This is a genomic window from Psychrobacter sp. TPE 89C, assembly GCF_055522395.1.
The window spans coordinates 1-57,566 of the sequence record NZ_JBVFXW010000017.1 but is presented as its reverse complement, the minus strand read 5'-3'; the positions used below and the strand labels follow the sequence as shown (position 1 = coordinate 57,566).

Genomic DNA, 57,566 nt, shown 5'->3' with positions numbered 1-57,566 from the left:
TTTTATTAAAAAATATTGAATAATTTTAATATGTCTATATTATTGGATATATGGAAATAAATAATGCTATCGCAAGCTTTGCTGCGCTCTCTCAAGATACTCGTTTAAAAGCCTTTAGGTTGCTTGTCAGTCAAGAGCCTGAGGGCCTGCCTGCGGGTGAAATTGCCCGTCAATTATCCGTACCACATAACACCATGTCAGCGCATCTATCAGTGCTGGCGCGAGCAGGGTGGGTGGTTTCGCAACGCCAAAGCCGACAGATTATCTATCGTGCTTCGCTATCGCACATGGAAGCTGCCGTTCAGTTTCTATTGCAAGACTGCTGCGCGGGCCATCCAGAATTGTGTGCGTCCCTTATGGACAGTCTAAGTGGATGTGGGGTCGTTAATACTAATGACTCAAACAGCAAGTAAGATAACTCTTAAGACTATATTCAAATAATATATCCAGAGTTCAAAAACATATTCAGACAATAAGTGAAATCACTATGACATCATTAATTTTTCATAATCCCAAATGTGGAACCTCTCGTAATACCTTAGCCATTATGCATGCGTCAGGTGAGCATCCTGAAGTGGTCGAGTATCTCAAAACTCCACCAGCCCGTGAATACTTGGTAGAGCTATTGGCAAAAATGAATATCACGCCACGAGAGCTATTACGAAGCAAAGAGTCCATCAACGATGAATTAGGATTAGACAATCCTGAATTATCTGATGATCAGATCATCGATGCGATGATTGCCCATCCTATTTTAATCAACCGTCCTGTAGTGCTCACCAATAAAGGCGCCGCGTTATGCCGTCCGTCAGAGCGAGTGTTTGAGTTGCTAGAGCATCCAGTGAGTAGTTTTACGAAAGAAGACGGGGAAGTCATTCATCATGGCAAATAATACAGCAGATTTGAATGTGGTCGATTTGGGTGATTTGCCCAATATTGATGCAGACAGTATACAGCCTATCGATATTGAAGCGTTGATTGGTCCAAATGATTCGCGCCATCCACCCAAGATATTGGTGCTATATGGCTCTCTACGCCAGCGCTCATTCTCTAGACTGGCAAGCGAGGAAGCGAGTCGGTTACTGCGCTGGTATGGTTGTGAGGTTCGGACATTTGACCCGACGGGCTTGCCACTGCCTGATGCTGCCGATGCAGATCATCCCAAAGTGCAAGAGCTGCGAGAGCTGGCACAGTGGTCAGAGGGTATGCTCTGGGTAAGTCCAGAACGGCATGGCAGCATGACCAGTATCATGAAAGCGCAAATTGACTGGATTCCACTGTCATTAGGTGGCGTCCGTCCGACCCAAGGTAAAACGTTAGCAGTCGTGCAAGTCAGCGGCGGTAGTCAAAGCTTCAACACGGTCAATCAGCTGCGTATCCTTGGTCGCTGGATGAGGATGATTACGATTCCTAACCAATCCTCTATTCCGAAGGCTTTTTTAGAATTTAACGACGATGATCGTATGGATAAATCTCCTTTGTATTTGCGTCTCGTTGATGTCTGTGAAGAGTTGGTGAAATTCACGTATCTAACTCGTGGACGCTCAGCCTATCTGACCGATCGCTACTCTGAACGGGTAGAGAGCACCGAAGAACTATCAAAACGCGTCAATCAAAAATCACTCTAATTCACTCTCTCATCATGTATTTTTTAATACGGCTTCTTATAATAATTGAGCTTAGAAAGGTTACTCGATGATCGCATTGACTATATTTATCGTCACGTTAATTTTAGTGATCTGGCAACCTAAAGGACTGGGTATTGGCTGGAGCGCAATGGGTGGTGCATTGATCGCCTTAGTATTTGGCGTAGTACAGCTTTCCGATATCGGGGTTGTGTGGGACATTGTTTGGGATGCAACTTTTACCTTTGTCGCACTTATTATTATCTCTCTTATCTTAGATAGAGCTGGATTTTTTGGTTGGGCAGCTTTGCATGTGGCTCGATTGGGCAATGGGCAAGGAAGATTGCTGTTTCCTATGATTGTAATCTTAGGCGCGTTTATTTCTGCCTTCTTTGCCAACGATGGGGCAGCATTACTATTGACCCCGATTGTCATCGCTATCTTGCTGCGTCTTAAGTTCTCACCACCATCCGCTTTGGCTTTTATTATCGCAACAGGCTTTATTGCTGATACTGCAAGCCTACCGTTAGTGACATCCAATCTAGTCAATATCGTCAGTGCCAATTATTTTGACATTGGTTTTGGACGTTATGCGGCGGTCATGGTGCCGGTCAATATCGTTTCCGTCATCGCGACACTCGCTGTGTTATGGGGCGTCTATGCGCGGCACATTCCAAAACACTACTCTGTTGCTGAGCTGAGTGCGCCAGAGACCGCGATTGAAGATCCGCTCGTTTTTAAGGCGGCTTTTCCGCTTTTAGCATTACTACTCGTTGCTTACTTTACGACGGAATCATTAGGCATTGCTATCTCGTTTGTGACAGGCGTCGCTGCGCTGCTGCTAATGGCAATCGCAGGACGGTGGTGGCAAGGTGGACGCGGTGCAGTGGTTTCAGTATCCGATGTTTTGCGAAAAGCCCCTTGGCAAATCGTATTGTTTTCAATCGGTATGTACTTGGTAGTTTATGGTTTGGGTAATGCAGGCTTGACGGCCTATGGTGCTCAAATTTTAAATTGGCTAGGACAGCAGGGTGTGGTCATCGCAACATTAGGAACTGGATTTCTATCTGCTATTGTGGCATCTATCATGAATAATATGCCGTCCACCTTAGTTGGTGCGCTGGCTATCGATAGTGCGCAAGTACCAGATGCCACTCGTGAGCTTATGATTTATGCCAACATAATTGGCAATGATTTGGGGCCGAAATTTACGCCTATCGGTAGTCTGGCAACTTTATTGTGGCTGCATGTATTGGCAGAAAAAGACTATAAAATCAGCTGGGGACAGTACATGAAAATTGGGCTGATTATTACACCGCCCGTATTATTGGTCACGCTACTGGCCTTAGTCTTGTGGTTGCCTTATCTGTCTACATTTTAAAGGTTGAGTAAATCTCTTGTGATTAGCGTGGTTATTACGCTGACATCGATCAAACTCATCGGGTATAATAGCGGCGCATTTTACCTCTTTTATAATGACATAGTCGGTTAAAGATAATTTGGATATGAGGCAGGCGAGTGAAAGTGCTATAAGTGGTAGGCTAAGCGAGCCTAACGCCGTATCCAACTTATATAGAATTGACTGTCCGTTTATTTCCCAAGGATTTATGATGAGTGATCAGCAAGCACAAAAGCAAGCCGCAGCCAAAGCTGCTCTAAACTATGTCGAAGATGGCATGATACTGGGCGTAGGCACAGGTAGTACAGTTAATTGCTTGATTGAATTATTGCCGACAGTAAAGCTTGCTGGCGCAGTTGCTAGCTCACAGGTCACTGAAGACAAACTTCGTGCCCTTGGTATTGAGATCGTTGATTTAAACTTTGCTGGTACGCTTGATCTTTATATCGATGGTGCGGACGAAGTGAATGAGCATTTACAATTGATAAAAGGCGGTGGCGGCGCGCTTACTCGTGAAAAAATTGTGGCAGCAGCTTCTAATAAATTTATATGCATGGTTGATGAGAGTAAAAGTGTCGAGATGCTTGGACGTGAGTTCCCAGTACCGATTGAAGTATTACCACAAGCACGCTCTTATGTTGCACGCCAATTGGTGAGTCTAGGCGGCGAGCCAGTTTACCGTGAAGATTTCGTGACCGATTATGGAAACGTTATTTTAGACACCTATGATTTGGATGTGAGCAATCCAATAGAGCTTGAGCAAACGCTAAATAATATCGTAGGTGTGGTGTGTAATGGTATATTTGCTGCCAACCAAGCTGATGTATTGCTAAAAGCTGGTAGTAATGGGGTGACAACACTGACTCGTTAAAACTTTTTGCTCGTTACAAGACACTCATCCGTTAAAAACGCTATGGTAGCTTGTTATGTAGTAGCAATAAAAAGGCAGACCACAATCAATGTGGTCTGCCTTTTGTTTATTTACTCTTCGATAAATAACTTATAGCTATATTTTTTAGATTTTGATTTTGTCTTTTAACAAAAATTCCATTAATGCTTTTTGTGCATGCAAGCGGTTTTCTGCTTCATCCCATACCACTGAGCGTGGATCATCTAGCATATCATGAGAAATTTCCTCACCACGATGAGCAGGCAAGCAATGCATAAACACGACTTCGGGATCAGCTTTGTCTAGCAGTGATGGTGTTACCTGATAAGGTGCAAAACGACGGGCGCGGGTGTTTTGCTCTGACTCTTGTCCCATACTTGCCCATACATCGGTGACGATTAGGTTTGAGTCTTTTGCCGCATCTTGTACATTTTCGACGAGGCTGACGCAATGAGAGAAGCGTTCCATCAATTTAGGGTCTGGCTCAAAGCCATAAGGCGCTGCCACACGTAGCTCAAAACCAAACTGATTGGCCGCTTGCATAAATGATGAACACATATTATTGCCATCACCGACCCACGTTACAATCTTGTTTTCGATACTGCCGCGATGCTCATAATAGGTCTGCATATCAGCAAGCAACTGGCAAGGGTGGTACTCATCAGTTAGAGCGTTAATGATTGGAACGCTTGAGTATTCTGCAAAAGTCTCAACATTTTCGTGACCAAAGGTACGAATCATAATGATATCAACCATACTAGAGATCACACGAGCAGAGTCCTCTAGCGGCTCACCGCGTCCAAGCTGTGTGTCATTTGGCGACAAGAAGATAGCACTACCACCAAACTGGCCCATACCTGTTTCAAAAGAAATACGCGTGCGGGTTGAGGATTTTTCAAAAATCATACCCAGCGTACGACCAACAAAAGGCTGATATATCTCGCCAGCATGTTGCATCTTACGTAATTCGCTTGCGCGTTTGATAAGGGTTTCTAGTTCTTGTTTGGTTAAATCAGATAGGGTCAAAAAATGGCGCAAACTCATAGTAATCCTAGCAGTCGATCGCAGTCAGTGAAACGTTATCAGTCTTCAATAGCATCGCATCAGTGCGCATACTGGGGTGACAACAAACTTTTAGTATAGCGTAATTACTTCTAATGTAAACGCCCAATTTAGTCTGATTGTTCAGTCACTCCAGTACTCGGCAATTTCACCGTCGTATTATGATTATTAGGCTTGAACGCGCTTTGGACGTATGCTCAGGCGGCATAGCAGCTCATAGCTAATCGTACCCGCATGTGCAGCGACCTCATCAACGTGCGGTGCATCGCCCCATAGCATCACCTTACTGTCTAAAGCAATGTCTTCTGGCGCAGTACTGACATCAATGACAATCATATCCATTGCCACACGCCCAATGACCGAGCATCGATAGCTTTGATTATTGCTCGTGTCAATGACAGAGACATAAGCGTCATCGTTGACGACACGAGGGTAGCCATCTCCGTAGCCGATACTGACTAGAGCTGTTCTGGTGTCTTTTTGTGCGATCCAACGACTGCCATAACCAATAGCATGGTCTGCATTGACTGTCTGTAGAGCGATAATTTGCGCGCTAAAATCCATCGCTGGCTGTAAATCTAATGCTTGTGCGCTTTGATCAACGACAGGTGAGCTACCATATAAAATAATACCTGGACGTATCCAATCATAATGATGCTCTGAAAAATTGACGATACCAGCTGAATTACACAATGAACCCTTAATCTCAGCGCTAACAGTCTCTTGTAAAGTGTTTAAAACGTCTGAAAAACGTTGTATTTGCATCGCATTTAATGGATGAGTGCTGTTATCTGCATTGGCAAAATGTGTGGTGAGGATCAGTTGGTATCCAGCAGCATGAAGCTGTTTAGCGGCAGCAATTACACCCTCGGCATCGAAACCTAGGCGATTCATACCTGTATTGTATTTAATCCACACCACTCTAGTGGCACTACTAGCTGGTGGGATATTTTCCAATGCCCATTGCAACTGTGGCTCATGATGAATGACGCAGCTAATATCGCTATCAATGGCTTGCTGCCACTCATCAGCGGTAAACGCACCTTCGATCAAACCAATCGTTTTATTCCAACCTAATTGTCGTGCTTCTAGTGCTTCAGTTAAGGTGGCGACTCCAATACCATCTGCTTGCTGTAATGCTGGCAAAACTGCCGCTATCCCGTGTCCGTAAGCGTTGGATTTCACCATGGCCAGAACTTTAGAGTGTGGCGCCATTTTTTTAACTTGGTTGAGGTTATGAGTAATGGCTTTTGGTTTGATAGTGATAGTACGCATAATTGGCTTCTTTATTAGCAAAGTTATGAAGTGATAAAGCCAATGCTGCATCAATTGGATTGATGTGGCACTGGCTATGGTTACTGAGAGCTGTTTGTATTAAGTGTCTAAGGTTGAGCAAGCATAATATTTAAAGCTATGACTATTCATCATTCTCGAAACTGACGTTTTGATAGTATTCTGGCGTCAGATTGATAAAGCGAGTAAATTGTCCTTCAAAACCCAAACGTATGGTACCGATAGGGCCGTTACGCTGTTTACCAATGATAATTTCAGCCACACCCTTGTGATCTGAGTTCTCATTATAAACCTCATCGCGGTAGATGAACATAATCAAATCGGCATCCTGCTCAATCGCACCTGATTCACGCAAATCTGACATAATCGGACGTTTATTAGGACGGTTCTCTAGACTACGGTTAAGCTGAGACAGCGCAATCACTGGACATTCAAGTTCGCGTGCTAAGGCTTTTAGACTACGAGAAATCTCAGAGATTTCCCCAACACGGTTGCCATCTAGGTTTGGCACTTTCATCAACTGGAGATAATCGACTACGATAGCGCCAAGCTTGCCATCATGATTTTTGGCGATACGGCGACAGCGTGAACGCATCTCAGATGGTGGCAGAGCAGTACTATCATCGATATACAGGTGCTTAGATTGCAAATGCTGAATGGCATTCATCATCTTTGCCCATTCATCCTCATTCATTTGTCCAGAACGCAGATGCGTCTGATTAATCGCACCCCACGATGACAGTAAACGCATGACGATAGACTCTGCGGGCATCTCCATCGAAAATACCACGACTGGTAGGTCTTCGTTAAATAAAATGCCTTCTGCTAAGTTCATCGCAAAGGTAGTTTTACCCATCGAAGGACGCGCAGCGACGATAATTAAATCGCCTGCCTGCAAACCCTGTGTTTTATTATTTAGTTCAGCGAACGGCGTTTGCAAACCAATCATGCCATCTGGATTGGATTTAAGCTCTTGAATTTTATCGATGACGTTGGTCAACACCGAGGTAATGCCGACAGGGCCACGCTGTTCAGCGCGTTTGTTGTGTTGCTCATTAATACTAAATATCTTGCCTTCGACACTGTCTAAGATGTCACTAACGCTTTGGTCTTTCGGGTTATAAGCCAAAGTCAACATGTCATTGCCAGTGGTAATCAGCTGACGTAACGTTGATAGTTCACGTACACGCTGCGCGTAGGCCGTGAGGTTGAATAAGGTAGCAGGGCTTTGGCTCAAAATATCTGCCAAGTAACTGTCACCACCTGCACCTTTGAGTAGTTTCTGTGCTTCCAACCAGTCATGCACCATGACCGTGTCATAAGGCTCATTGACCGCTGCCAAATGGGCAATCGCATCAAAGATGTATTGATGGCGTCCAGCATAAAAGTCGTCTTTGGTAACGATATCGGCAATCTTGTCATACGCCTCTTCGATACTCATCAAAGAGGCAAGCAACGCCTTTTCAATATCGATATTGTGCGGCGGTGTTTGATTGAGCAAGTCGTCGTTTTTTTCGGTATCTGCCATGAGTGCCTAATGTATCAAGAGTCGGTATGAAAGAGGGTGTAAATAGATATTTAATATAAGTGTTTGATGATTGGCAATAATACAGCAAAGCAAATGCGGTGTGCTGCTACGATACAACACAAAATGCAGTCTCACGCTTGCCAGTAAATGCTACAATCAGATGCGAAAGTTTAACACATTATGGGCTTTTTTTAGACGGGTACGGCAACTAAATCTGAAGCTATTAGGGTTGATAGCTGAAGAGATGAATTGCAGTTCTGAGATATAAAAACCAGTGTATTTAACTATAAAAACAATAAAATCAGATGTTTAATTAAAATATGAGACTATTTTTATGATGCAAAATAAATTACCGTTATTAATCACGACAGGCGAACCTGCTGGCATTGGTATGGACGTCGTACTGCTACTAGCGACAGAAAATAAGTTGCAAGACTTTTTACGGCCAATTTGGGTAACTGCTGATGCAGACGCAATGAAAAAGCGTGCAAAAGAGCTTACCACTGCTGGTGTCTTAAAAGTTTGCCCATCTTGGCAGACTGTAGACGCACATATAGATGCCGATGATTTCTCAGAGCAAATGTCAACGAATACGACTCATAGTGATGATGCTTTCATCCTACTTAACACACCTTGCGCAGCACCAGTCATTTCTGGACAAATTAATACTAGCAACTCGATCATGGTTGCCCACCAATTGGATATTGCGCATAAGCTAGCATTCAATAAAACAGTCGCTGCTATCATTACCGGCCCATTGCAAAAGTCCGCACTCATTGACGCAGACATTAAGTTATTAGATGGCACCATGTTTAGCGGTCATACCGAGTTTTTTATGCAGCAAAGTGGCTGTGAAAAAGTAGTGATGATGCTTGCCAATCAAGCGATGAAAGTCGCACTTGTCACGACTCATTTAGCATTAAAAGACATACCAGCAGCTATCACTACCGACAATGTACGCCAAACGGTGCAGATTGTCATCGATGATATGCGAGAGAAATTTGGCTTAACGCAGCCTCGAATTTTAGTTTGTGGGCTTAATCCACATGCAGGCGAGGGCGGCCATCTAGGTATGGAAGAGATTGAGGTTATCAACCCAGTGTTGCACGAGTTTATTGAGGCAGGCGTTAATATATCAGAGGCAATGCCAGCGGATACGTTATTTACCCCAAGGCATTTAGCAAACTGTGATGCGGTGATTGCTATGTATCATGACCAAGGTTTGCCAGTGCTCAAATCACACGGCTTTGGCGATACGGTTAATCTGACCTTAGGGTTGCCTTATATTCGCACCTCGGTTGATCATGGTACAGCACTTGATTTGGCAGGGCGAGGAGGTGCAAGTGCAACTAGCTTATATCAAGCGCTGCTCATGGCCAATGAGATGGCGGATAAATCACTTATTGAAAAACCTCTTGCATAAGTCGGTATTGTAGCGAGAGTTGTTACGCAGTATTGGGTAAGCTGACCGTCGATAATGCTTATTTATGAAGTATTAAATAGGACCTATTTTAAGTGGTCTATTAATAGGTTTGAGAGGTGAACTAGACTAGTTTCGTTGGGGGTATGCCTTAATAAATGACTTCGAAAAATCATCCTATTTTCACACTTGGTCCATATTTGTACTGCTCGTCCATAGCAAGCATTTTCTGCACTACTTCGAAATCATCTATTCCAGAAAAAACATATCTTTCTGATTGTGCGACTTGCAAACTATTTAAATGTTTTAGCTTCTCATCTTGTATAAGGTACGAGGTGCCATCTTCAAAGCTTTTTGCCATTTCTATACATGAATTTAGGTTTTTCACCGCTTGTAAAAACTCAGTCTCAGTTTGATTTGCCTTATCTAGAACCAACTTCTTTTGAGATGCATTTAATTTATTGAAAACGTCTAATATTTTAGGTCGACTTGATATCTCCGCTGCTTGTTGGGCTTTCAGCTTAGAAATCGAAGGACAAATTAAACCTAATGTAATAGTAGATGATAGTGGAATATAAATCTCTATGCCTTCAAGGGCAATGCCTAAGGTGCCATATAGCCCCATATTAATACTGTTGTATAGTGTGACTGGATTATCAGATATGAAAAATGGGTTTTCTTTCGTTGTCTCAAAAAGTATCCAGGATTTTTTTAAAAGAATTGATATTACTTCTGCTTGGCTTACTATTCCATCGAGAAAAACATTTTTACGATCGCTTGACCCTTCCGCTCCAAATCCAGTCTCTACTTTCTCACCCGAAGGATTCATTTGTGTGAGACGTGCATCAAGAGTGCTAGCAATACGCTCTATTAACTGCAAACGTGTGTTTGTCCTTGATTGCTGTACAGCTATAAATTCGGCGATTATGTACATGTTTTTTTCAGACAACCAATGAATATTCTGCTCTTCAACTATTTTTTTAATTAACGGAGCTGCTTGATCTTCATATATACCAAGAACGGGCTCCAAACTTATCGAATCAGGATGATCTACAAAGTTATAAAATGAATTCATTGTGGTTGCATTAAATACAGTTTGTTCAAAGCGTTTTTCATTTAATTTATCGAAAGTAAACAACCTATTTCTCTTGCCACCTGTCTCAAAACTAAACTTATCCAATAAAAATCGGGGTACGGTATGCTGCTTCTTAACATCAGTAGTCATTTTCAAAGTTTTATCCCTTAGTGTATTAAAATTACACAATTATTTAGCGTTCTATATTTTTATTAAAAAGCATGCTGCATAAGAAAACTATATCGCAAATCCTATCTAGAATAGTTGATATTGAGTTCGAGAAGCTGAAATTCTATACACTCAGAAGTATATAGGTACTGCAACAGCCTAATATTCAAGTCTTACTAGGAAACACTTTTGTTCCTATAAGAGACGTTATGACACATGACGTCGGGTATAAGACGTCACTGTATCTGTTGCGATAAAGTATGGGTAGCTTATCGATAATAATGTTTCAACAATACAGCCTAATTCTGAGCTGTGGTATAATTCATCATTATATAATTGGCATATTATTGCCATTATCGCCCATTTATCTTTTATACATTAAGACTCTTCTATGTCCAAAACTCCGTTTGATGCTCAATCTATTTCCAACAGCCTACGTGCTGTTAAACACCAACCGCGTAAGCGCTTTGGTCAAAACTTTTTGCATGATGGCAGCGTCATTCGCGAAATCGTTGAAAGCATTCGTCTCGAGCGCGATGACAACCTAATTGAGATCGGGCCGGGAATGGGTGCGTTGACTGAGCCACTATTGGCAGAGGTTGATGCAATGACCGTAGTAGAGTTGGATCGTGATTTGGCAGACAGTTTGCGTATCCGTATTGGTGCCAACAGTCATCCGAATTTTGAGATTATCAAAGACAACGCGATGCATGTGGACTATCGCGAGCTTTATAGTCCTGAGCGTGGCAAGCTACGTGTGGTCGGTAACCTGCCATATAACATCTCTACCCCGATACTTTTCCATTTACTCAGCTATGCCGATGTGATTCAAGACATGCACTTCATGTTGCAAAAGGAAGTGGTTGAGCGCATCACTGCTGATGTTGGTAGCAAAACTTATGGTCGCTTATCAGTCATTATGCAATATCACTGCGGTACAGATTATCTATTGACCGTACCACGTGGCGCTTTTAATCCGCCACCAAAAGTAACCAGTGCTGTATTTCGTCTGACGCCGCATATTACTAAACCAGTCGTGGCAGAAGATGAAGAATATTTTGCGATTGTCGTACGCGAAACCTTTAACCATCGTCGTAAGACACTACGTGCGATTTTTAAGAAATCTACGCTATTGCCAACGTTGAGCGAAGAAGATTTTGCTGCTTGTGCTATTGACCCACAAGCGCGTCCTGAAGTCTTAAGTGTGAAAGATTTTGTCAATTTGAGCAATCAGGCACGCAAAGTAGAAGGTTAATTCAATCTATTATTGAACACCTCTCAAAATACTCACATAAAATTATTCACCTAAAACTATTGATATAAGAGTACTCACTTAAGAATGCTCACTTAAGAGTGCTCATATATAAATTCATATCTAAAAAGCATAGAGGTACTATGAGTTTTCGTCACCAGTATGTCATTGGAGACCTGCAAGGCTGCTATGCTGCTTATCTTAAATTACTTGAAACCTTGAATTTTGATCCAGCCCAAGACAAGCTATGGTTTGCTGGTGACCTGGTAGCACGTGGTGAGGATTCATTAAGTACGTTGCGTCATATCAAGGCGCTATGTGAGAAAGGAGCGGCAGCAACAGTCCTTGGTAATCATGATATCAATTTGATTGCTGTCTGGCGCGGCGCGGCGAAGCTCAAAAAGAAGGATAAGACAGCGCCTATTTTTGCCGCTGATGATTGTGATGAGTTGCTTGAGTGGTTACGGCATCAGCCGCTATTGGCTTACCCTGATGAACAGACCGTACTGGTGCATGCTGGTATTCCACCGCATTGGAGTATCGATGAAGCAGCAGGCTATGCACAACAAGTAGAAGCGCAATTACAAAGCAGCTTATGGCAACTTGATCGCTTATTACCGAATTTGTATCGCAAGTCAGCTGATGATTGGCAGCCAGATATCAATGGCTTTACTAAAATGCGCGCTATCACTAACTATTTTACGCGTATGCGTCTATGTAAACAGGATGGCACGCTTGAGTTTGGTTTTTCAGCAGGTTTGGATGAATTGATGCCGGAAGGTTTTTTACCATGGTTTGAATGGCAAGTACCACGGACGCGTAAGATACTATTTGGACATTGGGCTGCGCTAAAAGGTGAGGTTGATTTGCCACATGCACGTGCACTCGACGGTGGCTGCGTGTGGGGCAATTGTCTATTGGCTTATCATCTCAGTGACGGTCAAGTAATAACGTCAAGCGAGCAATGCCTGAGTTCATAATGAGGGCTATAGCTGAGCTTGATATACAAGGCTAGATAAGTGGTCTGTTATAAATGATTCCATTATAACGGTCTATTTTAAGTAGTCTGTTAATCGGTTTGAGGGGTGAATTAGATGGTTTCGCTGGGGTGTAGTCAAAATAACAGATACTAGAGTGCTTTTACCATTCTAATATCTGTTATTTTGGTGTTTTCATATAGTTCTTCATCATATTGCCCGTCAGACTCGAAACCAAATTTTTCATAGAAACTAATTGCAGATAGATTAGTTTTTAACACCCATAAAGATAGACTGGAGCAGCTATTACATTGAGAAGCAACAATTAGGGCTGATTCCATTAACTTAGTACCTATTCCTAAATTTTGGTATTGTGGTAAGAGATACAAAGTGGTTATTTCGCACTCGTGATCTTTTTTAAAGTAAGAAATAAACCCTACAGCGGTATTCTCAGTATTATATGCTATCCATGTATTCACACCAGAGCTAGATAATACCTTCCCCCACATTTCTATTTTTTGAGACAAGTTATTTTCTTTGTCTCTATACGTTTCGGGTAAAAGGTTCGAATACGTAGCATTCCAACTTTCAAAGTGTATATTAGCAATATCTGATACATCGTTCTGGTCTGCCTTCCGTATATAAAACATGTGGCACTCCATATTTAAGTATTAGGGTAATACCACAGCGTAGCAAAATGCATCATCTGAGGTCTCATCTGATTGGTACGTAGATAAGGAAATATCTTGGCTGTCAGGATAATGTTTTAAAATTAATTCAATTTTATCAATAATACAATCTTCCGAATCTGTCATCTCCCCGTTGTACACAGCTTGTTTAAAGCTTTCACCTTCATGTAGTTTAATTTTATACTTACTTTCTATTTCTCGTAGTTTTGAAAAAATACTCATATTTGATCCACGTTTTTAATATTATTTAGATAATCATTGTATAGGCTTTTTTGTGTTCAAATAAACCTATAGTTCGATGCATGTGTAGCGCACCGAATTATAGGCTAATTCTTTATCAACCCATTATTATCATCAGTTTTTAATGCTGGTACACGTTCTTGTATTGCATGATAGAACCTGTCTTTGTCTTTTGGTGATATCACTATGCTACCACCTTCATATCTTATCTCAATCCTATCTAAAGACAGTGCTGGAGCAGATAAAGTACTGCTGGTAGGAGTGATATTTGTAATATCTTCTAATGAAATGCTCTGAGTAGAAAAACCATTTTTCACTAACAATGTGTCAGCTGTCAAAGTGTACTTTATATTAAAAAACAGTACCAATAGCAGTAACGCAGTTGGTATGGTAAAAAGGCTAATAAATATTATTCTTTTAATAGAACTATTGTTATACATCCATTCCCATACAGGCACCAAAACGAGTAGTAAGCTAGAACCCAATATTAAAAACGCCAACCAAAAATCAATCTTTGATGTGAATACAGTACTTATCATAATTTGTTAGCAGAAAGCCTTTAGTTAATATTTATGTTCGAATAGCTCATTTCATGTACACCGCGAAGTACACTTAGACTGTTTCAGTGAGTTAAAACGCTGATACCATTAGCTTACAGCCACAAGTTCAAATCCTCATTAGCGCACCGAACCAGTAAAAACACCTGATTGGTTCGCTATAGATATACGCCAGTCATACAACCAATTAAGATAATATTTTGAGTTATCCAAAGCTTTTGAGTAAATCTAACCACTCACTTATTATATTAGCGGGTTGATAAATTTCGACTTTCTCTTTACCTCTTAAGCTGATAGTTTTTCTCTGCTCATCATTCTTCATCAAACCAATCAACGCTGAAGCAAGTTGGCCAATATCATTTTTAGGAACTAAAATAGAGCCTGTACCTTTTAAAACTTCTGCGGGGCCAGGTCCACAATCGAAACTAACAATAGGGAGGCCAAAAGCTAAAGCCTCAGTCAAAACCATACCAAACCCTTCTGCGCGAGAGCTCAGGCAAAATATCTCTGCCTCCCTATAGTAGTGACCCACATTATCAGTCGCACCGACCAGTTCCACACTCTCAGTTATTTGGTTTGCTTCAATAAACTCAGTTAGCTTTGCTCTTTCTTCACCCTCACCAACTATTTTTAATGTCCACTCTGGCATCATTGTAGTTACCTGAAGCCAAGCTTCAAGTAATAAGTCAAACCCTTTTTCTCTATGTAGACGACCAACCGCCAATACTATTTTTTTATTTTCCTCAATATATTCTTGAATAGGAAACGGACAAGGATTGGCAATAGCGATTATTTGTGATTTATGACGAGTATTTTTTAGCCAATATTCCTTATCTCTTTCGGTTAAAGTAACCACTGAGTCACAATATCGTGCCGCTAAATGTCTGACGACAGAGCTTCTACTGATACCTTCATTAGGATCAAAGTTAAAATGCTCCCAGCCTATATGCTTTACTTTCAAGCCTAAAGTCGCGGGTAAAGTATATGGAATAGACTTTGTGTCTACTGCCATTATTATGTCAGCACGCTCTGCTTTTAACAGCTTTCTTATTTTATAAATAGCATTAAGCGTATGACCTAACTTGACGCGGGGAGAACCCGATAGTGAAATTATTTTAATATCTTCATTTAGAGGAAAGAAAGGTGTATCACAAGGTCCAATACTAGCTAATATTATTTCATGGCCCACCTCAGATAGACCATTAGCAATCATAGAACCTACGCGTTCAACACCAGCGCCCTTATTAAGGCCATAAAACAACACCATTAAAATTTTCAAATCGATTGCCTTGCTTGTTAGGGTCTGTTGAACATGTACATATTAGGGCTACTGATGGTTCTGGTTCGGCTGACTCATGTTGTCAAAGCCGACAGAGATATGCCATCATTTTATACGAAGCGGTTAACTATGGTGACTTGATAAGATTTAGGTGGTGAGAGCAATGACGTATCAAATAATATGGTTAGCCATCTCATTAGCCATAAGATCAGTAGTTAACCAAGTATAAAGCCACCCAAACCATCCTATTAATTAGGCAGTTTTGGCGGCTTTTTTGGTTTTGGCAGAGGTGTCTTTGCATCGCCTGCTGCTTTACTATCAGGATCTACATGATGTGGTTCTTTGCTGATATCGCTGTTAGCATCGTAATCATGATTGTTCGGCATTTTGTCCGTTTGATTATACTGAATATCATTGGTGTAGGGCATGCTATTGAGCTCTTCATCCATTAAGCCATCGTCAAGGTCTACAGTTTGGTGAGAAGGGGCATGAGCTTGCGTATGATCGCCCTCAGGTTGATTGTCATAATATATATCAGTGTTTGTTTGAGGATACTGAGCATTACCTTGTTTAGACTCAGGTAAAATTCTGACATCAGACAAGCGTCGTACGACATAATTGCTTGGTAAATGTTTGCCATTTTTTTGCGCTGAGGTATCGTCAAATATCATATGCCCTTGGCTGTCGATACGTGCGTATTTCATTGGCTTATCACGTGGCCAGAAAAAGTCAGAAGGATGGCTAATAATATGACCGAACACCAATTTTGTTAGGCGACTCCATTCAAAGAAACGAACTTCTTTAGAGCGTAATGCAACAAACAGTGCCAGTGAAAAACTGACCAATAAGTTGACGATACCAATAAGCGCCACGCCAAGCATTGAGACTAAGATAACGCTCCAACTTATCTCATCGGCAGATATGTTAAATAAACCATGTGCCAAGTTCGCCGAGGCAAACGCAATATGGCGAATATCAATTGGCAAGCCAAATATAAAGCCAATTGTCGCAGTACTACCTAAGAACACACCGAATAAAAAGTTACCCATGATGGCACCCAAATTGGCTTCTATAAAGCCACCAAGGCGCTGAAGCCATGATTTCGGTAGTATGTACATGAGTAGTTTATGGCGTTGGATACGGGCACCTATATTATTGTACACCGCTAAATTGTCATAATAACCAGCAATCAAACCCGATAAAAATAAGTACACACCAGCAATCGCAGCATGGGGCAGTGCCAGCGAATGAAAGGGGTCTAGATCATGGAGTAGGTGACCCGCTTTTTCGGAGTCAATCATCGGTGTACCCGTATATTGCAGCCATGCAAAAGAGATAATGAGGGCAACGGGTATCGCTAGCATCACATTACCCATGATGGCAACAAACTGAGTACGTAAAATATCGACGACCAATTCTGATAATTTGGTCAGCTGATGGGATTTTTTACCAGAGCTTTCAGATATGGTAGAGGCAATAGCGGCCGCAGTCATGGCTGGCTGTTTAGTAGCAACGGTACCGCGGATGACATGGATGAAGACAAAGCCTAAACCATAAATCATACTGTTAACGAATGCTCGACCTATCGGAGCCAGTGCCAATTGATAAGCCAGTATTTTAATCGTGGCCATAAACGCAATGATAAAGCCACCAATAGAGGCTTTTTTGAACATCTTTCGGTAGCCAGACTTATCGGTGCTGATGTAATGCTCACCGACACGGCTAGCATTTTCTGTTACTTTACGAGAGAGTAGCTTGGTATTATTATCGATTAAATAACCAATACTATAGCGACGATTGGCAGTTGTAATCAGCGTTTGAATCAGATCAATCACCGCACGATCGCGCTTGTGATCGTCATCTGTGACCAGCTCCGTCAAGATGCGCATACGTTGTAAGCTTTGATCCAAACGCAGCATCATATTCGTCAGACGAATAGAGATACCAGTTTTGTAAATACGTTTGCGTACGGTGGCAACGATATCCTCACACTGCTCAATCATCACGAGTAAAGGCGCTGGATCAACCGCTTGTTCAGGGGTGATGTCCGTTAACGTGTCAAGTTCATGCGCTTTTCTGTATTCATTGACAAACAGGACCGCTTCTTGGTTTTGAGCCACAAAAGACGCTGAGTAATTCAACATCTGCGGGTAAGAGTCCATCAAATCAGGATGCAAGCCGATACCACTGATGCGATAAGACAAGATAATAATCGCATTCAAAATACTGTTTTTTACGGTGGCGACTAAGTCTAAATGCTTCTCTTCTACTTTAAGCAGCTCTATTAACGTATCCCATTTATCTTTTTCGATATTGGCAAGCCAACGTTCATCAGACTTTTTATCGAACAAGTAGCCAACCAACTCAACGACAGAGTCTTCTTGCGGTAGTATCGGCAAAAAACGATGGCCAACCAAACGGCGTAAGCTGTTAAAGAATCCTTGGTCTGACATGATGCCAGTATCAGTATACAAAGCGATTTGACGGTATTGAATGATTATCTTTAGGACGAAGCTAGAGAGTCCATCAGCATATTCTGGATGCTGACGAAGAATGTCAATAAGCGATTGAATATTTGCGTTGGCGAGGGCGGGCTCTTTATCATTTACCCGTAGCTCGTCTATTAAACGCTTTAGTACCGCGTTATCGGGTACATCACTTAAGGCAGTAATCTGCTGTAAAATGTGTTTCATTTCTGACACGTCATACCCTTTGTTATGATTATTTTGGTAGTTTTTATTATGTAATGGGTCACAGTAAGCGTTTTTCTAAAAATATGGCAACCTCTTTATTTGGTTAAAATAACGCTTTATTGTACGTCATTTTAATCTGAACCATTCACTGATAGTCACTTATTTTGTTAGCAATTATGATGAGAATCATTTTGGCACAAAAAAGGACAGCTCAATGTGACTGTCCTTTTTTAAGAGTGTTTTATATGATAATTACTTAGCTAGCAGGTACATTAAAGTAATCAAGATCAAAGTTCATCATCGGATCACTACCAGCTTGTACCATCTGTGCATGTGACTCGATACGTGGCAATATACGACCGACAAAATAATCAGCAAGCTTGGCTTTGTTGGTATAAAAATCACCTTCTTTGCCATTGGCCGCTTCGACCATCAGTGCAAACATGTACGAATATGCTAGGTAGCCAAAGGCATGCATATAATCAACGGCACAGCCATTGACTTCATTTTTACGCTCGCCAATATTACCAAGCACAGTCTGAGTCAATGCTTCGATCGTATCTGCAGCATCTAGTGTCGCTTGTTTGATACCATGATCTGCTTTCATATTACCGATAAAGTCACGAATTTCACCCAAGAAATTTGTGACATATTTGCCGTTATTACGAGCAACTTTACGGCCTAATAAATCAAGCGCTTGAATACCGTTGGTGCCTTCATAAATCTGTGCAATACGAGTATCACGTACAATTTGTTCCATACCCCATTCGCGGATATAGCCATGACCACCAAATACTTGCTGGCAATCAACGGTAGCTTCTAACGCTTTATCGGTCAAAAATGCTTTAGCCACTGGCGTGAGTAGGGCAACACGGGCAGAAGCCGCTTTTGCCAACTCAGGATCTGTACTAAATTTCTCTTCATCGAGGTTTTTCGCAACGTACATGGCAAAACAACGAGAAGCTTCGGTATTGGCTTTAGCATTCAGTAGCATACGGCGTACGTCAGCATGATGAATGATAGCATCAGCAGGTTTTTCTGGGCTTTGTAGTTGCGTATCGCTACGACCTTGACCACGATCATTGGCGTATAAAGCAGCGTTTTGATAGGCAAGCTCAGAACCGCCAAGGCCTTGTAGACCCATGGTGACACGTTCATAGTTCATCATAATAAACATTGAAGATAGGCCAGTGTTTTCTGAGCCAACCATCCAACCTTTAGCATTGTCAAAGTTCATGACACAAGTGGCTGATGCTTTGATGCCCATTTTATGTTCGATAGAACCCACTGCCAATGTGTTGCGCTCGCCTAAGCTGCCATCTTCGTTGACCAAGAATTTTGGTACCACAAACAATGAAATACCTTTTGAGCCTTCTGGCGCATTAGGTGTTTTTGCCAATACTAAATGAATGATATTGTCAGTCAGATCATGCTCACCACCAGTGATAAAGATTTTGGTACCAGAGATATCAAAGCTACCATCATCATTAGGCACAGCTTTGGTCTTGATGATACCCAGATCCGTACCAGCATGTGGCTCGGTCAAGCACATGGTACCTGACCATTCACCGTTATACATTTTTTCTAAGTAAGTCTGTTTTTGCTCTTCAGAGCCAGCAGCGTTCAAGCAAAGCGTCGCACCGACTGTCAGATTTGGATACAGTGCAAACGATTGGTTTGCAGTGAAAACCATTTCTTCAGTCAACATAGTGACCATTTTTGGGAAGCCTTGACCGCCGTACTCAGCGTTACCGCTTAAACCAACCCAGCCTGATTCAGCAAATTGCTTATAAGCTTCTTTGAATCCAGTTGGGGTAGTGACGACGCCGTCACCATGAAATGTTGCGCCTTCTTCATCACCACTGCGGTTGATAGGCAACAGAATGTTTTTTGACAGTTTTGCCATTTCTTCCAAAATCATATCGACGGTTTCTATGTCCACATGAGCTAAGTTTTCGTTATTTTGCCAAAATTTAGGTGCATTAAACACGTCATTTAAGATAAAGCGCATGTCATTAAGAGGGGCATTATAGACAGCCATAAACATTCCTTTGGTTCAAATGAGTAGAGTTAAGAGTATTAAAGTTATAGGTTGTTTTTCTAATGTAACCTGAGCGATTAATAATTAAAGTTTAACAAATAAGCTTGCGCGCGGGTGTATTTCTTCGTGAATCGTGCGTGCACCAAAAGTCAGTAGCGACTATTGTGATGCTGAACTACCTCTCAAGGGCTAAGACCGTCGTTGATATGAGATACTAAAGCGACTCACAAGGGCATAAAATAAATCGGCAACATACCGTTGTATGTTGCCGATCATATATCTTAGCTAATTTATAAAGTCTTCAATTAAAAAGCAAATTGATCGACGTCCATGCTCATATATGGCTCAACACCAGTACTGATACGCTGTACGTGAGTGGTGGTACGTGGCAATAATTTAGCAAAGTAGAATTGTGCGGTTTTTACTTTGGCATCATAGAATGCGGCTTCGCTAGTACCGTCTGCAATAGCAGTTTGTGCAACTAGTGCCATACGAGCCCATAAGTAAGCTAGTGTGACATAGCCACTGAAGTACATGTAATCAACCGCTGCACCGCCTACTGCTTCAGGGTTTTCAGTCGCTTGCATGCCGATACGTGCCGTTAGATTACCCCATTCTTTAAGGTGCTTGACAAGTGGACGAACAAATTGACCCATCTCGTCATTTTCTTTGTTATCTTCACAGAACTGTTGAATGATATTAACAAAGTTGCCAAGCAGTTTGCCTTGAGAGCCCAATACTTTACGACCTAATAAGTCAAGTGCTTGGATCTCAGTCGTCCCTTCGTATAGACAAGCGATACGAGTATCACGGACGTTTTGCTCCATACCCCATTCGCTCACAAAACCGTGACCACCATAAATCTGTATACCATGATTGGCGGCTTCTAAACCAGTTTCGGTCAAGAATGCTTTGGCAATTGGTGTCAATAGCGACAACATTTGATCAGCAAATTTAAGCTCTTCGCCTTCGCCTTTTGCGACGATATCCGCAAAATGTGAGAGGTAATAAACCAATGCACGGCCACCTTCAGCAAAGGCTTTTTCGGTCAATAGCATATTACGAACTGCTGGATGTACAATGATGGGATCAGCTACTTTTTCTGGTGCTTTAGTGCCTGAAAGCGAGCGCATGGCCAGACGATCTTTTGCATAGGTTAGTGAACCTTGGAACGCATACTCAGCAGCTGTTAGACCTTGAACAGCAGTACCGATACGGGCAACGTTCATAAAGGTAAACATGCACTGTAGGCCGCGGTTTTCTGGGCCAATTAGGTAACCTGTTGCACCATCGAAGTTGATGACACAAGTGGCAGAGGCTTTAATGCCCATTTTATGCTCGATAGAACCACAAACGACATTGTTACCTTCACCAACGCTACCATCTTCGTTCACCGTCATTTTAGGGACGATAAACAATGAGATACCTTTTGTGCCAGCAGGTGCGCCTGGTAGACGCGCTAATACAATGTGAATAATATTGTCAGTTAAATCATGCTCGCCGGCAGAGATAAAGATTTTTTGGCCAGTAATGCTATAGCTGCCATCTTCTTTAGGCTCAGCTTTAGTACGGATGATACCCAAATCAGAACCCGCATGCGCTTCAGTCAGACACATTGTACCTGACCATTCGCCACTGATCATTTTTTCTAGATAGGTTTGTTTCTGTGCATCAGTACCATGGTGCTCGATGGTTTGAATAGCACCATGTGATAGGCCAGGGTACATGGAGAATGACCAGTTGGCCGTACCAACCATTTCATTGATAACCGTTGATAATGAAAAAGGCATGTTTTGACCACCGAACTCTTCTTCGGCAGACAAAGCAGGGAAGCCAAGCTCACAGAACGCTTTGTACGCTTCTTTAAAACCTTTTGGCGTGGTAACAACACCATTATCAAAATGACAGCCTTCAGCATCACCGCTTTGGTTCAATGGTGATAGCTCATTTTCAGCGAAGCTTGCAGCCATTTCGAACAGGCTGTCCATTAATTCACGGTCAGCTTCCTGAAACGCAGGTAAAGTTTTATAGTGGCTTTCGCTATCAAGTAACTCATGCATTACGAATTGAATATCACGTAAGGGCGCTTTATATTGCATAACTTCCTGTCCTTTTTGGCATATAATCAATAATCGTCAAGAGTAGGTAGGTAGCTGCACTATTAGATAGCGCAAAAGTCCTGGTCACTTTAATCTGAACATCCTAAATAAATGCTAGGCTGTAATACAGATTGACTAAGTTATCGATTACATAAAATCGTATTGAAAAGAGTGGTGATTGTTAGAGTCGGCTTGAGGCTAGATAAGACCTAACAAATTCACTATAAAAGATAGGCTTTCACAGAAGATTATACAAGTTTGGTGACAGGACTGATAAGTCATGAACCTACCTTGCATCCGTTGTGTAATCGAAGCTAGGCGTTCAAGATAAAGACGAATAACCACATGAAATTATTAGTGATACTAAGTAAGTGACGCTCAATCAGGTTGGGTTATACCACACTGTACTGCTGAATTAACATATTGGTTGCAGAGTCAGCTGGCACGGGTCTGCTCAGCCAATAGCCTTGACCTTGCTTGCATCCCATTGCAAATAGTACGTCACGCTGCTCCTCGGTTTCGATACCTTCAGCGATAACGTGCATATTAAGCGCATTGCCCAAATCTAAAATCGCCTTGACAATCGCATGTTGGGTAGGATTTTTTTCAATATTAGAGATAAAGCTTTTGTCGATTTTAATAAAATCAAACGGATACTCTTGCAAGTAACTTAACGAGGCATAACCGGTGCCAAAATCATCTAAGGCCAGACAGACTCCCAACTCTTTGAGTAACTCCAATTGTTTTTTAACGTTGCTATGGCGCTGAATGAGAGAAGATTCAGTCACTTCAATATGCAGTTGATGTGCAGAAATATTGTGCTGCGTAAGGAGGCTGCTCACCATCTCAGAAAAATTAGGATGGCTAAACTCTGCAGCGTCAGCATTGATACAGACATGCTGACAAAATCCTTGCTTTTGCCAAATCGACAGTTGCTTGGCAATTTGAATAGCCATTTGTGAGAATAGCTCAAATGATAGCTTATGAGTGATAATGGCATCGATGAAGTGTACTGGGCTCAACAGTCCACGAGTCGGATGTTGCCAGCGTACCAATGCCTCAAAACCAGTGATGGCACCAGTCGCTAATTCAAATTTTGGCTGATAGTAAGGGATAAATTGACCTTCAGAGGCGGCGACTCTGAGTTCAGCCTCTAATTGCCAGCTATCAGCGGTGGCTTCATCGATAGCGGCATCATACCAACAGATATCATCACCACCCTGATTCTTGACGTAATGCAGCGCTTTTTCAGCTTTGGTTAACAGGCCTGTTAATCCTTCACCATCTTTAGGAAAGTAACTAACACCAATGGATACATGACAATATATCTTTGCTTCTGATTTATCTGGAGAGAAAGGACGTTCACACATTTGCATTAAGCTATCTAGCTGGTGACGAATGATATTGGCATCAGGACATTCGAATAATAAGGCAAAATCATCACCACCAAAATGGGAAAAACAATGCAAGTTATCGAGTTTGAGTTTTTTGACGCGTTTGACAAAACTGTTAATCAAATCGTTTATGCCATCAGGGCCTAGCAAGCTTGCAATGCTTCGATAACGGTCTATATTCAAACGTACGATGACGACTTCTTGGTAACTGTCTAATAGCAAGTCACTGACTTGACTCAAAAATACTTTACGGTTTGGCAGGCCTGTCACTTGGTCATAATTGAGTAAATGTGCCACTTGTTTTTTGTCTTTGATGGCAGAAGAAGTATCACGCAGCATGCCAATATAGTAAACAGTCTGTCCGATATAGAGTTTGCGATAAGTGATATGACAATCAACGATCTCTCCATAGCGATTGGCCATCGAAAAGTCATTTTCATAAAAACCATTAGTATCTAAGTGGCTAGTGATATCCGCTAAAATATCTCTTTCTTCTTTGGATAAAAATTCTGCCGCGTAGATACCGAGCGGTCGCCCAAGTAAAAATGACTCAGTGTAACCAATAGTCATCTCGTAACAGGCATTGACCGATAAATAGCGCAAATTGGCATCTAAGATGAATATAGCGTCATCAAGCTGTTCGCATAACTGCGCTAGTAACTGTTGTTTGTCTGCGATTGGCATAGCGGCGGCATTAGTCATAGTTAAACCCATAACGTCAAAGTTGAAGAATAAATAAGATTACATACATGCTCTTTCGGTCATTAATGACTCAAAGCATGTAATGTCGCTAACGCAACGACTGGTGCGGTTTCCGTACGTAATACTCTCGTGCCAATTTGCCAAGGATGAAAGCCGAGCTCTGATGCTTGCTGACATTCATCATCGCTGAGCCCGCCTTCAGGGCCAATCAATAGTTCAATATAAGGTACTGACTGCTTTAAGGTGACTGGTAACAATTCAGGCATCACGGGCTGTCCTAATGCTGGCACGCTCAACTGCATACGCAAATCAGCTGGCTGCTGTAGTCTTCGATAATAAGTGCCTTGACTAAGCGCAGCTACTATGGGGCTGACCGCCATTTCTTGTTCGCTATCTACTACCTTAAGTAACCAGTCATTGATAGAGATAGGTGCAAGAATGAGCGGCGGACGATTGAGGCCGCATTGCTCGCAGGCAGCAATAGCCACTTGCTGCCAATGTGCCAGTTTTTTCTCAACTTGTGCAGGTTTTAGGTTGACCTCACCATGATGGCTACTTAGTAATTGAATAGCCGTTACACCCAGCTCGGTTGACTTCTGAATCGCATAGTCCATGCGTTCAGCGCGACTCATTACCAGACCAATTTTAGTGAGTACTGATGCGCTACGATCATCCTCTATATGAGCCAATAGAGTGACAGTGGCGTGTTTTTTACTGATGGTCTGTAACTGTACTTGATACTCACCGCCAAATCCGTCGAATAAAACCCCTTTATCGCCAACATTTGCCCGTAATACGCGGCACCAATGATGAACGATGCTTTCTGTCAGTTCGACATTGGCACCTATAGGTAAAGTGCTAAGTCGAGGATAAGTTGCATCTTCTGCATTATCGGTGTCATTGCTGGTCGCATAAAAAAAACGTCGCACAGTTGCTTAGTCCTATAGTTTCAATAATAAGTTTTTTAAATATTTTAGCAGAATATCGTCAAAGTAGGTGAAGTTATTGCTGTTAGTACATTTAGCATAATGCTTATTAGTATAATTTTTATTGTAAGAAATATTAATTATTTCTGATTGTATCTAATAATCTTAAAAAGTCATTACCAAAAAAAACTGGCGTTCCGAAGAACGCCAGTTATTATGCAGTAAATTGAATAATAATTTACGTGGTTAACCCTAGCTCTTCAACCAAACGTTTGTTTGGTTCAACCTTGTTCATGCTATAAAAATGCATGGCAGGTACACCTTCGCTAATGAGACGCTCACATAAACGATACACCACATCAAAGCCAAATTCACGGATGGCCTTGCGGTCATCGCCAAAATCTGCCAATTGCTTACGTACATAACGTGGAATGTCAGCGCCACAGCTATCAGCAAAACGCATCAAATTGCTAGAATTAGTAATTGGCATAATGCCAGCGACCAACGGCTTAGCAACCGTATCAACACCGCGCTTTTCTAGGGTGTCGCGCAAGTATAGATAGCTATCAGCATTATAGAAGAACTGTGTAATCGCTGCATCCGCACCCGCTTGAAACTTATTGACCAAGTTGTCAATATCAGAATCGAAGCTACGGGCTTGTGGATGCATCTCAGGATAAGCGGCTACTTCGATACGAAAGTGATCACCTGAATGTTCACGAATAAACTTGACTAAGTCTAACGCAAACGGCAGCTCACCCATACCAACTTGACCTGACGGTAAGTCACCACGAAGCGCGACAATACGATTGATGCCTAAACTCTTGTAATGTGTCAATAGTTCAGCGATTTCGCTTTTATCATCGCCAATACAGGACATATGCGGAGCAACACCAGTATCACCGCGTGTGCATAATGCTTGCACAATATCTAAGGTGCGACTGCGGGTGGAACCACCAGCGCCATAAGTCACCGAAAAATAACTCGGTGACAGCTTGTTTAGCTCATCATAAGTACTCAGTAGCTTTTCGTGTCCCTGCTCAGTTTTTGCAGGGAAGAACTCAAAAGAGAACGCAGGCTTACTCACAGTCTGGCTCCTTTTAGTATTTATAAGCGTCAGGCTTGAATGGGCCTTCGACTGATACACCTAAGTATTCAGCTTGCTTTTCAGTCAGCTTGGTTAAAGTACCGTTAAAGCCTGCAACCATCGCAGCGGCTACTTCTTCGTCTAATTTCTTAGGCAATACTTTGACGTATAAGTTATCAGTACGCTTGTCTGCTGGCAGCTCAGCGAATTTTTCTTCGAACAAATACATTTGAGCCAATACTTGGTTAGCAAATGAGCCGTCCATCACGCGTGATGGGTGACCAGTGGCATTACCTAGATTAACTAGACGACCTTCAGCAAGCAAGATCAAATAATCGTTCTCATCGTCTGAGCGGAAGATTTGATGAACTTGTGGCTTAATCTCAACCCAGCGCCAGTTATCACGCATGAATTGGGTGTCAATTTCAGTATCAAAGTGACCGATGTTACAAACGACTGCACCAGGTTTCAGTGCAGCTAGCATATGACGATCACAAACATGGTAGTTACCAGTGGTGGTAACGATCATGTCAGTATCTTCAAGCAAACGCGTGTTGATGTTGTCAGCGCCGCCAGTGTTATCACCATTAATGTAAGGTGATAATACTTCAAAGCCGTCCATACATGCCTGCATGGCACAGATAGGATCAACTTCTGATACACGTACGATCATGCCTTCTTGACGTAAGCTTTGCGTAGAGCCTTTGCCCACATCGCCATAACCGATAACCAAAGCGCGGCGACCAGCAAGGAACATGTCGGTAGCGCGTTTGATAGCATCATTCAAGCTATGACGGCAGCCGTATTTGTTGTCGTTTTTAGACTTAGTAACGGCGTCGTTGACGTTGATTGCTGGTACTTTAAGTGTACCTTTGGCAAGCATCTCAACCAGACGATGTACACCAGTAGTGGTCTCTTCTGAGATACCATGAATGCTATCAAGCAGCTCAGCATAATCATTATGAATCAAAGCAGTTAAGTCACCGCCGTCATCCAAAATTAGGTTGGCATCCCAAAGCTTGCCTGACGCTTCGCCGCCCACGTGAACTTGTTGACGTAAGCACCACTCGTACTCTTCTTCTGTTTCGCCTTTCCAAGCATAAACAGAGATGCCAGCAGCAGCAATCGCAGCAGCAGCATGGTCTTGAGTTGAGAAGATATTACATGAGGTCCAGCGTACTTCAGCACCTAGCGCGACTAGTGTCTCGATAAGTACGGCAGTTTGGATGGTCATGTGGATACAGCCAGCGATTTTAGCGCCTTTAAGCGGCTGATCTGCTTCGTAGCGACGACGCAAACCCATTAGGGCAGGCATTTCAGCTTCGGCAAGGGTGATTTCACGGCGGCCGTAATCAGCAAGGCTAATGTCAGCGACTTTATAGTCAGTGAAAGAGGGATCGATCGTATGGGCAGATGGGGTGTTAGACACTGCGTCCATAATATGCTCCTATCAGTGGTTAATTTATGATAAAAAGAATAAAAACGCAGGTGCCGTTGTTTGCGCTGTGAGTGACCAAAAATAAGACACTCGACAGTTAACCGAGCCTAACATAATGATTGATTAGCATGGCTTTGAAGCCTAGATGCAATAATCAATTATTATGGCGCAACACCTCTCGGAGGGTGTCATTGTAATAGATGACAGGTAAAATGTCACCCATAAAAAAGACCATCAATCGATGGTCTCTTGTAACAGTAGAACAAATAACTTTAGTACCAGTTATAAGTTAATGAGGTGAAGAAGTTAGTGCCGTCAGTGTTATAGCCAATATCTGTTATATAACTTTCGTTAGTAATATTGTTTAGACGTGCTGTCATAGATAGGTTGTCAGTCAGTTCGTAGCTGCCACTGATATTTAGCAGTCCATAATTGTCTATAAATTGAGCGTCAGTATTGGTCATTCTGCTGTAATAGTCACCCACATATTGATACTCAGCACGAATATCCAAACTTGGCAGACGGTATCCGACGTATACCAATCCTTTATGTTCAGGACGATAGGGGAGATAGTTACCATCATTACTTCCGCCACTATTGTCTTCTGCCTGCTGGTAGTCATAGCTACCACCAAACAGGTAGTTATCAACAGTCCAATCTGATGTCAATGTTAAGCCTTTAATTTCGGCTTTATCGACGTTTTGAGTAGCCCCTGCATAAGGGTTGGCAGTTGTAGGAGTTGCGACATAACTGATTAAATCTTCAACATCATTATAATAGCCAGTCAAGCGTGTAGACTGTAATGGCGTACTGTATTCAACAAAAGCTTCATAGTTGTCGCTGGTTTCAGGTTTTAGATCAGGGTTGCCACCGTATCCAGGATATATATCATTGAAAGTAGGTGCGCGAAATCCTTTTGCATAGCTAGTACCAATACGCCAATCAGGATTAATATGGTAAGCACCGCCTAAGTTATAAGTCGTTTCATCACCGTATTGTGAGTTATCATCATAACGTAGGTTTGCTTGGGCATCGAATTGGTTGATATCAAATACGTAGCCAAAAAATGCACTGGTTACATCACGATCATCGATTTCATAGGCACTACTATCTAGGCTTTGGTTAAGGTATTCGATCCCATAAAAACCTTGACCAATCGAGAGCTGATGTTGACCTAGTAAACTTATTTGGTCTTGTTTGGTATCAAATACCCCGCCATATTGACTAGAAGAATCACTCTTATCAATTGAATGGCCATATTGTAGTTTCAATGAAGAACCTGGCATATAATTCCAATCTACATAAGCCTGAGCACTACCATTTTCTTGATCAGCATGCGCATTTTCATAGCTACCATCATCAAAATCGGTAGTAGACTTGCTATATAAAGCACTGGCGCCTGCTAGCCATTGATCGTTAATGCGTTGATTTAGAGCAATACTCACGTTGTCGCTCTCAAACCCGTCTTCATCTTTATTATAACCAGATGCACTGGGCAGTTTGGCGCTAATACCATCGCTTTCATTGTGACTGGCTGACAAACTCAGTGTGGTACCAGTAGAATTAAAAAATTGTGCACTAGCACCGTATAAGTATTGATCGTTTGAGCCAACACCAGCAGTAACCGACATACTGCTTTGATCTACATTACTACCTTTGGTGAATATTTGAATCACACCGCCCATCGCATCTGCACCATAAATACTAGAACCTGATGCACCATATAAAATTTCGATACGATCAATTTGGTCGGCAGGCAATAAGTTGAGTGCTGCACCACCATTACTAACAGAGCTATAGCGTATGCCATCAATCAATACTAAGATTTGTTTGCTATCGTAACCGCGCATATAAAAATTTGAGGTGGTACCCATGCCACCATTAGTATAATGACTGATACCAGGCTGCTGCTTCAATACTTCAAAGGCACTTTGCCCTTGATAATGTTTTAGCTCTTCACTATCGACCACGCGTGTCTGCGCAATAACATTACTAGTCTTAGTCGGTGTGCGGGTAGCTGTTACAACGATTTCATCGAGTTCAACTTCTGGTACTTCGTTGTTGCTTACGACAGTAGAATCCGTTGCTGCTGTTGCATTCAAAGAAAATACGCCAAGTGCGCTCAGAATACATAAGCGAAGATAGGCAGTCGAAGAAGAAGGTGGTAAAAACATAGTCAATTCCAAAGTAATCATATTAAGAAGTACAGAAATAAAAAATAACCATTTTGACGCTACTATGGTTAAAAATTACAAAAAGCAATAAGTGAGCAAAACTATGCTCATTATCTATAAAAATCACCACTTTATAAACCACTTTAACCTAATGTTTATTCACGCTAACATGAGTAACTTTCATGGTTAGTTGCTAATTATTCATTTGATAATCATTTCGGCTTTCAAATGGGCTGATATTCATGAGAGGTTTGAGCTAAATTAGTAAGTAATATCGTTAGGCAGTTATTGATATAGATAGCTACAAAAATGCGTAATCAAAAGCACTGCTGTGATAAATAATTGCTATTATAGTCAGGATTTCATTGTTCTCTGTTGTACTATTCATAAGCTAAGAGGTTTGTTTTGTCTACTAAGTATCGTCTGATTCCTAGCACCGAGTTATCTTCACCATACTCAATCATTAAAGTACCATTACTCGCGATGGTATTTTTACTTGTGCTGCTGTTGAGTTTGTTATGGCCAACTCATACCTTTGCAGCAGAAGCCAGTTCATTGGGTATTAGTGATAGTAGCAGTGAAGAGTCAGAAAAATCACCGCGACCAGACTCATTCGGGCGAGATACACCAAGGAATACGGTGCAAGGGTTTATCAGCGCCCTAGGTGAAAATGACTACCTGCTGGCGAGTAACTATCTAAATTTATCGAAGTCTGACAACCCAACGACCATCGTACGGCAATTTAAGCAAGCGCTAGATGCAGGTGGCCGTTTTCAGCCGGATTTGCAGCTGAGCAATACGCCTGAGGGTAACCTCACTGATCAGCTACCACCAAATCAAGAAAATGTGGGTGCGATTAATATTGGTGAAAAAAGCGTGTCACTGATACTCGAAAAAGTTACGTCTGAGAGAAATGAAAAGTATTGGCAGTTTTCAAGCGATACGCTCAGCTCGATACCGGAAGTAATAGAGAACACTGAACCAACTTTGGTATCTCGCTATACCATTGATTCATTGGACGGCAAAAAGCTTTTCGGTTATCAGTTGGCTGATTTGGTCGCGGCGCTTGCCATGATCGTCAGTAGCTTTATATTGACTTATATCATGGTTTGGCTGTTGTATCATCTATTGAGAATCACTTATCCGCATGTACGCGGTGTGACATTGCCATTACCGGATAAGGTGATACTACCGCTTTCCGTGGTAATCATGGCACTGATACTGTCTGAGGTGATGGTATACGCTGGCGTATCAGTGACCCTGCGTGAGCCAGTCAATCGTTTCACGGAAATAGCTTCGTGGGTAGCGATAACATGGCTACTACTACGAGTCGTCGATGCCATATTCACTCGCGCGGTAAATTTGAGCTATAAGAAAAACTATACTGAGCGGGTCTCAATCTTAGGGCTGATGCGCAAAGTGGTTAAAGCGCTGCTGCTGATATTTGCTGTGATTGTCATCTTTGGTAATTTAGGTTTTGATTTGACCACAGGTATTGCCGCATTGGGTGTGGGTGGTTTGGCATTGGCACTGGGTGCACAAAAGACCATCGAAAACTTAGTCGGTAGTGTCGTCGTCGTAGCAGATTCGCCAGTGCGAATCGGTGACTATTGTAAATTTGGCACTTATGAAGGTACGGTGATTGATATTGGTATTCGCTCATCGCGTGTGCGGACATTGACGCGTACGATCGTGACAGTACCGAACGGTGACTTTTCATCGATGCAGATTGAAAACTTTACTTCTCGTGATATGTTTCGTTTTTTCCATCATTTATATTTGAAACGTACCGCTGATCTTGATGTGATTTTCAAAATGGTAAACGACTTGGATGAATTCATAAAAGAGCATGATTTAACCAACCCAGAGTGGAATCAGGTCAATATTTTAGAGCTGCGTCAAGATTGCTATGTTATTCAGTTGCAGGCTTATGTCAATGCTACTGGAATCATTGAATTCTATGACAAGCAAAATACGTTATTTATCGATGTATTAAAGAAAGTCGCGAAATATAAAGTAGAACATGCATTGCCGACTCAGCAGCTTATCGTCAATCAAGCCGAGCTAGAAGATCACATTGATAATGAGGATCAAAACCATAATCAAGAAAGCAATAATCAAGCAAACAACCCCATTGAGTCGGTAAAAGAGGTATCAATTAGTAAGGATGCTAATGCTGGCAATGACAGTTCTGATGACTATACTGCTGTGGATTTAAATAAAGATAAAGGCAATAACAGTACTAATAGCGATGAAGCCCTCAATGAAAAAAAGAAGGCAACATTGAAAAGCAAGAAAGGCCAAACGCTCAAAGGACTCATACATAAAAGCCATGTATTAAAGAAAAGCAAGTTTAAGCATGTCAAAAAAAGACCTAGCTTTTCTATATGGAACCAATTTTAGAGTAAAGATTAAAGAGACCTTTGTAATGGTGTTAAATACAGAGGTCGCTATCAATATAAGACTCAAACGATTGCCTTAATAACTTTTTTAATACTAGGTTTTATAAAGGCACAGCAGTTTTATTACGTAATGCACCGTAATACGACCATAGCAATAGGCTGGCAGCACTACGGTGTGGTGACCAGTCTTGGGTCAGGTTCTTTAATTGTTTCGGAGTAGGTCGCTCTGCCAAACCTAGCAACTCCATGGCCGCCACTTTGATGGCTAAGTCATCGACAGCGAATACGTCTGCGCGTTTTAAAGAAAACAACAAGTACATCTCAGCCGTCCAACGACCAATACCAGTGACAGCAGTTAGCGTAAGTATGGCATCTTCATCTAGCATAGTTTCTAATGCATTAAAGTCTATATCGTGCTCGACCAATGAGCGGATATAACGAGTTTTTTGTTTAGACAGTCCTTGTGCTCGCAAAGTCTCATCCGTTGCCTCAATGATTGCATTCGGTGTCGTCAAGCCTGCATCAACCAACCGTTGCCAAATGCTGGCTGCGGCAGCGACAGATAACTGCTGACCAACCATTGCTCTCATCAGCTGCTCAAACCCACCTGTATTGTATCTAAGGCTTGGCGTGCCAACTTGCTTATGGACAGGCTCAAATCGTGGCTCGATAGCAATCAAAGCAGTGATATGCTCATTTAGTGCTTCAACACTTTCAATTGTTTGTATGCTCATGATAGATTCACTCTAATAAAAATTGTGCATGAAAGTCATATAGCTGTGTGCTTACAGCTTGCTACTATAGAAATAGACGATTTATTTATATAAAAAAGGACTGCTATTTGCAGTCCTTTTTATTTCTAATACTGAGCTAACAATAATAATTATTCGCCATCAGCTTTAGGCTTTTTGAGCAATACCAATACTGCACCATTACCGCCATCTTTAGGCGGGGCAGAGCAGAAAGCTAGTACTTCTGGTAATTGACGTAACCAACCGTTCACACACGTCTTTAGAATGGCCTCAGAGCCTTTACCATGGACTATTTTTACCATCGTCTCATTTTTCTGCTTCGCTTGACTCAGTAATTGCGTCATGGCGTCGCGAGCTTCTTCTATCGTGCAACCATGAATATCTACAGCATCATACCAACGTAGCTTGCCTTTCTTAAGTTGATCAAAGATCTTGTTTTGCAAGGTTGGCTGTTTGTACGATAAAAATGCTTCAGCAGCGACAGGGTTGAGCAGTGCTTGCATGTCTGACAAGCCTGCGCCCAAGTCACTCGCTTCACTACCTTGAGCAGCCGCACGTTTAGACAGTGTGGTTGCATCAGGTTTGCCTGCTTTTGCTGCATTGGCAGGTGAGCGGACGTTTTTATCGTCAAGCTGATTGACGCCATGCATGGCTTGCATAAACAGCACTTTATCATCATCAACATGTTCGCTGTTCATTTGCTTAACAGTCTTATTGACTTGTTTTTGTGTGGGTAATGACACAGGTTCAGTTGGCTTTTGATCCTCACCTTCAGGTGACGTGGTATCACGCCCTTTACTTAGTTGGCCTTTTAGCTCTTTAAGTTGGTCTTGCATTTCTTTTGAAAACAGAGAATTTGACATAAAAGTTAATGTATCGTTGGTTGATGAATGAATGACTTGATAGTCTATATCGTCGCTGGTGCTATATTAATATAAGCTTACGTATCGTAGCCTAAGCTATTTTAGTTACTTTACTCGTCTGCTGCGACGCCCGCAAGTAAGGATTGTAACGCTTGTCCAGGATGATCCGTTTTCATAAACTGCTCACCAATTAAAAAGTGCTGAATATCATGGCTTAACATCAAACGAATATCATCACTGCTATGAATCCCACTTTCGGTGACGACAAGCGGTTTAAGGGTTGTATTGTCTACCGCTAATGCTTCGATCAAAATATTTTTTAGATCTAATGTGGTTTGCAGATCGACGTCAAAAGTATTTAAGTCGCGATTATTAATGCCATAAATATTATGCGCTGAGCGTGGCAATGTTAGTGCGCGATCAAGCTCAGATTTGGTATGTATTTCTATCAACACATCCATACCTAACTCGATACTCAGTGCATGCAGCTCGTGTACTTGCGTGTCATCAAGGCAAGCCATGATAAGTAATATGCAGTCTGCACCCATTAGATAAGATTGATAGATTTGGTATACATCTACCATAAAATCTTTGCGCAATATTGGTAGGCTTGCAGCATTAGCCGCTTGAAGCAGGTAGCTGTCATCACCTTGAAAATAATCACGATCGGTCAATACTGATAAACAACTGGCACCAGCTTGCTCATATTGCTGGGCAAATAATGCTGGTGCAAAGTTATGATTGATGATGCCTTTAGATGGTGATGCTTTTTTGATTTCAGCAATGATACCGACACTGTTTTTGTTCGTACTGGCCGCTCGTAAAGCGGCAGCAAAGCCTCGGCGTGGTTTATTATCAGCTGCGACTTGCGTTTGTAAGTCCTCAAGAGAAAGACTCTCACGCGCGGCTTTCACTTCTTCTATTTTGGTTGCAACAATGCGCTGCAATACTGAGGGTATGTCTGAGTGAGTTGTGGTCATACTAGTATCCAAATAATATTAAATGTAAATATAGTCAAAGAATTACTAAACGGCTACGGCGTTACCCTTCTTAGATGTACGACTTGTACAATCTGCAGTCGGCTGCCTTGTATCCGTTTTAGACTATAGACAGTGGTGGCAAAGTTTGCATCATATGAGTGCTTATAAGTTAACCCTGAGCCACTAATTGCTGTGTGTAGTTGGCCAGAGACTCAAGCTTGAGCAACGCATCACCATTTTGGATGGCTTTTTGCGCTCGGCTCACACCATTGGCGTAGTTGCTGGCAAGTCCTGCCGTATATATGGCCGCACCTGCATTAAGCGCAATCATATCACGCGCTTTGAGTACAGAGCGGTCATGAGTATCGGCTCCAGATAGTGCAGCGCGAATCAGCTCCAGACTTTGCGCTGGAGAGTCGACATCGAGACCGATCAGTGTCTGTGACTCAATTCCCGCATCTTCTGGCATCATCTCGTAAACAGATATCTCGCCATCTTTTAATTCAGCGACCGTAGTTGAAGTAGCAAGGCTAATCTCATCCAAACCGTCTTTTGCACCCACGACCATGACATGACGGGCGCCCAAGTTTTTCATGACGTTGGCGATAGGCTCACACAGTTGGGCAGTGAAAACACCAATGACCAGATTGGGCGTGCCAGCAGGATTGGTTAATGGCCCTAAGATATTGAAAATCGTACGCGCTTTGAGTTCGCGGCGCACGGGTATGGCATAGCGCATGGCACTGTGATGATTGGGTGCGAACAGAAAGCCGATACCTTGGTTTTCGATACAGTCTTTTGCTTGTGCAGGTGTGAGCGCAAGGCTAATACCCGCTTGTTCGAGTAAGTCCGAGCTACCTGACTTGCTAGACACGCCGCGGTTGCCGTGTTTGGCAACTTGCGCGCCAGCCGCTGCTGCCACAAGAGCAGAGGCGGTAGACACGTTGAATAAATTAGCGCCATCGCCACCAGTGCCAACGATGTCTACTAAGTGATCACAGTTCTTTGGTTTGATATTAGAAGCCAAGGCACGCATGGCACTGGCCGATGCAGTAATCTCATCGATTGATTCACCTTTCATACGTAAGCCAGTCAAAATAGCGCCCATCATGGCGTCGCTACATCTGCCTTGCATGATGATCAGCATCACTTGATACATCTCATTAAAGGTTAAATCAATGTGCTGAAAAATTCTTTCTAACGATGCCGTCAATAACTTATGAATATCTGCATCAGACAATTGAGCAATACTATCTGGAGTGTGATTACCCTCTATTTTTGTTGTACTCATTATATTCTCGCTTACTATTTTTATAAGTTTGTTTTAGATTAAGTTGGTTTCAAATTTAATATTTTAGATTTATTTTTTAACGATACTTAGCCGACTTGTGGTAACTCGTTCGAGGCCAACACTGCCAAATTATGTGTTTGCAAAAAATTATTGAGCAGCTGATAACCTGCCTCGCTCAAAATAGACTCAGGATGGAATTGCACCCCTTCGATGGCCAAATTTTTATGTCGGATGCCCATAATTTCCTCAATGCTACCATCGGCATACTGTGTCCATGCAGTCAGCTCAAGACAATCGGGCAGGCTACGTTTGTCAATGACGAGCGAGTGGTAACGGGTGACTTGTGATGGATTAGGCAATCCAGAAAACACACCTTGACCGTTATGGTAGACGGCCGATAGCCGACCATGCATGACTTCACCAGCTTTGACCACTTGACCACCGAATGCTTGCCCAATGGCCTGATGACCCAAACAAATACCCAATATCGGTATGGTACCTTTGAATGTTTCGATAACTGCTAGAGAGATACCAGCTCGATCAGGATCACATGGGCCAGGACCGATGACAATCACATCTGGTGCAAGGGTTTGAATCTGTTCAATGGTAGCCTGATCATTACGCCAGACGGTGATGTCCTGCTGTAATTCACCGAAGTACTGTACGATATTGTACGTAAAGCTGTCGTAATTATCGATCATCAAAATCATTGGATTTTCAACTTATGGCTATGATTGTGTTTTTTAGACTTATATTTTTCTATAGGGATTCTTGATTCAAGTAATTTTTGACGCAAGTGCTTCTGCATTCATACGTTTGTCAGGCGTGGTTATCTTACCATTATTTTGTGGTCTATCAAATGTAGGGCACAAGCTATCTAAGTAAGTCATGCGTAAAAATTATTTTACCTCACAATACTTGTGACGAAATACTTATAACGAAATATTTGTGGCGAGTCTTTGGTTTTGGATTGTTTGATATTTTTAGGCATTAGATACGCACCAAAAAAGAACGTAGTTCACTATTGGTGCAGTTTTTTAGCACCAGAATAGCGCGATAGCATGATTTTTTATGTCTATAAATGAGGGCTAAGAGATATGTTGTTCATTGACAGGCCATGCTTGATAAAGAATAAATCATGTTATAGGTAATTGTAATAATTGCGAATTAAGTTGATGAGCATTGTCTCAAATATTATTATTTTTATAAGTTGGCACAGCGTTTGCATTACTACTTTTATGATTATTTATGGCTGAAAATTGATTCAAAAATAATTATTAATAAGTGCCGGAAGAATTTACTATTGTGAGTTATATGTTGTTAGAATGAAAAATAAGCATTAAAAGGATGTCTTGACTAAAGACATTGACAGTGCTGATAATAAGCATAATATTGAAGGCGCTATTTAGTATTAAGAACACAGCTGATATTCTTGAACCAGTAAATTGCATCAGTCACTTTAAATCGCAATAACGTGATCAACACAACGGAGATTATTTATGTCGAACAAATTACTAGACCTTATCAAATCAACAAATGCTAAATGGGTTGACTTTCGTTTTACCGATACCCGTGGTAAAGAACAACATATCAGCTTTCCTTCACATACCATTGACGAAGAAGTAATGGAAGACGGCAAGATGTTTGATGGTTCATCTATTGCTGGTTGGAAAGGTATTGAAGCCTCAGATATGATCTTGCGCCCAGATCCAGAAACTGCTTTTGTTGACCCGTTCTTTGATTCAGTTACCGTTGTCGTTACTTGCGATATTATCGAGCCATCAACGCTACAAGGCTATGATCGTGACCCACGTTCTATCGCACGCCGCGCTGAAGAGTACTTAAAGTCTACTGGCATTGGTGATACTGCTTATTTTGGTCCTGAGCCTGAATTCTTTATCTTTGATGATGTGAAGTGGTCAATTGATATGTCTGGTGTTAGCCATAAAATCACTGCTGAAGAAGCAGCATGGTCAACAGGCGAGACGTATGAGTGGGGCAACATGGCGCATCGTCCACGTGTCAAAGGCGGCTATTTCCCAGTACCACCTATCGATAGCTCACAAGACATGCGTTCAATTATGTGTGAGCGTATCGAAGACATCGTTGGTGCAGGTAGCGTTGAAGTACATCATCACGAAGTAGCGTCTTGCCAGTCTGAAATTGGCGTAGCATTCAACACGATGGTACGTAAGGCAGATGAAGTTCAACAGTTGAAATATGTTGTTCATAACGTTGCGCATCAGTTTGGCAAAACAGCAACCTTTATGCCTAAGCCAATCGTTGGTGACAACGGTTCAGGTATGCACGTGCATATCTCTATCGCTAAAGATGGCGTAAACACCTTCGCTGGTGATGAATACGCTGGTTTGTCTGAAACAGCTTTGTTCTTCGTTGGTGGTATCATCAAGCATGCTCGTGCTTTGAACGCGATCACCAACCCATCGACCAACAGCTATAAGCGCCTAGTACCACATTATGAAGCGCCTATTAAACTTGCTTATTCAGCATCTAACCGTTCAGCGTCTATCCGTATTCCACACGTGAGCAGCCCTAAAGCGGTACGTGTTGAAGCACGTTTCCCTGATCCAACAGCGAACCCTTACTTAGCATTTGCTGCATTATTGATGGCCGGCCTTGACGGTATCCAAAACAAAATGCATCCAGGTGAAGCTGCTGACAAAAACTTGTATGACTTGCCACCAGAAGAAGAAGCACAAATCCCAACGGTTGCAGAGAGCTTAGATGTAGCACTACAAGCATTGCGTGACGATCATGACTTCTTGTTAAAAGGCGATGTGTTCACTGAAGACATGCTAGAAGCGTTTATCGCTTTGAAAGAAGAAGAAGTACAACGTCTGAACGTAACTGTACACCCAGTTGAATTTGACATGTACTACAGCTGCTAATTAGTCGCTAAAGCACTCAGTTATTTTGAGTCAAAAAAACCAGCTAAGTTATTCTTAGCTGGTTTTTTTATGCGCGAAATAATTGGTCAGATGCCATAACTAACTTTCCTTGAAATCATTACTGATTTAACACCAAAAATATCGCATAATGGTTGTCATAATATTATATTAATAGTGAACACTATAACTGGGTTAACTGATTATGATCTCATTATCAAAACTGATTTTTTCAAAAGGCAACGTAGGGCTGTTGACGGCTATGATTGTGAGTGCTGCCAGTCTCTACGCCCCTTTAGCAAATGCCTCAGCTATTTACAAAGTCGTTGATGAAAAGACGGGTCAAGTCACCTTTACTGACCGTCCACAGAACTATGAACAGCAAGCAGACAAGCAAGTCACTCAGACTAGCGTGATGACTAGAAGTGATACGCTTAACTCAAGTAACAATAGCAATACGAGTGGTCAGTCTAGCAGTACTGCGCAAGCTGCCAGCACAGAGACGACGATTACACCTGATGCTGACAGTTCAACCGTCAAAACCGTGGTCAATTATCAGCTTACGATCACTGAACCAAGCGAAGAGCGTGCTTATCGTCGTCCTGCCCAAAATATCGCTGTAAATGTACAAGTAAAGCCATCTTTACAAGCAGGCGATAACGTGAGTATTTACTTGGATGGTAATGAGGTGGCGCAAGGTCTTAATGCTTCCATCCCAACGGTAGATATTTTACCGGGATCGCACAGTATCACGGCAGTTGTGACCAATGAGAAAGGTAAAACCCTGCAACAAGTAGCACGAACTGTTTATGTCATCCAAAACAATACAACCTTGCAAGATAATAAAAGAAAGGCAGAGCAGCTGTTGGCGTATCAGAACCTATCGTTGTACCAAAAACTATTATTAAAGTTACGTAAAAGTGATTAGAGCTTGTCTTATTGATGAATAACGACAGCATAGATAACAGCTTAAGAAAAAAGGCAAGCACCTTAATGGTACTTGCCTTTTTAGTATGAATAGTTCGATTTATGAACGAACCAACTGCTGGTATAAGTTGATTTATTTAGTCAGCTCAATCGTACCATTTGCGGTCACTGAGATCGTACTGTTGCCAGACTCAAAGCTTTGGCTTGGTACTGACTCAAGTGAGTCTGATTTCATGCTCATGGCGCTATACATTGGACGCGGGTAGTTACTACCTGTATTTAGGTTGACGTTCACCACACGATAGCCGCGAGCACTCCATGCGCTAGTTAGGTTTTTAGCTTGTTGTTGAAACGCGCGAGAGGCATCTGTCATTAGCTTCTGTTCTAGCGCATCTTTTTTGGTGTCTGACACACCAAAGCTGAGATTTTCCATGACAAGCGTTTCTTGTAGGTCGGCAATGAGCTGACTGGTCGCGGCAAAGTCAGTACTCTTCAAATCTATATTGGCTTGTCCTGTCCAGCCTATGATTTTGTTATTTTTATCATAACTAGGGTAAGTGCGCTGCTGTCCTGTGCTGACAGTGACGCTAGGATAGCGTTTGGCGATTTTCATGGCATTGTTGATAGAGGTGTTGAGCGTAGTGGCCAATGCTTTTGAGTCAGTTGCCTGTGCTTTTTTGTATAAGCTGGCTCGTACTTCATCATTTTGCACTTCTTCTTTTACTTCTGTTTGAAAAGTAAGCTGGTCGTAGCCAGTTGGTTCTGCATGCGCGCTGCCCATCATAGCGGTTAATAGAAGTGCAGAGCCAGTCGTTAGGGCTGCTTTGTTTAGTAGCGTGGTTTTCATTACTATCTCCTCAGTAAGTTATATCAATGATAAAGAGAGAAGCCAACATTAAACGCTGTCTCTCTCTATTAAAAGCAGTGCATTTTATTTGTTAGTTGCTATCCATCATGCTCAGCTTTATAGGCTAACATAGCAAAATTCAGACGCGATGCTGTGATAATTTTGTCACCTAAGTTACTGATTTTTTTGCCTTACAAAAACAGTTTTACGATAGGGGTTGTAAAATTAAAAAATTCTTGTATAATTTGCAACTGGTGGCTCCATTGGTAGCCTCGCAACATTGTTCTATGAATCCCGCCAGGACCGGAAGGTAGCAACGGTAATAGTCACGATGTGTGCCGAGGATGTGCTTTTGGAGTCGCTTTTTTTTGCCTAAAATTTGATAATTGGTTTTATAATCAGTCAGAAATATTCGTATTATGTGTTAAGCCCTTCATTGTAAAGGGCTTTTTTTTGCGTGAATTTTATCCATTTATATTTCTATTTCTTATTCAATTTCAAAGCTTCATTGATTAATATGAGTTAAAATACAATGTATCAACTTTTTAGTAACATTAGAGTGTGTTGAATATTCACCAATAGTCGCTGTCAGTGCCATGGTGGAGTATGCAACAGGCCTTAATATCAATACGAAACGTTTTAGGATTTGATTATGAAGATGTTTGTCTGGCTGTTTATTGCCTTTGTGGTATTGGTGGTTGTATTTGGGGTATCCATATTTAATAAATTGGTACGCGCCCGTAACCAAGCAAAAAATGGTTTTGCTCAGATCGATGTGCAATTAAAGCGCCGTCATGATTTGATTCCAAATCTCGTTGAGACGGCCAAACGTTACTTGACGCATGAAGAAGAAACGCTTACTCGCGTCATCAGCGCGCGTAATCATGCCCAAAGCTTGCAGGACTCGAGTAAACATCAGCCAGACTCACTGGAACATATGGCCTTATTTGCCAAAGCAGAGAGCATGTTGTCCAAAGCATTAGGACAGTTCTCAGCTGTCGTGGAAGCATATCCTGAGCTAAAAGCAGACAGTATGATTAAAGAGTTGATGGATGAGCTGACCAATACGGAGAATCGGATTGGTTTTGCGCGTCAACACTATAATGATAGTGTGATGTTTTATAATAATGATCGCGAAGTATTCCCCAATAATCTGGTGAGCACTACTTTTGGCTTTCGCCCATTAAGTCAGTTGGTGTTTGAAGACAGAAAGGCGATTGCTCAAGCCCCTGTTGTCAATATGGGCTGATATTCACATGCGTTCGGCTATGTTTAGATAGTATAAAATTTAGACAACATAAAGTTTAGGTAAGACAAGTAGATGGATTTTTTTGGTGAACAGCGCACACGTACTCAGCGCAGTCTATTGCTCTATGGGCTATTTTTTCTCATTGTATTTGCGCATATGGCAGTGGCGCTCGGTGTCATGGCACTGTTGCTCACATTATTTACGGATGGCATTTATTATTGGGCATTAGTACTGGTCATTATCTGGACATTAGGTAGCTTCGCTGGTGGTAGTTTTTTAGAGTATCGTCGTCTAAAGGCGGGCGGTCGTGCCATTGCTCAGCGCGTAGGTGCTGTTAGATTGTTTATTGATCATAGCCAAGACGCTTGGGAGCACAGTCAGGGGATTGCTCATCAGCATGAGCCTATACAAAAGGTTCGCTATAGTGCACATCATATTGCGGTGCGTGATGAGCGTGATTTTCCACCAGTCTACCGTCGCTATTATGAAATTGCGCAGCAGCTGGCCATTGCATCAGGCTTGAGTATGCCTATTCTGTATGTGCTGCCTGATGAGCAGGGTATCAATGGTTTCGTGGCGGGTCGGCACAGTCAGGATATGGTGTTGGTCGTGACGCAAGGTGCACTGGATAAGTTGTCTGATGAGGCTTTGTACGGGCTCATCGGACATGAGTATGGTCACATCCTCCATGGCGATGCCACCTTCAATCTGCAGCTGATGGTAGTATTAGCAGGCTTGCAGATACTATATGACTGGAGCGATCCTATCGGTAATGGCAATTATTTTGATAATGCCGTCAATCAAAACCTCGATCTATCACAAAAGTCCATCGATAATCATGCTCGTAGTACCGAAGCGAAAACCGCAAGCTTTACCACTCATAGTGAGTGGGTGGCGTACTGGCAGAGCCAGTCGCAAAATCAACAGTCAACCGCAAAAATTCAGTCGAAATGGCTACAAAAAAAACTGGTAGTAGATCGCCAAGCGCCTCGTAGCGTTTGGACATTGTTGTTACATGGGTTGAGCTTTTCGAGCATGGCCAGTGCTCAACTCATCAAACATAGCTTCAACCGTGAGCGTGAACTGCTTGCCGACGCGACCAGTGTGCGGTTGACGCGCTCTCCTGCGATTATGGAGACACTAAAAGCCATTCACCAAGATTCACTTGGTTCACGCTTGACAGGTATCACTGATATCAATGGACTCAGTCATTTTTTCTTTGCCAGTAGTGGCACAGACCTAGGGGATGTCTCTTGGTTTGCGACTCATCCCAGTTTGTCCGAGCGTATGGGTGCTGTTAATGCCAACGCTTACCATAAGTTTGCCGTCCAAGTTGCTAAAGAAAAACGCATCAATCAGCAAAAAATAAAAGAAATATATGATCAGCGTCGACTCGGGGACGTGGAGAAAGTAAAAACAAATAGCCTAAGTATAGATAAAAAAGAAAATACTGACAAACAATTACTCTACGCAGAACTACTTTCTACTCAAGCATTGAATAATGAAGTAGAGAAAGAAGAAGAAAAAGGGCTAGATTTCGTTGTAGCGCAAGATGTCGTCATTGATGGGCGATTGCAGGTATCGTCGCAAGATATGGATGTTCATGAACGGTTAAAGCCTTGGCAGGCCAAACCTGATAGCGATTTACCATCGGCAGCGCTGATTAGTATTAATGATATTGAAAAAGTCTCGCTACCACAGTATGTGCTAAATCACAGTCACCACCCGTTAGGTGCGCAGGCCTTGGTTGAAGCGGTGATGTTATGCCATCAGGGTCAAACCCTAATAACGACAAGCACTTATGATTTGGCTGACATTTGGTACGAAGTTACTACCAATAAAACCGATGATCATCGCCAAGCGCAAATTCTACCTCATGCCATCGACCATAAATTGATAGAAACCGTGGCGAGTATCGATCGACGATTGGACAGTGCACTTATCACAACTGCCATAAAAAATCTGAGTCAGCATAACTTATCCGAAAGCGTGATTGCAGAGCTACATCTGAAGCATGAGAGCAGCCATAGCAATGAAAGCTATCAACATTATAGTCAGCAGAAAAAATGTCGTATGATGCTTATGCGCTATCAACAAGGTATCACTGAACTCTTTAATGGTCAGTTAACTGCTGATTTGAGTATAGACTTAGCGGATAAGATGACGGATAAAGATTTGCTTGCTGACATTATTCAGTCAGAATCAGCTGACGCCAAAAGTGATGCGTCTTGGACGCCTTCTATTTTGTCATTATGGCAAGCACTGCATCTGCAACAGCTGCTGCCAGTACTATCTACGGTGCTAAGTGATGAGCAGTCACAGATACGAAAATATGAGTCATGGCAGCACACATTGAGAGCTGGCACAAAGGGTATATATGCCCAGCTTGATCCTTCAGGTCAAGTGTTTACTCGACTGAACGATGTTAAGAGAACGCTGCTGATTTTACTAGCATATCGTTTATCAAAAGATGTCAAAGGCCATATGACATCAGCGCTAGATAGTTCAATGCTTGACTATAACGATGCTAGTGTGGCCCACTATATCGTGGATTTACGCCGCCATGCACGCTTGATTGATATTGATTTAGCCGCCATTAGCGATGCCAATCTACAGTGGTTGCTGTTGACGGCTCAAAACCTCAATAGTATTCAGCTATTGGCCTTGATAGAGACTGTGCCTGTGTTCATAGCCTCTACCGTTGAGTTGTCTGTAATAGATGCCAAACGCCGTGATAATTATCAAGAGAGGCAACAGAGCCTCAATCAAATAGATTATAATGATACGACTGGTGAGAGTTACACCTATAATAATTACCAGCAATGGCTGAGTACATTGCATACAGTGATGTTACACGATACGATAGTCAGCCAAGATGAGTATGATTGCTTAATGCTGTTAGCAGAGCACTGGCTAGGCGTTCGAAAGCTCTTTTGAGTGCTATGACTGAGTGATGTTACTGAGCGAAGTGTTTAGGCATTGTTTAATACGCATTGGGCTGACTAGAAGTTGCATGATTTAAGTTGTTATTTGACATTTTTTAATACAGATATTCTGTAAACCCATCTTAGATGAGTAGGATAGTAAAGACGTATGAGTGACATTGCAGACCCGCTAATTGTATTGCAACATCGTATGCAGCAGCGTCAAATTTTAGCGATGATGGGTATCAATCAGTGGATACAGCCAAGCTCAGCCACTATCAATATGGCAGATATCTCTGCGCCTACTATTCCTGATCCAATTGATACGCCTACTCAGGCTGTGTCGTCTGTTACTAACATTGAACAACCAAGTATAGAGCAGCAAAGTCATGCTGCCGCGAGCATTGAGATGTCGAATATAGCATTTGCTGACTCTGTATCAGCGGCTATCGATGATGACGCCACGCGTAACTATTATCATGATGCTAGTGATGTAGGGTTAGAATCACCTAACGAACAAAGCCCTGTCACCTATAGCTTTGATACTAGCGTCAAAGCTGTAGGTGATGTACCTGTTAAATCTCTCGTAAACGACATAGCTCAGCAAACCACTGCCGCTATCAGGCAGAGTCCTATTGCGCATATAAATAATGATGATAGCTTCAAAAAAGTATCCCCATTTGATTTGCAAGGCGGTCGCTATGGTGATTGGGTGGTTTTGGTTGATATCCAAGCACTCAATAACGATAGTCAAAAGCTATGGCAAAATATTACCCAAGCGTTATCCATCACTTGTGAGACCACCTCTTTTCCTATTTGCGAAGGTATGGATACCGCAGAGCTTGCCAATGCCAGTTTTGCTGGATATGTCTTTAAAATTGGTCGCAGTGAAGACATACAAGTGATAGCGTTGACTGAATTGCCTGAAGGGCTTGAGCATCCGACGCTTACGGCTGTGCCCACGTTAGATGAAATGCTCGCTGATAGCAGCTTAAAGCGTCAGCTTTGGGATAAATTATCGGGTTAAGCCAGTTGACCATCGGTGTGGTCATAAGTTACTTGTATAAACTATCGGCATAAAAAACAGACATTAGCAAATAAAAACCACGAAAGTCACTTTTACAGTGATTTTGATAGGCATCTTTTACGCTCCAACAAACAACGATGATTTCATCATATTTAGGATAATGACTATGACCACCACATCAACTATCAATACCGTCGCTCCTAACCGTGTGCCTAACTTTTCAGCGGGGCCTGCTACGATACCAACTGCTGTATTATCACGCGCTCAAGACGAGTTGCTTGATTGGCAGGGAAGCGGTATGTCGGTCATGGAAGTAAGTCACCGTAGTAAAGAGTACATTGCTATTACGGAAAAAGCTGAAGCGAAATTGCGTTCGTTGATGGACATTCCAGATAATTATAAAGTGCTATTTTTACAAGGTGGTGCCAGCTTACAGTTTTCAGCGATACCATTAAACCTATTGAATGGTGGGCGCGCAGATTATCTAACGACAGGTGCTTGGTCAGGCAAGGCAATTAAAGAAGCAGATCGCTATGCCAAATTAGGTCTGGGCGAGACTAACGTGGTCGCAACAGGTAAAGGAAGCAACTTTACCGATGTGCCTGATCAAAGTGAGTGGCAGTTAAGTGAAAATGCGGCATATTTCCATTATTGTGCTAATGAAACCATTCATGGCTTGCAAATATTTGAGCCGCCAACCGTTGATACGCCGATTATCGTTGATATGTCTTCTTGCATTTTGTCACAGCCAATTGACGTCTCTAAATTTGGGATGATTTATGCGGGTGCACAAAAGAACATTGGTCCGGCAGGACTGATTATTGTGATTATTCGTGAGGATTTATTGGGGCAGGCTAGTGAGTGGTGTCCGCTGCTAATGAACTACGAGCATCAGGCCGAAAAAGAGTCTATGTCAAACACGCCAGCGACGTATTCTTGGTACTTGGCAGGACTGGTCTTTGATTGGTTAGAAGAGCAAGGCGGGGTGGCTGCTATTGGCAAGATTAATCAGCAAAAAGCAGACTTACTCTATAAAACGATTGATGACAGCGATTTTTATAACAATCCAGTAGCTATCAAACATCGTTCTATCATGAATGTACCGTTTACCTTGGCAGACAGCAGTCTTGATAAGGTGTTTTTAGAAGAGTCAGCCGCCGCAGGCTTGATGAACTTAAAAGGTCACCGTGATGTGGGCGGTATGCGTGCCAGCATCTACAATGCCGTATCACTAGACTGGGTACAGCAACTGGTTGATTTTATGATTGCCTTTGAAAAAAAGCACGCTTAAATCAGCACCAGTTTTAGAAAAAAAGACGCAACTTTATGAGCTGCGTCTTTTTTTGTCTAAAATCAGCATGTTTGCTTGGTGGATAGATGGGTGGCTAGATGAATGGTTTGTAATACCACACATTTTGCATGGCAAACCATTAGGTTAAAAAACTGAAGTTTGTTATGATAAATTTTGTGCAACTTATCATGCTTAGCGAGTTTTCAATTAGCATGCAGTCACTAGGGCATGTCCTCAATTCAAACGATAGTTATCTAACTGGGCTAAAAATGGCTAGATTTTGCCAAACATCGTCAAATAGCTGGTCAATATCTCGATATTATCTACACTATTTTTCTCGTTTGACGGCAATTTATCTCATTTTTATCTCCATTTTTGAAATGAGGACACACCCTAGATAAACTCTAAATATATTCATCAGTTTGGCAAAAGGGCTTGTTATAACTTTATTATGATAAAAAACACCATGCTAAAAGCCATAATGCTAATTGCCGCAGTGAGCTGGGCACCTGTCAGTATCGCAGCGCCAATCACCACGACTGCGCTTGGTCATAACAGTCCTACTCACTATATTGACGCACCATTCATGCCTTATGCCAATCCAAATGCACCGACAGGCGGCACGCTCTCGCTCGATGCGCGTGGCACTTTTAATGCTGCTAATAAATGGATGACCACTGGTGTGGCAATGGCTGGTACCGACTATCTGTATGATACCTTGATGACTGGCTCATTAAATGAAGCCTTTACGATGTATCCGCAGCTGGCAAGCAAGGTGACGTATGACCCTGATGACACCAGTTGGATTGTTTATCATATCAATCCTGCTGCACGTTTTTGGGATGGGTCGCCAGTTACTAGCGATGATGTCAAAGCCACTTTTGACGCGATACTGAACAAAGGACCGATGTATATTCGCAGCTATTTGGGTGATATTAAAGACATTGAAGTTTTGGATAAGCAACGAGTGAAGTTTGTCTTTGCGTCTGATGAGAATAAAGAAATTTTGTTAACGGTGGGGCAGTTTCCTATCTTTGCCAAGACCTCTATCGATGCTGATTTTGAGACGATTAGTCTAACGCCATTGATGGGCAGTGGTCCTTATAAGCTCGGACGTGTGGATGCAGGGCGGGCGGTCAGTTATATACGCGATGCCAACTATTGGGGACGTGATTTGATGGTCAATCGCGGTCGCTATAACTTTGATAGGATTAAGTTTGTGTATTATCAGAGTGATGAGATTGCTTTTGAAGGGTTTAAATCTGGTCAATATCGATTCCGCCCTGAGAACAAAGCGTCCAATTGGGCAACGGGTTATAATTTCCCCGCAGTAAAAGCGAAGCTAATTAACAAAGAGACGATAAGCAGTCAAAATCCAGTACCTATGCAAGGTCTGGTGATGAATATGCGTCGGCCAATCTTTCAAGATATTCGTGTTCGTCAGGCATTGACGGCGGCTTATGACTTTGAATGGATGAATAAAACCCTATTTCATGGGCAATATGAGCGCTTACAGAGCTTCTTTCATGGCTCTGAGCTTGCCGCAACGGATACGCCTTCGACTGCTGAGATGCAAGTTCTTACCCCTTTGTTATCCAAGCTTGAACCCATACAACGTCAGGCTGTATTGGCAGAATGGCAGTTGCCTACTACTGATGGTAGCGGTTTTAATCGTCAAGGGCTATTAGAGGCACGGCAACTATTGCTAGATGCGGGTTTCTATTATGAGGATATGAAGCTGTATCAACCTGATGGACAGCTTGCTCAAATTGAGATTTTGATGACAGGCGAAACCATGGGACGAGTATTGTTGCCCTATATTCGTAATCTAAAACGTTTAGGGTTTGATACGACCTTGCGTCAAGTGGATGGTCCACAATATTATGAGCGTATGCGCAATTTTGATTATGATATGGTGGTGGATGTATTTGCGCAGAGTTTATCACCTGGCGCTGAACAGGCGAGCTTTTGGGGTAGTGCGGCAGCTGACCAAGCAGGTAATAGAAATACAGCTGGTATTAAAAACGTGGCAATCGACGATGTCATAGACAAGTTGGGTCGTGCTAAGAATCGTGAAGAGATTGTGTTATATACCCAAGTGCTTGACCGCTTATTACGTGCTGGTCATTATTTAGTGCCACTATATGGAAAGTCGGGCACCAACGTCGCCTACTGGAATCAATACCGCCATACTGAAAAACTTCCTACCAATGCTGTCGGCATCGACTACTGGTGGACGGACAAAGCAGCAGAAGATCGTGTTAATACCTATTTGAAACAGTAAAAATCAACAATTTTGAATGTTAAAGCGTTTCACAAAACATCTGATAAAAATTAAGCAACAGAGATAACTATTCGTAAGGATTTACCATGAGTATTCGTATTCACCCGATTAAAGCGTTCAATGACAATTATATCTGGACATTGATTAATGAAAACAATAAGCAAGCGATTGTCATTGATCCAGGTCAGGCTGAACCTGTCATTGCTTATTTAGAAGAAAACAATCTAGAGCTAACGTCTATTTGGACCACGCATCATCATCATGATCACATCGGCGGCGTCGCAGCGCTACAAGAGTCTTATCCGATGACGCACCTAGTGGCGCATACTGAGCATAATGTTGATGAAGATCAAACCATCAAAGATGGCAGTACGGTAAGTGCATGGGGCTGCTCCGCGCAAGTTTGGGATGTATCGGGTCATACGGCCAGTCATGTGGCCTATATTTTAGATATCGATGGACGCAAGCATTGCTTCTGTGGTGACACACTATTTAGTGCAGGGTGCGGACGTGTATTTACCGGTACGATTGAGCAATTGCATGATAGCTTTAAGCGTTTGAATGGTCTAGCAGCTGAGACGCTACTGTATCCCGCACATGAATATACGGCCAGCAACTTACATTTTGGGCTATCGATTGAGCCTGCCAATGAGGCAATGCAGCAAGCATTGGAACAAGCAGAAGCGCAAACCGCACAGGGTATGCCGACATTACCTGTGACCCTAGAGCATGAGCGTATGGTCAATGTCTTCTTACGTACACAAGAGCCAAGTGTGATAGCAGCTGTAAAGGCTAAAATGAGCATTAACGATGATAAGTCTTTGACCGTATTTGCTGCTCTACGCGAACTGAAAAATAACTTCTAACTGCGTTCACCGCTCATTCTCTCTGTCATCATGTTTGTTATGCTAGGAAGCTGCTGTTATGGGTCGTTATATCTTAAAAAGATTACTGTTGATATTACCGACGCTATTTTTAATATTGCTCGCAAACTTTGTCATTGTACAAGCAGCCCCCGGCGGTCCTGTTGAGCAGCAGCTTGCGCTTATTGAACAAGGCGCAAAAGACAATGCGCAGGCTGGTAATATTGGTGCGGGCAGTGCAGGTAGCAATAACAGCACGTATCAAGGTACGCGCGGTCTATCTGAAGAGATGGTGGCAGCGATTAATGCCCAATACGGTTTTGATAAATCGGCACCCGAACGTTTTTGGATGATGCTAAAGAACTATGCCCAGCTAGATTTTGGTGAGTCGTTTTTTAAAGGTCAGACAGTAACCGACCTCATTGTAGAAAAGCTGCCAGTATCAATCTCGCTTGGGCTATGGAGTACGTTGCTGATTTATATGATCGCGATTCCACTCGGGGTTTATAAAGCCATGCATCATGGTTCTGGGATTGATAAAGCAACGGCTATGCTGCTCGCTATCGGTCATGCGATACCTGTCTTTGTATTCGCCGTCATACTACTGGTGTTCTTTGCTGGTGGCAGCTACTGGAATATCTTTCCACTACAAGGGCTAACCTCTGATAACTTTGACCAATTGAGTGCTCTTGGAAAAGTAAAAGATTATTTTTGGCATTTGGCGTTGCCACTCTTGGCAAGTACGGTCGGTGGGTTTGCTGGCTTGACCTATTTGACCAAATTTAGCTTTTTAGAAGAATTAGGCAAGCAATACGTACTTACTGCTCGTGCCAAAGGTTTAGGAGAGCAGCAAGTCTTATACGGGCATGTTTTCCGTAATGCTATGTTAATCATTATCGCTGGTATTCCAGCCGCTATCGTTGGTATTTTCTTTGCCGGTAACTTTCTGATTGAGATTATCTTTAAATTAGATGGTCTGGGCTTGCTCGGCTTTGAAGCCATTCAGCAGCGTGATTATCCAGTAATCTTTGGTACGCTGTTTATCTTTACCTTAGTGGGATTGTTATTACAATTAATCAGCGATTTAAGTTATCACTTGATTGATCCCCGCATTGATTTTGAGGGGCGCTAATGTCAAGTCATCCATCACCTTCAATGCCCTCATCTGACTCTACTGTTTCTATGCCAAAAAAACGTCGGCTAAACCCTATCTGGCAGGCACGCCTAAACCGTTTTCGCCAAAATCGTCTTGGTGTTATCTCGCTATTTGTTTTTGCGCTGATATTTACCATTTGTATGGCAGCCAATGTGATTGCCAATGACAAACCGCTACTGGTGCAGTATCAAGGTGACTATTACTTTCCTGTTATAAAGGCTTATCCTGAAACGACTTTTGGTGGTGTGTTTGAAACCGAAACCAATTACAAAGATCCTGCGGTGCAAGCATTGATTGATGAGCAGGGCTTTTATATTATGCCGCCGATTCCATTTGCCGATCAGACACCCAACGTAGAGCTAGGCATTCCTTATCCAGCGGCACCTAACGCCCAAAACTGGCTTGGTACGGATGACTTAGGCCGTGACGTACTGGCACGCATACTTTATGGGTTGCGAGTGTCTTTACTATTTGGCTTGGCATTGACACTTGCAGGCGCATTGATAGGTATCATTGTCGGTGCTATCCAAGGCTATTACGGTGGCTGGGTTGATTTAATCGGGCAGCGTTTTATGGAAGTGTGGGGCGGGATGCCTCAGCTGTTTATGATTATTATTCTGGTCAGTTTATTCAGTCCGAGTATCACCATGCTGTTTGCCTTGATGTTATTGTTTGGCTGGATGGGTCTGGTGGGTTTGGTACGGGCAGAGTTTTTGCGCGCGCGTAACTTTGATTATGTCCGAGCTGCTCGCAATCTTGGTGTGTCGGACAGTCAGATTATGCTGAGACATATTTTGCCGAATGCTTTGGCCTCAAGTTTATCTCAATTGCCCTTTATTTTAACGGCGAATATTATTGCCTTAACGGCACTAGACTTCTTAGGGTACGGTTTACCGCCGGGTTCACCATCACTTGGTGAGCTGATGGTACAAGGCAAAAATAACCTGGATGCACCGTGGCTGGCCTTATCTGGGTTCTTCAGTTTGACCTTTATTTTATCGCTACTCATCTTCGTTGGCGAAGCGCTGCGTGATGCATTTGATCCGAGGCGATCTTAATATGACAATGACGACTGCTAAAAACAACCGATTAAATGAAAATGATGGTCAGGAAACAAACACAGTCATACTGTCGGTAGATAAGCTCAGTATTCATACCGATGTGGGCGTGGCTTTGGTTGATGCACTGTCTTATGAGCTCACACAAGGGCAAACCTTAGCTATTGTTGGTGAGTCAGGTTCTGGCAAGTCAATAGCCAGTCTCGCGCTGCTGGGATTATTACCAAATAGCTTAACCATTACGGGCAAGGTGCAGCTGGCAGATTCAGCAGGTATGACAACCTTACCGATAGCTAATGAGAAAGGGCGGAACACAGCATTACGGGCTGTACGTGGGCAGCGTATTGGTATGGTATTTCAAGAGCCAATGACGGCGCTTAACCCTCTACATACGGTTGCTAAACAAATTGCTGAGTCACTGCGCCTAAGTGGTATTCCTAAAAAGCAATGGCGCGAACAAAGTATCGCCTTGTTAGATGATGTCAATATTACCGATCCTGCTGATAAGTTGAATCGCTATCCGCATGAGCTATCAGGTGGTCAGCGTCAGCGCGTCATGATTGCGATGGCATTGGCACAGCAGCCCGATATTTTAATCGCTGATGAGCCGACTACGGCACTCGATGTGACTTTACAACATGAGATTCTTGAGCTGTTAGATGATCTCAAGCGTCAGCATAATATGGCGATGGTGCTTATCAGTCATGATCTCAATTTGGTCAGGCGTTACAGTGATGATGTCATTGTCATGCGCCAAGGAAAGATGATTGAACAAGGACAAACGGCGGCTGTATTTAATCAGCCCAAAGCAGAGTATACCCGCACGCTTATCCAGCAGGATTTTGGTCAAGCATTGACTATATCGGATGATAATAAAAGTGAGCAGTTAACGGTATTACAAGTAAATACGCTACAAGTACAGTTCCCAATGGAAAAAAGTCTATTTGGCGGTACAAAGCGTTGGTTTGATGCGGTTAAAAGTCTAGATATAACGCTGCATAAAGGACAGGCATTGGGTATCGTAGGTGAATCCGGCTCTGGAAAAACGACGACGGCGCTTGCTTTAAGTCAGTTACTTGGTAATACAGCGCGTGTTAGTGGACAGATAATAGTCAATGAGCAAGATCTTTCGGCATTATCGAAACGTGATCTACGTATCTTTCGCTCGCAGATTCAGATGGTATTTCAAGACCCATTTGCCAGTATCAATCCTCGTATGACAGTGATGCAAATCGTTGAAGAAGGGTTGCTCGTCCAAGGTGTCGATAAGGCCACTCGTCAGCAGGCAGTCATTGATAGTCTGGCTACTGTACATCTACCAGCTGAGTTTTCGCAGCGCTATCCGCATGAGTTGTCTGGTGGTCAGCGACAACGCGTGGCACTCGCACGCGCGCTTATCATGCAGCCGAGTCTATTAATATTGGATGAACCGACTTCTGCGCTGGACAGTACCACGCAGGTTACAGTGGTTAACCTGCTACGTGAAATTCAACAAAAGCTGCAAATCAGCTATGTGTTTATCAGCCATGACCTAAAAGTCGTGCGGGCGCTATGTCAAAAAATCATGGTGTTAAAAGACGGTGCGTGTGTAGAGTCAGGAAGTACTGAAGATATTTTTCATAATCCGCAACATCCGTATGTCAAGCGTTTACTACAGGCGAGTAGCACTTAGTTGTGACATCAGACACATAAATGGAATTGACTGTAGCGGTTCATATTAATAGCGATATCATATGGATAGCAGTGATAAACTAAGGATAGAGCAACGTTTTTTCAGCATAAATATTCAGGAACGCTTTGACGTTATAGATATGCTATTACTTTAATAGTGACTTTTAGTCGCTGATTAAAATGGTTGTTATTACTATTTTGGTATTATTAAAAGGACTGTTTACCCATGAAGAAGCAAAATAGTTTTTCTAAATTAGTAGGTAGCACTGGATTGCAACATGCAGGGTATGTCGCCGTTGCTAAGACTCGCGCCAAAGTGCTTAAAGCTGTCTCTTATGTCATTCCTATCAGAAGACCAATGCTGTTCGTCGGTGAGTCTGCTTGTCATGAGCTGTGCGATATGCTCATCAATGAAGGCAGCACGAATGTCTTTATTGTCACTGATGCTGTGCTAAATAAGCTTGGTATACCTGCGAAAATCACTGAGTATTTAGAAGAAAAAAATATCAGCTATCATGTCTACGATGGTGTTACGCCAGATCCTACTTTTACAGTCATCGAAGAAGGTCTAAGCCAGTCTATAGCAGCAAAGTGCGATGCAATCATCGCCATCGGTGGCGGTTCGGTCATTGATGCTGCCAAAATGATGGCGATGTCTCAGGGTAATCGCTGCCAACCTAAGCAACTCATTGGTATTCTCAAAGCAAGAAAACCAGCCCTTCCGCTGTACTGTGTGCCGACGACGGCGGGTACTGGCTCAGAAGCCACACTCGGTGCGGTAGTGTCTGATGACAAGACGCATCAAAAGGCGCTCTCTATTGATCCTAGAATGGTACCATTAGCAGCTGCGATTGATCCGGTTATTATGAAAGGCATGCCAGCTCATATTACCGCTGATACGGGTATCGATGTACTGACACATGCGTTAGAGGCATGGATGAGTGTGAACGCTAGCGTAGAGACCGACTATTATGCGGCCTCTGCGGTCAAGTCTGTTATGCAGTACTTACCGATAGTTTATAAGGACGGTGGCAACCTACAAGCAAGAGAAGCGATGGGTGTGGCCGCTCACTATGGTGGTATTGCCTTTAATAAAGCTGGCCTCGGCTATGTGCATGCGATTGCTCATCAATTAGGGGCGTATTATCGTATTCCTCATGGTCGTGCAAATGCTATTGTGTTGCCTTATGTTTTGGATGTGAACCGTCAAGCAAGCCAAAAAAGACTGGCGGCATTGGCTAGAAAAACAGGCATAGTAAACACAGATCAAGCAGCTGGAAGTGACAGTATTGACAGTGCAATAACCGATCATCTAATCGCTCAAGTACGTGAGCTGATTGCAGATTTAAATATTGATCCCACTGTTAAGGGTTTACAAACCAGTGATTTTGATAATATTGCTAAAGCCGCTGCAAAAGAAGTCAGTGATACCTATGCAGTACCACTTTACCTCACAGCATCTGAAATAAAAGATATCTTGATAAAGATCAAGCAGGCAAGTGATCACTGTATGAATGACAAAACAGAAAGTACTAAAGTAGCCTAGGATATATAAATGCGATATAAAAAGAGCATGCTACCACCAGTGTAGCGTGCTCTTTTTTTGTTATTATGCTGTATGGGTTTAACTTATAAATACTCAAAAAACCGCTATTCGAAAAGTAAAAACCTAAAAAATAGCTTAAACCAAAAATATTAGACGATGATTGTTCAGCTTAAGTACAGAGTTTTTAATCTACGTTAAATTTTTATAACAAACTAGGTGTATTCCAGTGACACACAAGGGTTATGATAACTGTGTAGCCTCACTCCATAACATTATTTTTAGGATATTCTAATGAACCTCAAACTAAACACCAAGGTCGCTGCTATGGTTGTTGCGGCGAGCAGTACTTTCTTTGTCGGCTGTGCTGCCACTGAAAATACTGCGAAGACCACGCCACCAACCACTGGTAATAACCCTTATGCGCCTACAGATCCCAATTTAGCTGTGGCAACAGTCGCTGGCGGCTGTTTTTGGTGTGTAGAGGCGGGTTATGAGAAGATACCTGGTGTTGTGGAAGTGGTATCAGGTTATACAGGCGGTGAGACTCAGAATCCAACTTATAAACAGGTATCGGTAGGTGGCACCGGCCATACTGAAGCGGCGCAAGTGTACTATGATCCGACGAAAATAACGTATAATGGCATAGTACAAGCATTATGGCGTATCGCCGATCCAACCGATGCTGACGGCCAGTATGTAGATCGTGGAACCCAGTATCGACCTGCTATTTTCTATAATAATCAACAAGAAAAGCAAACAGCAGAAGCGGCGAAAAAAGCGCTGCAAGACTCTGGCGTCTATGACAAACCAGTGGTGATAGAAATCGTTCCTGCCAGCACCTTCTACCCAGCAGAAGATTATCATCAGGATTACTATAAAAAGAACCCACTTCGTTATAAAGCGTATACCTTCAACTCTGGTCGCTACCAGTTTATCGAAAGCGTATATGGTAAAAACTATGAGTTGGATTTTAGCCAGTTTAAACCAGCGGCCGGCAGTGTGAAAGTAAATACATCAACCACACCTTCAACTACCGCAGTGGCTACTACTGGTTTTAATTCAAAGACCTTCGTAAAACCTGCCAAGAGTGAATTGAAGAAGTCACTCAGTGATATTCAGTATAAGGTGACTCAGGAAGAGAGCACTGAGCGAGCTTTTGATAATGAATATTGGGATAATAAAGCGCCTGGTTTATATGTCGATGTCATATCAGGTGAGCCGCTGTACTCTTCTCGTGATAAATACAAGTCTGGAACAGGCTGGCCAAGTTTTACTCGTCCATTAAGTACAGATATGGTCGTTGAAAAAGAAGATCGCGGTATCTTCTCCGTTCGTACGGAAATTCGTAGTCGCTATGCTGACTCTCATGTCGGTCATGTATTTGATGATGGTCCTGCACCAACAGGCAAGCGCTACTGTATGAACTCAGCAGCACTGCGTTTTGTACCATTAGCAGATATGGAAAAAGAAGGTTATGGTGATTGGATTGATGACGTAAAACCAATTGCTTCTTAACTTTTGA

General features: G+C 42.4%; 44 protein-coding genes and 1 other RNA gene. 23 read left to right on the top strand and 22 right to left on the bottom strand.

Annotation, left to right across the window (positions count from 1 at the left end):
- Positions 1-50: 50 nt before the first annotated feature.
- From ACZW67_RS07140 to rpiA, 5 genes are all read left to right on the top strand, one after another.
- Positions 51-413, top strand: coding sequence for an ArsR/SmtB family transcription factor (locus tag ACZW67_RS07140; RefSeq protein WP_465182705.1), 363 nt, complete (start codon positions 51-53; stop codon positions 411-413).
- Between the two features lie 74 nt (positions 414-487).
- A complete protein-coding gene (gene arsC / locus ACZW67_RS07135; protein WP_465182704.1) occupies positions 488-892 on the top strand; it encodes an arsenate reductase (glutaredoxin) in 405 nt (134 codons plus the stop codon).
- Positions 882-1,628, top strand: a complete 747-nt coding sequence (gene arsH, locus ACZW67_RS07130) for an arsenical resistance protein ArsH (RefSeq protein ID WP_465182703.1) — start codon at positions 882-884, stop codon at positions 1,626-1,628. Before arsC ends, arsH begins: the two co-directional genes overlap by 11 nt.
- 67 nt (positions 1,629-1,695) lie before the next feature.
- Positions 1,696-3,006: an arsenic transporter gene (locus ACZW67_RS07125; protein ID WP_465182702.1), complete on the top strand. Its 1,311-nt coding sequence runs from the start codon at positions 1,696-1,698 to the stop codon at positions 3,004-3,006.
- A gap of 229 nt (positions 3,007-3,235) precedes the next feature.
- Positions 3,236-3,895: a ribose-5-phosphate isomerase RpiA gene (gene rpiA, locus ACZW67_RS07120; RefSeq protein WP_465182701.1), complete on the top strand. Its 660-nt coding sequence runs from the start codon at positions 3,236-3,238 to the stop codon at positions 3,893-3,895.
- A 144-nt stretch (positions 3,896-4,039) separates the two neighbouring features.
- Here rpiA and argF read toward each other — a convergent pair whose 3' ends face one another.
- From argF to dnaB, 3 genes are all read right to left on the bottom strand, one after another.
- Positions 4,040-4,957: an ornithine carbamoyltransferase gene (gene argF / locus ACZW67_RS07115; RefSeq protein ID WP_110923803.1), complete on the bottom strand. Its 918-nt coding sequence runs from the start codon at positions 4,955-4,957 to the stop codon at positions 4,040-4,042.
- Positions 4,958-5,143: 186 nt separating this feature from the next.
- Entirely contained in the window at positions 5,144-6,250 is a 1,107-nt protein-coding gene (gene alr / locus ACZW67_RS07110) for an alanine racemase (RefSeq protein ID WP_465182700.1), read from the bottom strand.
- A 142-nt stretch (positions 6,251-6,392) separates the two neighbouring features.
- Positions 6,393-7,796 carry a replicative DNA helicase gene (gene dnaB / locus ACZW67_RS07105; protein ID WP_110923805.1) on the bottom strand — a complete coding sequence of 468 codons (1,404 nt, stop codon included), beginning with the start codon at positions 7,794-7,796 and terminating at the stop codon, positions 6,393-6,395.
- A gap of 337 nt (positions 7,797-8,133) precedes the next feature.
- On the opposite strand from dnaB, the gene pdxA reads away from it, so the two are divergent.
- The gene (pdxA, locus tag ACZW67_RS07100; protein WP_465182707.1) at positions 8,134-9,219 is read left to right on the top strand and encodes a 4-hydroxythreonine-4-phosphate dehydrogenase PdxA; all 1,086 of its coding nucleotides are present in this window, start codon (positions 8,134-8,136) and stop codon (positions 9,217-9,219) included.
- Between the two features lie 169 nt (positions 9,220-9,388).
- On the opposite strand, the gene ACZW67_RS07095 is transcribed toward pdxA, so the two are convergent.
- Positions 9,389-10,441 (bottom strand): DUF4238 domain-containing protein, encoded by a 1,053-nt coding sequence (locus tag ACZW67_RS07095; protein ID WP_465182706.1) that lies wholly within the window; start codon positions 10,439-10,441, stop codon positions 9,389-9,391.
- Between the two features lie 409 nt (positions 10,442-10,850).
- Between ACZW67_RS07095 and rsmA the strand changes: the two genes are divergently transcribed.
- Entirely contained in the window at positions 10,851-11,714 is an 864-nt protein-coding gene (gene rsmA, locus ACZW67_RS07090) for a 16S rRNA (adenine(1518)-N(6)/adenine(1519)-N(6))-dimethyltransferase RsmA (RefSeq protein WP_110923808.1), read from the top strand.
- A gap of 140 nt (positions 11,715-11,854) precedes the next feature.
- Positions 11,855-12,691, top strand: coding sequence for a symmetrical bis(5'-nucleosyl)-tetraphosphatase (locus ACZW67_RS07085; protein ID WP_465182699.1), 837 nt, complete (start codon positions 11,855-11,857; stop codon positions 12,689-12,691).
- A 149-nt stretch (positions 12,692-12,840) separates the two neighbouring features.
- Here the strand turns inward: ACZW67_RS07085 and ACZW67_RS07080 are convergent, their stop codons facing one another.
- The 12 genes from ACZW67_RS07080 to ACZW67_RS07025 form a co-directional block, all read right to left on the bottom strand.
- A complete protein-coding gene (locus ACZW67_RS07080) occupies positions 12,841-13,338 on the bottom strand; it encodes an N-acetyltransferase family protein (RefSeq protein ID WP_465182698.1) in 498 nt (165 codons plus the stop codon).
- A 21-nt stretch (positions 13,339-13,359) separates the two neighbouring features.
- Positions 13,360-13,599: a hypothetical protein gene (locus ACZW67_RS07075; protein ID WP_465182697.1), complete on the bottom strand. Its 240-nt coding sequence runs from the start codon at positions 13,597-13,599 to the stop codon at positions 13,360-13,362.
- A gap of 104 nt (positions 13,600-13,703) precedes the next feature.
- Positions 13,704-14,156 (bottom strand): PH domain-containing protein, encoded by a 453-nt coding sequence (locus tag ACZW67_RS07070; RefSeq protein WP_465182696.1) that lies wholly within the window; start codon positions 14,154-14,156, stop codon positions 13,704-13,706.
- A 223-nt stretch (positions 14,157-14,379) separates the two neighbouring features.
- Complete coding sequence (locus tag ACZW67_RS07065; protein WP_465182695.1) at positions 14,380-15,453, bottom strand: glycosyltransferase family 4 protein; 1,074 nt, start codon at positions 15,451-15,453, stop codon at positions 14,380-14,382.
- A 248-nt stretch (positions 15,454-15,701) separates the two neighbouring features.
- Complete coding sequence (locus tag ACZW67_RS07060; RefSeq protein WP_465182694.1) at positions 15,702-18,155, bottom strand: site-specific recombinase; 2,454 nt, start codon at positions 18,153-18,155, stop codon at positions 15,702-15,704.
- 247 nt (positions 18,156-18,402) lie between these two features.
- Positions 18,403-20,187 (bottom strand): acyl-CoA dehydrogenase C-terminal domain-containing protein, encoded by a 1,785-nt coding sequence (locus ACZW67_RS07055; protein WP_465182693.1) that lies wholly within the window; start codon positions 20,185-20,187, stop codon positions 18,403-18,405.
- Positions 20,188-20,492: 305 nt separating this feature from the next.
- Positions 20,493-22,286 carry an acyl-CoA dehydrogenase C-terminal domain-containing protein gene (locus tag ACZW67_RS07050; RefSeq protein WP_465182692.1) on the bottom strand — a complete coding sequence of 598 codons (1,794 nt, stop codon included), beginning with the start codon at positions 22,284-22,286 and terminating at the stop codon, positions 20,493-20,495.
- 392 nt (positions 22,287-22,678) lie between these two features.
- Complete coding sequence (locus ACZW67_RS07045; RefSeq protein ID WP_465182691.1) at positions 22,679-24,382, bottom strand: putative bifunctional diguanylate cyclase/phosphodiesterase; 1,704 nt, start codon at positions 24,380-24,382, stop codon at positions 22,679-22,681.
- A 62-nt stretch (positions 24,383-24,444) separates the two neighbouring features.
- Positions 24,445-25,311: a 16S rRNA (uracil(1498)-N(3))-methyltransferase gene (locus ACZW67_RS07040; RefSeq protein WP_465182690.1), complete on the bottom strand. Its 867-nt coding sequence runs from the start codon at positions 25,309-25,311 to the stop codon at positions 24,445-24,447.
- 235 nt (positions 25,312-25,546) lie between these two features.
- On the bottom strand, positions 25,547-26,395 hold the full coding sequence (gene metF, locus ACZW67_RS07035; RefSeq protein WP_110923817.1) for a methylenetetrahydrofolate reductase [NAD(P)H]: 849 nt from the start codon (positions 26,393-26,395) through the stop codon (positions 25,547-25,549).
- 13 nt (positions 26,396-26,408) lie between these two features.
- Entirely contained in the window at positions 26,409-27,833 is a 1,425-nt protein-coding gene (gene ahcY, locus ACZW67_RS07030; RefSeq protein ID WP_465182689.1) for an adenosylhomocysteinase, read from the bottom strand.
- Between the two features lie 272 nt (positions 27,834-28,105).
- A complete protein-coding gene (locus ACZW67_RS07025; RefSeq protein ID WP_465182688.1) occupies positions 28,106-30,007 on the bottom strand; it encodes a TonB-dependent receptor plug domain-containing protein in 1,902 nt (633 codons plus the stop codon).
- Positions 30,008-30,412: 405 nt separating this feature from the next.
- Between ACZW67_RS07025 and ACZW67_RS07020 the strand changes: the two genes are divergently transcribed.
- Positions 30,413-32,410 (top strand): mechanosensitive ion channel family protein, encoded by a 1,998-nt coding sequence (locus ACZW67_RS07020; protein WP_465182687.1) that lies wholly within the window; start codon positions 30,413-30,415, stop codon positions 32,408-32,410.
- 100 nt (positions 32,411-32,510) lie between these two features.
- Here ACZW67_RS07020 and ACZW67_RS07015 read toward each other — a convergent pair whose 3' ends face one another.
- The 5 genes from ACZW67_RS07015 to ACZW67_RS06995 all read right to left on the bottom strand — a co-directional run bounded on the left by ACZW67_RS07015 (position 32,511) and on the right by ACZW67_RS06995 (position 37,005).
- The gene (locus tag ACZW67_RS07015; RefSeq protein WP_465182686.1) at positions 32,511-33,143 is read right to left on the bottom strand and encodes a DNA-3-methyladenine glycosylase family protein; all 633 of its coding nucleotides are present in this window, start codon (positions 33,141-33,143) and stop codon (positions 32,511-32,513) included.
- 149 nt (positions 33,144-33,292) lie between these two features.
- Entirely contained in the window at positions 33,293-34,024 is a 732-nt protein-coding gene (locus tag ACZW67_RS07010) for a Smr/MutS family protein (protein WP_197101415.1), read from the bottom strand.
- Positions 34,025-34,134: 110 nt separating this feature from the next.
- Entirely contained in the window at positions 34,135-35,004 is an 870-nt protein-coding gene (gene trpC, locus ACZW67_RS07005; protein WP_465182685.1) for an indole-3-glycerol phosphate synthase TrpC, read from the bottom strand.
- Between the two features lie 169 nt (positions 35,005-35,173).
- A complete protein-coding gene (gene trpD, locus ACZW67_RS07000; protein ID WP_465182684.1) occupies positions 35,174-36,295 on the bottom strand; it encodes an anthranilate phosphoribosyltransferase in 1,122 nt (373 codons plus the stop codon).
- 86 nt (positions 36,296-36,381) lie between these two features.
- Positions 36,382-37,005, bottom strand: a complete 624-nt coding sequence (locus ACZW67_RS06995) for an anthranilate synthase component II (RefSeq protein ID WP_465182683.1) — start codon at positions 37,003-37,005, stop codon at positions 36,382-36,384.
- A 789-nt stretch (positions 37,006-37,794) separates the two neighbouring features.
- On the opposite strand from ACZW67_RS06995, the gene glnA reads away from it, so the two are divergent.
- A complete protein-coding gene (gene glnA, locus ACZW67_RS06990; RefSeq protein ID WP_465182682.1) occupies positions 37,795-39,204 on the top strand; it encodes a type I glutamate--ammonia ligase in 1,410 nt (469 codons plus the stop codon).
- A 202-nt stretch (positions 39,205-39,406) separates the two neighbouring features.
- Positions 39,407-40,129, top strand: coding sequence for a DUF4124 domain-containing protein (locus ACZW67_RS06985; protein WP_465182681.1), 723 nt, complete (start codon positions 39,407-39,409; stop codon positions 40,127-40,129).
- A gap of 132 nt (positions 40,130-40,261) precedes the next feature.
- Here ACZW67_RS06985 and ACZW67_RS06980 read toward each other — a convergent pair whose 3' ends face one another.
- Positions 40,262-40,975: an SIMPL domain-containing protein gene (locus ACZW67_RS06980; RefSeq protein ID WP_197101422.1), complete on the bottom strand. Its 714-nt coding sequence runs from the start codon at positions 40,973-40,975 to the stop codon at positions 40,262-40,264.
- A 261-nt stretch (positions 40,976-41,236) separates the two neighbouring features.
- Here ACZW67_RS06980 and ffs point away from each other — a divergent pair.
- The 12 genes from ffs (at position 41,237) to msrB (ending at position 57,559) form a co-directional block, all read left to right on the top strand.
- Positions 41,237-41,333: signal recognition particle sRNA small type (gene ffs / locus ACZW67_RS06975), an RNA gene on the top strand.
- A gap of 294 nt (positions 41,334-41,627) precedes the next feature.
- Entirely contained in the window at positions 41,628-42,224 is a 597-nt protein-coding gene (locus ACZW67_RS06970) for a LemA family protein (protein WP_110923829.1), read from the top strand.
- 72 nt (positions 42,225-42,296) lie between these two features.
- Positions 42,297-45,161: a M48 family metalloprotease gene (locus ACZW67_RS06965; protein ID WP_465182680.1), complete on the top strand. Its 2,865-nt coding sequence runs from the start codon at positions 42,297-42,299 to the stop codon at positions 45,159-45,161.
- A 156-nt stretch (positions 45,162-45,317) separates the two neighbouring features.
- Entirely contained in the window at positions 45,318-46,175 is an 858-nt protein-coding gene (locus tag ACZW67_RS06960; protein WP_465182679.1) for a hypothetical protein, read from the top strand.
- 166 nt (positions 46,176-46,341) lie between these two features.
- Positions 46,342-47,466, top strand: coding sequence for a 3-phosphoserine/phosphohydroxythreonine transaminase (gene serC / locus ACZW67_RS06955; RefSeq protein WP_201589493.1), 1,125 nt, complete (start codon positions 46,342-46,344; stop codon positions 47,464-47,466).
- A 451-nt stretch (positions 47,467-47,917) separates the two neighbouring features.
- Positions 47,918-49,750, top strand: coding sequence for an extracellular solute-binding protein (locus tag ACZW67_RS06950; protein ID WP_465182678.1), 1,833 nt, complete (start codon positions 47,918-47,920; stop codon positions 49,748-49,750).
- Positions 49,751-49,836: 86 nt separating this feature from the next.
- Positions 49,837-50,616 carry a hydroxyacylglutathione hydrolase gene (gloB, locus tag ACZW67_RS06945; RefSeq protein ID WP_465182677.1) on the top strand — a complete coding sequence of 260 codons (780 nt, stop codon included), beginning with the start codon at positions 49,837-49,839 and terminating at the stop codon, positions 50,614-50,616.
- A 58-nt stretch (positions 50,617-50,674) separates the two neighbouring features.
- On the top strand, positions 50,675-51,745 hold the full coding sequence (gene yejB / locus ACZW67_RS06940) for a microcin C ABC transporter permease YejB (protein ID WP_465182676.1): 1,071 nt from the start codon (positions 50,675-50,677) through the stop codon (positions 51,743-51,745).
- Between the two features lie 50 nt (positions 51,746-51,795).
- Entirely contained in the window at positions 51,796-52,827 is a 1,032-nt protein-coding gene (locus ACZW67_RS06935; protein ID WP_201551926.1) for an ABC transporter permease, read from the top strand.
- Between the two features lies 1 nt (position 52,828).
- Positions 52,829-54,499: an ABC transporter ATP-binding protein gene (locus ACZW67_RS06930; protein WP_465182675.1), complete on the top strand. Its 1,671-nt coding sequence runs from the start codon at positions 52,829-52,831 to the stop codon at positions 54,497-54,499.
- A 225-nt stretch (positions 54,500-54,724) separates the two neighbouring features.
- Positions 54,725-56,044, top strand: coding sequence for an iron-containing alcohol dehydrogenase (locus tag ACZW67_RS06925; RefSeq protein WP_465182674.1), 1,320 nt, complete (start codon positions 54,725-54,727; stop codon positions 56,042-56,044).
- 291 nt (positions 56,045-56,335) lie between these two features.
- On the top strand, positions 56,336-57,559 hold the full coding sequence (msrB, locus tag ACZW67_RS06920) for a peptide-methionine (R)-S-oxide reductase MsrB (RefSeq protein ID WP_465182673.1): 1,224 nt from the start codon (positions 56,336-56,338) through the stop codon (positions 57,557-57,559).
- The last annotated feature ends 7 nt before the right edge of the window (positions 57,560-57,566 follow it).

Bases quoted from the DNA above. Each gene is read 5' to 3' on its own strand.
- ACZW67_RS07050 (WP_465182692.1), bottom strand. From the start codon at position 22,286: ATGCAATATAAAGCGCCCTTACGTGATATTCAATTCGTAATGCATGAG.
- ACZW67_RS07070 (WP_465182696.1), bottom strand. From the start codon at position 14,156: ATGATAAGTACTGTATTCACATCAAAGATTGATTTTTGGTTGGCGTTT.
- gloB (WP_465182677.1), top strand. From the start codon at position 49,837: ATGAGTATTCGTATTCACCCGATTAAAGCGTTCAATGACAATTATATC.
- ACZW67_RS07075 (WP_465182697.1), bottom strand. From the start codon at position 13,599: ATGAGTATTTTTTCAAAACTACGAGAAATAGAAAGTAAGTATAAAATT.
- ACZW67_RS07025 (WP_465182688.1), bottom strand. From the start codon at position 30,007: ATGTTTTTACCACCTTCTTCTTCGACTGCCTATCTTCGCTTATGTATT.
- ACZW67_RS07095 (WP_465182706.1), bottom strand. From the start codon at position 10,441: ATGACTACTGATGTTAAGAAGCAGCATACCGTACCCCGATTTTTATTG.
- ACZW67_RS07140 (WP_465182705.1), top strand. From the start codon at position 51: ATGGAAATAAATAATGCTATCGCAAGCTTTGCTGCGCTCTCTCAAGAT.
- ACZW67_RS07015 (WP_465182686.1), bottom strand. From the start codon at position 33,143: ATGAGCATACAAACAATTGAAAGTGTTGAAGCACTAAATGAGCATATC.
- trpC (WP_465182685.1), bottom strand. From the start codon at position 35,004: ATGACCACAACTCACTCAGACATACCCTCAGTATTGCAGCGCATTGTT.
- yejB (WP_465182676.1), top strand. From the start codon at position 50,675: ATGGGTCGTTATATCTTAAAAAGATTACTGTTGATATTACCGACGCTA.
- ahcY (WP_465182689.1), bottom strand. From the start codon at position 27,833: ATGGACGCAGTGTCTAACACCCCATCTGCCCATACGATCGATCCCTCT.
- dnaB (WP_110923805.1), bottom strand. From the start codon at position 7,796: ATGGCAGATACCGAAAAAAACGACGACTTGCTCAATCAAACACCGCCG.
- ACZW67_RS07125 (WP_465182702.1), top strand. From the start codon at position 1,696: ATGATCGCATTGACTATATTTATCGTCACGTTAATTTTAGTGATCTGG.
- ACZW67_RS06995 (WP_465182683.1), bottom strand. From the start codon at position 37,005: ATGATTTTGATGATCGATAATTACGACAGCTTTACGTACAATATCGTA.
- arsH (WP_465182703.1), top strand. From the start codon at position 882: ATGGCAAATAATACAGCAGATTTGAATGTGGTCGATTTGGGTGATTTG.
- ACZW67_RS06985 (WP_465182681.1), top strand. From the start codon at position 39,407: ATGATCTCATTATCAAAACTGATTTTTTCAAAAGGCAACGTAGGGCTG.
- serC (WP_201589493.1), top strand. From the start codon at position 46,342: ATGACCACCACATCAACTATCAATACCGTCGCTCCTAACCGTGTGCCT.
- alr (WP_465182700.1), bottom strand. From the start codon at position 6,250: ATGCGTACTATCACTATCAAACCAAAAGCCATTACTCATAACCTCAAC.
- ACZW67_RS06950 (WP_465182678.1), top strand. From the start codon at position 47,918: ATGATAAAAAACACCATGCTAAAAGCCATAATGCTAATTGCCGCAGTG.
- ACZW67_RS06930 (WP_465182675.1), top strand. From the start codon at position 52,829: ATGACAATGACGACTGCTAAAAACAACCGATTAAATGAAAATGATGGT.
- ACZW67_RS07010 (WP_197101415.1), bottom strand. From the start codon at position 34,024: ATGTCAAATTCTCTGTTTTCAAAAGAAATGCAAGACCAACTTAAAGAG.
- msrB (WP_465182673.1), top strand. From the start codon at position 56,336: ATGAACCTCAAACTAAACACCAAGGTCGCTGCTATGGTTGTTGCGGCG.
- ACZW67_RS07085 (WP_465182699.1), top strand. From the start codon at position 11,855: ATGAGTTTTCGTCACCAGTATGTCATTGGAGACCTGCAAGGCTGCTAT.
- ACZW67_RS07045 (WP_465182691.1), bottom strand. From the start codon at position 24,382: ATGACTAATGCCGCCGCTATGCCAATCGCAGACAAACAACAGTTACTA.
- ACZW67_RS06970 (WP_110923829.1), top strand. From the start codon at position 41,628: ATGAAGATGTTTGTCTGGCTGTTTATTGCCTTTGTGGTATTGGTGGTT.
- rsmA (WP_110923808.1), top strand. From the start codon at position 10,851: ATGTCCAAAACTCCGTTTGATGCTCAATCTATTTCCAACAGCCTACGT.
- arsC (WP_465182704.1), top strand. From the start codon at position 488: ATGACATCATTAATTTTTCATAATCCCAAATGTGGAACCTCTCGTAAT.
- argF (WP_110923803.1), bottom strand. From the start codon at position 4,957: ATGAGTTTGCGCCATTTTTTGACCCTATCTGATTTAACCAAACAAGAA.
- pdxA (WP_465182707.1), top strand. From the start codon at position 8,134: ATGCAAAATAAATTACCGTTATTAATCACGACAGGCGAACCTGCTGGC.
- ACZW67_RS06925 (WP_465182674.1), top strand. From the start codon at position 54,725: ATGAAGAAGCAAAATAGTTTTTCTAAATTAGTAGGTAGCACTGGATTG.
- ACZW67_RS06965 (WP_465182680.1), top strand. From the start codon at position 42,297: ATGGATTTTTTTGGTGAACAGCGCACACGTACTCAGCGCAGTCTATTG.
- rpiA (WP_465182701.1), top strand. From the start codon at position 3,236: ATGAGTGATCAGCAAGCACAAAAGCAAGCCGCAGCCAAAGCTGCTCTA.
- trpD (WP_465182684.1), bottom strand. From the start codon at position 36,295: ATGAGTACAACAAAAATAGAGGGTAATCACACTCCAGATAGTATTGCT.
- ACZW67_RS06960 (WP_465182679.1), top strand. From the start codon at position 45,318: ATGAGTGACATTGCAGACCCGCTAATTGTATTGCAACATCGTATGCAG.
- ACZW67_RS06980 (WP_197101422.1), bottom strand. From the start codon at position 40,975: ATGAAAACCACGCTACTAAACAAAGCAGCCCTAACGACTGGCTCTGCA.
- ACZW67_RS07055 (WP_465182693.1), bottom strand. From the start codon at position 20,187: ATGGCTGTCTATAATGCCCCTCTTAATGACATGCGCTTTATCTTAAAT.
- ACZW67_RS07080 (WP_465182698.1), bottom strand. From the start codon at position 13,338: ATGTTTTATATACGGAAGGCAGACCAGAACGATGTATCAGATATTGCT.
- ACZW67_RS06935 (WP_201551926.1), top strand. From the start codon at position 51,796: ATGCCAAAAAAACGTCGGCTAAACCCTATCTGGCAGGCACGCCTAAAC.
- glnA (WP_465182682.1), top strand. From the start codon at position 37,795: ATGTCGAACAAATTACTAGACCTTATCAAATCAACAAATGCTAAATGG.